Source organism: Bacillus sp. JJ1609 (assembly GCF_036967045.1).
Classification (GTDB): domain Bacteria; phylum Bacillota; class Bacilli; order Bacillales; family Cytobacillaceae; genus Mesobacillus.
In genome coordinates, this window is record NZ_JBALSS010000031.1 from 57,672 (window position 1) to 112,857 (window position 55,186).

General features: G+C 41.5%; 47 protein-coding genes, 1 pseudogene and 2 riboswitches (1 of these 50 running past the window's edge). Of the genes and pseudogenes, 31 read left to right on the forward strand and 17 right to left on the reverse strand.

From position 1 onward, the window contains the following. On the reverse strand, positions 1–1,111 hold the 5' portion of the coding sequence (locus V7654_RS20475) for a DUF3221 domain-containing protein (protein WP_335432686.1). It extends 176 nt beyond the left edge of the window; only the first 1,111 of its 1,287 coding nucleotides appear in the window; its start codon is at positions 1,109–1,111; its stop codon lies beyond the left edge, outside the window. A 330-nt stretch (positions 1,112–1,441) separates the two neighbouring features. On the opposite strand from V7654_RS20475, the gene galU reads away from it, so the two are divergent. Further along, entirely contained in the window at positions 1,442–2,320 is an 879-nt protein-coding gene (gene galU, locus V7654_RS20480) for a UTP--glucose-1-phosphate uridylyltransferase GalU (protein ID WP_335432687.1), read from the forward strand. 170 nt (positions 2,321–2,490) lie between these two features. After that, positions 2,491–2,823, forward strand: coding sequence for a hypothetical protein (locus tag V7654_RS20485; protein ID WP_335432689.1), 333 nt, complete (start codon positions 2,491–2,493; stop codon positions 2,821–2,823). A gap of 56 nt (positions 2,824–2,879) precedes the next feature. Here V7654_RS20485 and V7654_RS20490 read toward each other — a convergent pair whose 3' ends face one another. After that, entirely contained in the window at positions 2,880–3,380 is a 501-nt protein-coding gene (locus V7654_RS20490; RefSeq protein ID WP_335432690.1) for a sigma-70 family RNA polymerase sigma factor, read from the reverse strand. A 297-nt stretch (positions 3,381–3,677) separates the two neighbouring features. Between V7654_RS20490 and V7654_RS20495 the strand changes: the two genes are divergently transcribed. Continuing rightward, positions 3,678–3,947, forward strand: coding sequence for a replicative helicase loader/inhibitor (locus tag V7654_RS20495; RefSeq protein ID WP_335432691.1), 270 nt, complete (start codon positions 3,678–3,680; stop codon positions 3,945–3,947). A 100-nt stretch (positions 3,948–4,047) separates the two neighbouring features. On the opposite strand, the gene V7654_RS20500 is transcribed toward V7654_RS20495, so the two are convergent. After that, entirely contained in the window at positions 4,048–4,665 is a 618-nt protein-coding gene (locus V7654_RS20500) for a class D sortase (protein WP_335432692.1), read from the reverse strand. Between the two features lie 4 nt (positions 4,666–4,669). After that, a complete protein-coding gene (locus V7654_RS20505; protein WP_335432694.1) occupies positions 4,670–5,860 on the reverse strand; it encodes a processed acidic surface protein in 1,191 nt (396 codons plus the stop codon). Positions 5,861–6,682: 822 nt separating this feature from the next. Here V7654_RS20505 and V7654_RS20510 point away from each other — a divergent pair. The 5 genes from V7654_RS20510 to V7654_RS20530 all read left to right on the forward strand — a co-directional run bounded on the left by V7654_RS20510 (position 6,683) and on the right by V7654_RS20530 (position 18,018). After that, complete coding sequence (locus V7654_RS20510) at positions 6,683–7,240, forward strand: competence protein ComK (protein WP_335432695.1); 558 nt, start codon at positions 6,683–6,685, stop codon at positions 7,238–7,240. Positions 7,241–7,350: 110 nt separating this feature from the next. Next, the gene (locus V7654_RS20515; protein ID WP_335432697.1) at positions 7,351–7,617 is read left to right on the forward strand and encodes an IDEAL domain-containing protein; all 267 of its coding nucleotides are present in this window, start codon (positions 7,351–7,353) and stop codon (positions 7,615–7,617) included. A gap of 403 nt (positions 7,618–8,020) precedes the next feature. Further along, positions 8,021–11,494: an S-layer homology domain-containing protein gene (locus V7654_RS20520; protein ID WP_335432698.1), complete on the forward strand. Its 3,474-nt coding sequence runs from the start codon at positions 8,021–8,023 to the stop codon at positions 11,492–11,494. Positions 11,495–11,600: 106 nt separating this feature from the next. Beyond that, on the forward strand, positions 11,601–12,575 hold the full coding sequence (galE, locus tag V7654_RS20525) for a UDP-glucose 4-epimerase GalE (RefSeq protein WP_335432699.1): 975 nt from the start codon (positions 11,601–11,603) through the stop codon (positions 12,573–12,575). Positions 12,576–13,083: 508 nt separating this feature from the next. Further along, positions 13,084–18,018 carry a S8 family serine peptidase gene (locus V7654_RS20530; protein ID WP_335432700.1) on the forward strand — a complete coding sequence of 1,645 codons (4,935 nt, stop codon included), beginning with the start codon at positions 13,084–13,086 and terminating at the stop codon, positions 18,016–18,018. A 198-nt stretch (positions 18,019–18,216) separates the two neighbouring features. Here V7654_RS20530 and V7654_RS20535 read toward each other — a convergent pair whose 3' ends face one another. Next, positions 18,217–18,732 (reverse strand): hypothetical protein, encoded by a 516-nt coding sequence (locus tag V7654_RS20535; protein ID WP_335432701.1) that lies wholly within the window; start codon positions 18,730–18,732, stop codon positions 18,217–18,219. 244 nt (positions 18,733–18,976) lie between these two features. Here V7654_RS20535 and V7654_RS20540 point away from each other — a divergent pair, with 244 nt between their 5' ends. From V7654_RS20540 to V7654_RS20565, 6 genes are all read left to right on the forward strand, one after another. Then, on the forward strand, positions 18,977–19,561 hold the full coding sequence (locus tag V7654_RS20540) for a hypothetical protein (RefSeq protein ID WP_335432702.1): 585 nt from the start codon (positions 18,977–18,979) through the stop codon (positions 19,559–19,561). A gap of 495 nt (positions 19,562–20,056) precedes the next feature. Continuing rightward, complete coding sequence (locus tag V7654_RS20545) at positions 20,057–22,618, forward strand: bifunctional 2',3'-cyclic-nucleotide 2'-phosphodiesterase/3'-nucleotidase (protein WP_335432703.1); 2,562 nt, start codon at positions 20,057–20,059, stop codon at positions 22,616–22,618. 415 nt (positions 22,619–23,033) lie between these two features. After that, a complete protein-coding gene (locus tag V7654_RS20550; protein WP_335432704.1) occupies positions 23,034–23,738 on the forward strand; it encodes a response regulator transcription factor in 705 nt (234 codons plus the stop codon). Between the two features lie 2 nt (positions 23,739–23,740). Continuing rightward, the gene (locus tag V7654_RS20555; RefSeq protein ID WP_335432706.1) at positions 23,741–25,117 is read left to right on the forward strand and encodes a sensor histidine kinase; all 1,377 of its coding nucleotides are present in this window, start codon (positions 23,741–23,743) and stop codon (positions 25,115–25,117) included. 102 nt (positions 25,118–25,219) lie between these two features. Next, on the forward strand, positions 25,220–26,905 hold the full coding sequence (locus V7654_RS20560) for a DL-endopeptidase inhibitor IseA family protein (RefSeq protein WP_335432707.1): 1,686 nt from the start codon (positions 25,220–25,222) through the stop codon (positions 26,903–26,905). A gap of 144 nt (positions 26,906–27,049) precedes the next feature. After that, complete coding sequence (locus V7654_RS20565; RefSeq protein WP_335432708.1) at positions 27,050–27,952, forward strand: DL-endopeptidase inhibitor IseA family protein; 903 nt, start codon at positions 27,050–27,052, stop codon at positions 27,950–27,952. 120 nt (positions 27,953–28,072) lie between these two features. On the opposite strand, the gene V7654_RS20570 is transcribed toward V7654_RS20565, so the two are convergent. From V7654_RS20570 to V7654_RS20585, 4 genes and pseudogenes are all read right to left on the reverse strand, one after another. Continuing rightward, on the reverse strand, positions 28,073–28,636 hold the full coding sequence (locus V7654_RS20570; RefSeq protein WP_335432709.1) for a 3D domain-containing protein: 564 nt from the start codon (positions 28,634–28,636) through the stop codon (positions 28,073–28,075). A gap of 296 nt (positions 28,637–28,932) precedes the next feature. Further along, positions 28,933–29,604, reverse strand: a complete 672-nt coding sequence (locus tag V7654_RS20575) for a C40 family peptidase (RefSeq protein WP_335432710.1) — start codon at positions 29,602–29,604, stop codon at positions 28,933–28,935. Positions 29,605–30,023: 419 nt separating this feature from the next. Further along, positions 30,024–30,749: pseudogene (locus tag V7654_RS20580) on the reverse strand (HD-GYP domain-containing protein); the annotation flags it as partial. A 118-nt stretch (positions 30,750–30,867) separates the two neighbouring features. After that, a complete protein-coding gene (locus V7654_RS20585) occupies positions 30,868–30,999 on the reverse strand; it encodes a hypothetical protein (protein ID WP_335432711.1) in 132 nt (43 codons plus the stop codon). A 161-nt stretch (positions 31,000–31,160) separates the two neighbouring features. Between V7654_RS20585 and V7654_RS20590 the strand changes: the two genes are divergently transcribed. After that, on the forward strand, positions 31,161–32,039 hold the full coding sequence (locus tag V7654_RS20590) for a helix-turn-helix domain-containing protein (protein WP_335432713.1): 879 nt from the start codon (positions 31,161–31,163) through the stop codon (positions 32,037–32,039). A gap of 101 nt (positions 32,040–32,140) precedes the next feature. Here the strand turns inward: V7654_RS20590 and V7654_RS20595 are convergent, their stop codons facing one another. The 4 genes from V7654_RS20595 to V7654_RS20610 form a co-directional block, all read right to left on the reverse strand. After that, complete coding sequence (locus V7654_RS20595) at positions 32,141–32,698, reverse strand: hypothetical protein (RefSeq protein ID WP_335432714.1); 558 nt, start codon at positions 32,696–32,698, stop codon at positions 32,141–32,143. Between the two features lie 21 nt (positions 32,699–32,719). Next, positions 32,720–33,220, reverse strand: a complete 501-nt coding sequence (locus tag V7654_RS20600; protein WP_335432715.1) for a matrixin family metalloprotease — start codon at positions 33,218–33,220, stop codon at positions 32,720–32,722. A 455-nt stretch (positions 33,221–33,675) separates the two neighbouring features. Further along, positions 33,676–33,813: a hypothetical protein gene (locus tag V7654_RS20605; RefSeq protein ID WP_335432716.1), complete on the reverse strand. Its 138-nt coding sequence runs from the start codon at positions 33,811–33,813 to the stop codon at positions 33,676–33,678. Positions 33,814–33,834: 21 nt separating this feature from the next. After that, positions 33,835–33,918, reverse strand: a riboswitch (cyclic di-GMP riboswitch). Between the two features lie 56 nt (positions 33,919–33,974). Then, positions 33,975–34,439, reverse strand: coding sequence for a hypothetical protein (locus V7654_RS20610; protein WP_335432717.1), 465 nt, complete (start codon positions 34,437–34,439; stop codon positions 33,975–33,977). Positions 34,440–34,629: 190 nt separating this feature from the next. Further along, positions 34,630–34,720, forward strand: a riboswitch (cyclic di-GMP riboswitch). A gap of 538 nt (positions 34,721–35,258) precedes the next feature. Between V7654_RS20610 and V7654_RS20615 the strand changes: the two genes are divergently transcribed. The 14 genes from V7654_RS20615 (at position 35,259) to V7654_RS20680 (ending at position 49,024) form a co-directional block, all read left to right on the forward strand. After that, on the forward strand, positions 35,259–35,690 hold the full coding sequence (locus V7654_RS20615; protein WP_335432718.1) for a VanZ family protein: 432 nt from the start codon (positions 35,259–35,261) through the stop codon (positions 35,688–35,690). 258 nt (positions 35,691–35,948) lie between these two features. Further along, on the forward strand, positions 35,949–36,497 hold the full coding sequence (locus V7654_RS20620; RefSeq protein ID WP_335432719.1) for a transposase: 549 nt from the start codon (positions 35,949–35,951) through the stop codon (positions 36,495–36,497). 227 nt (positions 36,498–36,724) lie between these two features. Further along, positions 36,725–37,387, forward strand: coding sequence for a 5-bromo-4-chloroindolyl phosphate hydrolysis family protein (locus V7654_RS20625; RefSeq protein ID WP_335432720.1), 663 nt, complete (start codon positions 36,725–36,727; stop codon positions 37,385–37,387). Then, positions 37,384–38,562, forward strand: a complete 1,179-nt coding sequence (locus tag V7654_RS20630; protein WP_335432721.1) for a toxic anion resistance protein — start codon at positions 37,384–37,386, stop codon at positions 38,560–38,562. Before V7654_RS20625 ends, V7654_RS20630 begins: the two co-directional genes overlap by 4 nt. 218 nt (positions 38,563–38,780) lie before the next feature. After that, positions 38,781–39,326, forward strand: a complete 546-nt coding sequence (locus tag V7654_RS20635) for a glycerol-3-phosphate responsive antiterminator (protein WP_335432722.1) — start codon at positions 38,781–38,783, stop codon at positions 39,324–39,326. Between the two features lie 230 nt (positions 39,327–39,556). After that, positions 39,557–40,381, forward strand: a complete 825-nt coding sequence (locus tag V7654_RS20640; protein ID WP_335432723.1) for an MIP/aquaporin family protein — start codon at positions 39,557–39,559, stop codon at positions 40,379–40,381. Positions 40,382–40,479: 98 nt separating this feature from the next. Further along, positions 40,480–41,970: a glycerol kinase GlpK gene (glpK, locus tag V7654_RS20645; RefSeq protein ID WP_335432724.1), complete on the forward strand. Its 1,491-nt coding sequence runs from the start codon at positions 40,480–40,482 to the stop codon at positions 41,968–41,970. A 222-nt stretch (positions 41,971–42,192) separates the two neighbouring features. After that, positions 42,193–43,860, forward strand: a complete 1,668-nt coding sequence (locus tag V7654_RS20650; RefSeq protein WP_335432737.1) for a glycerol-3-phosphate dehydrogenase/oxidase — start codon at positions 42,193–42,195, stop codon at positions 43,858–43,860. Between the two features lie 144 nt (positions 43,861–44,004). After that, positions 44,005–46,032 (forward strand): sigma 54-interacting transcriptional regulator, encoded by a 2,028-nt coding sequence (locus tag V7654_RS20655; RefSeq protein ID WP_335432725.1) that lies wholly within the window; start codon positions 44,005–44,007, stop codon positions 46,030–46,032. A 104-nt stretch (positions 46,033–46,136) separates the two neighbouring features. Beyond that, positions 46,137–47,132 (forward strand): dihydroxyacetone kinase subunit DhaK, encoded by a 996-nt coding sequence (dhaK, locus tag V7654_RS20660; protein ID WP_335432726.1) that lies wholly within the window; start codon positions 46,137–46,139, stop codon positions 47,130–47,132. A gap of 18 nt (positions 47,133–47,150) precedes the next feature. Continuing rightward, positions 47,151–47,777, forward strand: a complete 627-nt coding sequence (dhaL, locus tag V7654_RS20665; RefSeq protein WP_335432727.1) for a dihydroxyacetone kinase subunit DhaL — start codon at positions 47,151–47,153, stop codon at positions 47,775–47,777. Then, positions 47,774–48,169, forward strand: a complete 396-nt coding sequence (gene dhaM / locus V7654_RS20670) for a dihydroxyacetone kinase phosphoryl donor subunit DhaM (protein WP_335432728.1) — start codon at positions 47,774–47,776, stop codon at positions 48,167–48,169. The genes dhaL and dhaM overlap by 4 nt, the downstream gene beginning before the upstream one ends. 22 nt (positions 48,170–48,191) lie before the next feature. Beyond that, a complete protein-coding gene (locus V7654_RS20675) occupies positions 48,192–48,437 on the forward strand; it encodes an HPr family phosphocarrier protein (protein ID WP_335432729.1) in 246 nt (81 codons plus the stop codon). An 11-nt stretch (positions 48,438–48,448) separates the two neighbouring features. Beyond that, entirely contained in the window at positions 48,449–49,024 is a 576-nt protein-coding gene (locus tag V7654_RS20680; protein ID WP_335432730.1) for a glycerol-3-phosphate responsive antiterminator, read from the forward strand. 100 nt (positions 49,025–49,124) lie between these two features. Here the strand turns inward: V7654_RS20680 and V7654_RS20685 are convergent, their stop codons facing one another. From V7654_RS20685 to V7654_RS20695, 3 genes are read right to left on the reverse strand one after another with little or no spacing between them, the layout of a single operon-like run. Continuing rightward, positions 49,125–49,490: an EamA family transporter gene (locus tag V7654_RS20685; protein ID WP_335432731.1), complete on the reverse strand. Its 366-nt coding sequence runs from the start codon at positions 49,488–49,490 to the stop codon at positions 49,125–49,127. After that, entirely contained in the window at positions 49,477–50,085 is a 609-nt protein-coding gene (locus tag V7654_RS20690) for a DUF2304 domain-containing protein (RefSeq protein ID WP_335432732.1), read from the reverse strand. The genes V7654_RS20685 and V7654_RS20690 overlap by 14 nt, the downstream gene beginning before the upstream one ends. 60 nt (positions 50,086–50,145) lie before the next feature. Beyond that, a complete protein-coding gene (locus V7654_RS20695) occupies positions 50,146–50,835 on the reverse strand; it encodes a glycosyltransferase family 2 protein (RefSeq protein WP_335432733.1) in 690 nt (229 codons plus the stop codon). A gap of 150 nt (positions 50,836–50,985) precedes the next feature. Between V7654_RS20695 and V7654_RS20700 the strand changes: the two genes are divergently transcribed. Continuing rightward, entirely contained in the window at positions 50,986–52,197 is a 1,212-nt protein-coding gene (locus V7654_RS20700) for a hypothetical protein (protein ID WP_335432734.1), read from the forward strand. Between the two features lie 389 nt (positions 52,198–52,586). Here the strand turns inward: V7654_RS20700 and tagU are convergent, their stop codons facing one another. Further along, positions 52,587–53,513 carry a polyisoprenyl-teichoic acid--peptidoglycan teichoic acid transferase TagU gene (gene tagU, locus V7654_RS20705; protein ID WP_335432735.1) on the reverse strand — a complete coding sequence of 309 codons (927 nt, stop codon included), beginning with the start codon at positions 53,511–53,513 and terminating at the stop codon, positions 52,587–52,589. A gap of 320 nt (positions 53,514–53,833) precedes the next feature. Between tagU and V7654_RS20710 the strand changes: the two genes are divergently transcribed. Further along, entirely contained in the window at positions 53,834–55,114 is a 1,281-nt protein-coding gene (locus V7654_RS20710; RefSeq protein WP_335432736.1) for an S-layer homology domain-containing protein, read from the forward strand. The last annotated feature ends 72 nt before the right edge of the window (positions 55,115–55,186 follow it).

Consider the following 55,186-nt stretch of genomic DNA (forward strand, 5'->3'; position numbering starts at 1 on the left):
CTCCAGCCGGCTTGTATTCCGGCAGGACAGTGATATAAAGTGCTTCTCCTTGGCCAGGGTATGATGCTTTCAAATCACCAGCCGATTCTATCTTGACCCTTTGGCCAACTTTTAGTTTCTTTGAGGCATCCGGGAAGCTAAAATGGGCTGCTCCGTAGAATACTTCCTCGCCGCCTGTTTTGCTGAAGTCCTGACTTTTTACTGACACTGCAAATAAATGGTCTTCTGATAAATCCATCACATAAGTGCCTTCCTTGGATGGCTGGTCAGTAAACTCTTTTTTAGGATAGAAGGTATCAGGTTCTCCTTCCTTTGGAGCCATCTTTCCCTGCTGCTCAAAAACAATATTTCGATCAGGAAAAAGCTTTCTTAATTGTTCCTGTTGCTTCTCTGACAGGAAGTTGTGTCCAATATTTATTTCTCCTGTTTGCGTATCAACCGACGTTTTGAAATTACCGCGGCTCGGTGTTCCTGGCTGTCTTTTCACTCTCTGGAGTGCTTGAGCAATTTCATCCGTCAAATTATAATTCTCGGTTGTCGTATAAGGGGAATAGAATATGTGGATATATTTCGCTTTAATTTCTCCTGCATCGACCTTGGTCTGCATTTCCTCAATGAACCTTCTCAGGCGGTCATCTGCCTTTTTAACGCCAATCCAATAGCCCATGCGTTCGCCGTTTTGATTGCTGTTTTCAAAGAAAATGACAGCTGCATCCTCAAGCCCTTTATAGCCGCCATAGATTTTTTCAGAAGTCTCACGGGCTATGCTGCCCTCGACTGCCTGCATGGCAAGTGACTCCGCCAGTTCATCAGTCGGTTTGCCAAACAAGCCATCCTTGAAATCTTTTCTTTCTTTGTATTCTTCGATTTTTTTATCGCGTTCAGGGGTATCTTTTACCGATTGCTTCAGCTTGGCGATGATGGGTCTGTTATTGACCACTTCAATCGTTTCCCATCCAGATTCATTTACCGGAAGAGCATCCTGGACGGGTGTGCTCGCCGCCTTGTCGGCCCCTCGTTTGTCCTTGGTATCCTGGTTATTGTCTGTTCCGCATCCAGAAAGGGCAATTGTCAGTCCTAAAATAGCTGCGATTGCATGAAGTTTGCGCATGATTGCCTCCTAAATATTGTTGCTAATTTAGACGGGCAGGGGAGGGAGAAGGTTACAAGCGAATGGAATGATTTAACACATTAACGCATTGGGGGTCAGACCCCCGGTGCGTTAATGTGGTGAAGTGCTGTGGATCCTAATATTGATTGGAAAGCATGATATGACTCGATTTGAGGGGATTTAATCAAACGTTTGATTAAATTGATGGGAGTGGTGATCTTGCGGGGGTATGGATTCATAAAAAGCGTGTTCTTGTTCATAGAATGGATTGATAAGCCATATACGATTGGTGAGGGTTATTTATATAGAGTGTAAATTAGGGGGAGTCTGATGAAGATGGTGCGGAAGGCAATTATTCCTGCAGCTGGTCTGGGAACGCGTTTTTTACCAGCTACAAAGGCGATGCCGAAGGAAATGCTGCCGATTGTTGATAAGCCAACAATCCAGTATATTGTGGAAGAAGCAGTTGCTTCTGGGATAGAGGATATCATTATTGTGACTGGTAAAGGAAAACGGGCGATCGAGGACCATTTTGATTTTTCGCCTGAGCTCGAGCGTAACTTAGAGGTGAAAGGGAAACTGGATTTGCTGGAAAAAGTGCGCTACTCTACTAACCTTGCGGATATCCATTATATTCGGCAGAAGGAGCCTAAGGGGTTGGGGCACGCCGTCTGGTGCGCGCGCAATTTTATTGGCGATGAACCTTTTGCGGTACTTCTGGGCGATGATATTGTTCAGAGTGAGACGCCATGCTTAAAGCAGCTCTTGAACCAATTCGAAGTCACTCGTTCTTCTGTCATCGGCGTACAAACTGTACCTATGGAAGAGACTCATCGATATGGCATCATTGATGCTTCATTACAAGATGGACGCCGTTATCAGGTCGAGAGCTTGGTTGAAAAGCCAGCGCCAGGCACTGCGCCTTCCAACCTTGCCATAATGGGGCGCTACATCCTCACGCCAGAAATTTTTATGTTCCTCGATAAAATGGAAACAGGGGCGGGTGGTGAAATCCAGTTAACAGATGCCATCCAAAAGCTGAACCAAATCCAGCGAGTATTCGCATATGACTTTGAGGGAAAACGGTATGATGTAGGAGAAAAGAGTGGGTTCGTCAAGACTACCATCGATTTTGCCTTACAGGATCAAGAGTTGAGGTACGACATCCTTAAATATCTTAATGACCTGTTAGAAAGAGAGCCAAAGTAAAGGGTTAAAGAGAACAGGATAAAAATACTATAAATTTTATTGATTATTATTATAATTCAATCATTGACTAGTTCGATTTGACTACTTAAAATAGAAATTAATATAATCTAAAAAAAGTGACGGGATGTTAATTGAAAATTGAGAGTGTTGTCTTCGTTATTAATAATCACATGGAAAAGCAGCGTTATGGTGCTGCAAGGGAAGTTATTTTAAGAGAGTGGAAGCGCATTACGGAGCCTAGTCACTTTCAATTGCTAGGTCAAGAAGCCAAAGAGCTTGTAAAGGTTATTGTAAAAGAAAAAGAGACAAACGAATTCGCTCTTTTGAGTGCTCAGGACAAGCGCATCTTGCGTTTGCTTAATGAAGCGGTTCGTGATGTCAAGCTTCCATATGCTAAGAAGATCTTTTTTGAGCATAGGGAATTGATAGAACAGGCACACGCTCAAAAATGGCTTACGTCCGATGCAAGGTTTATGTGCTTTGCTTGGGAAAAGAATGCTTAATACTAATATCGGGTCAGTCCATGGTGCTAAAAGCTCCGAGGACTGGCCCTTTCTTTTTAGAATAATAGATTATTATTTGTGAGTTTTCTTAGCTTTTCTTTTGCGCCGGCTCTCCAGGCTTTAACAGCGGAAATGGAGACTTGTTCAATTTCTGCAATATCCTTGATATTAAAGCCTTTTAAAAAGTGATAGAGGACCCACTTTGTCTGATTCTCGGTTAGCTGGCTGCTTTTACAATATGAGAGGAGTGTATCTTCCTCGAATGGTATAGTGGCAAATTCATCTTCTATGCTTACCCAGTATTCTTCTTTAGCGGTTGTAGTTGACTCTGCGTCTTTATTCGCTTTCGTCATTTCATTCTGAATTTTTCCTTTGATAAGCGAGTATGCGTAGTTGGTGAAATCTCCTTTGCTTGAATCGAACCGTTCCGCAGCCTCCCATAAACCGATTAGGGCGAGTTGATAAAACTCGTCTTTGTTTTTGTAAAGATTGAGTGAGCGGATTATTTTATACATCATTGGTGTGTATTGGAGCGCAAGCTGGTCAAAGCTTTCCATGGTGAATCCCTTCAGAAAGCGCGCTTTGCAACTGTATTCCCGGGTACCTTTACCATAATAAAAATGGTTAGATGTATCGAATTACGGAAAATTGAAATTTGAAAGGAAAAAGGTTTGGAAAATGCGGTTTTGGGCTTGAAAAATGAATTTTCGGGGTTGATTTTTGATTTTTAGCGAGTTATCAGACTACTTGCGTAAGAGGGGATGTTTTTTAAAGGGTGTCTCTTAATCGGAGTTCTTTGTATATAGATGGTGAATAAAGTTTCATCTCAATAAATAGAGAGGAGGACGATAGGAATGACGAGAGATGAAGTAGTAAAATTGCTGACCATGAGCCAGAGTTATTATCAAAGCTTTAAAATAAATCAGCAAAAGGTTGACGATTGGTATGAGGTGTTGAAAAGCTACTCAATTAAAACACTTAAGAAAAACCTTAAAGCACATGCAACCAAATCAGTTTACCCACCAAGTGTAAAAGAACTGATCAGTGGCCCATACCGAGATCCAGGAACCCGTGCCGTAGCAAATCGACCAGAAACCGAGTTGTTTAGCCAAGCAAAGCATTAACGCACCGGGGGTCAGACCCCCGCCACAGTAAAGCATTAACGCACCGGGGGTCAGTCCCCCGGCGCTTTAACGCGTTGGTGAACTGACCCCCATTTTTTATTTAACTTGATTTAACTAGATCGGCTACTAGGATATAGCGTTGTGGTGCATCCCCGATGAAGTCAAAGGGATAACATGTTGTGACGGTTAGTGTTGGTCTTGGTTTTGGGACGATGACGGTTCGGTCATCAGCGTCGACAATACGGACTTTCCTTACCTTGTAGGTGAATTCGCCTGCTTCAGTCGTGACAACCAGCAGGTCTCCTTTTCCAACTTCGCCTAGCTTGCGAAATACGGTGTCGCGATGCCCTGACAGGACGGAGTTGTCTTTTTCACCAGGAAGCACGCTGCCTGCGAAGTGGCCAACTCCTTTTTCAAGCTCATCTTCATCTGTTCCATGGTAGATTGGCAAATTGGCCTCAAGCTTCGGAATTGAGAGGTTGCCGATCATTTCACCTTGTTCGGGTGCTTCAGGATACAGACTATTGCGGGAAGGCCTAGTCTCTTCTTTTTCAGGCTTGCTCGCAAGGACTTGTTTCGGCTCTGTCTGTTCAGTTTTGAATAGCAGGTAACCTTTCATGAATTTGAAGGCGTTTGACCCGCTGAACCATAATCCAAAGGCGATGACAGCAACAGATAATGAAAGAAGAACCAATTTACCGGTTCTTCTTTTTTTCATATTATTAAGCACGTTTTACATTCACTTTCCTGAATACAAACGCTCCTAAAAGAACGATTGTTAGTCCAGCTAATGTGTTTTGCAGATAGTTGGAAGCTGTGTTTGGCAGCTTTCCGCCTTTTACAGTCTTAGCAACAGTCTTATCAGCAGGCATTTTTTCAACAGCTGTAGCTACTTCTTCTGCAGCTTCAGTTGTCTGCTCAAGGTTTTCGCCTGTTTCTTCCATGAACTCTGAATCAAACATATCCTTCGTAATGATCATGTCAGCTAAAAGCTCACCATCTAAATTAGAGATTTTGATCATCAAATCTGCACCATTTGTAGAATCCAATTGCATTAATGAAGTGAATGAAACAGGTGTTGTCTGTCCATCCTTTGTTAAAAAGTAATCTACATCAAGTTGTAGCAACTCAAGCAGATCGTTCCATACATCGATGAACTCTGCAATCTCTTCTGCAGAAAGATCAGTCGCACTGTCAAACTCAGGGAAATCCATTAAACGTGTGCCGATTTCTTCCATTCCCATGAAAAATTGCTCTGCATCCAGTTCAGGGTTTTCAAGGATTGCGATCACATGGTTAGCCAGGCGGTTCGCTTCAGCAAGTGAAAGGCCGAAAGTATCCAATGTATTGATTAAATCATCTTTTGACTGCATGAAGTATTGCTCAGAAACAGCCCAAGAAAGATCTTCAATCGTTTCGTAGTTATCGATAGAATCTCCGGATTCATTCAAGAAACGCTCTAGTTCTTCTCTTGATTCAAAATCGAACTCATCTAGAAGGAATTGAAGCGTCTCATCCGTAATTGGCGTCATTTCTTCAGCATACAGCCAATCCGTAACGTCAAAGTAAAGATCATCGAAGAATACGTATTCGTCCAAAGAAGCACCGTGCTCTTCAAGTAAAAGGTTGAAATCTTCCTCAGTCAATTCAAACTCTGCAATAAGCTCCTGCAAGTTCTCCTCGTTCAGTAAATCTCCCAAATACATCGTTAATTCTTCAAGTGACTCAAAATCTTCAAGAGTATAATCATGCATATCGCTTAGATAAGTAACAAACTCTTCCTCCGACATGCCAATTTCCTGAAGATAGTTTTGGAACTCAGGATCCTGAGCATCCACAGCCGCAAAAGCAGCGTAAGGCATAGCCACAAAAGTTAGCGATAGAGCTAACACAATAGATAAAATGCGCTTCAAAAAAACTTCCCCCTATTAATATTACAGATATATTACAAAAGTATTATAACGGGATTTCCAAGCTTCAGATAGTAGTATAATATGGAATTTTTGTAAGACATATAGAATTGCTTTAACGCAGTAAACCGGTGGGGGTCAGACCCCCGGCAAGGTGATGCGTTAAAGCGGTGTCGGGTTGGGGGTCTGACCCCCAGTGCGGTAGTGTGGTAAAGGGTTTGTGAACTTTTTGGAAATTTTTTCATCATAGGGAAATTCAGGGGTGTTTTTGTAACTTTGATAGGGTTAAATGCTTGTTTGTTCTTTGATAGTGGTAGGAGAGGGGATCATTTGATGATTGGAAAATAAATTTTTGTTTATTGGCGAAATATTATAATAGAAAAGCAATATTTTATCAATGTGCTATATTTCTTAATTTTTCTCTCAAAAATATCCTTGAAAAAATATTTTTGTGAAATAAAAATTAACATATACTTTTATTTATGGGATTATCTATAATATACCTGTGTAAGTATTCTGATAAAAACATATAATCTCATACTCCATAGAATTCTCCATCAATACTCATCAAGAAGCGATCAGAATTTCAGTACCTGATTTTCCTTTCCCTCATTTAATTATTTTAGCGACATAACTATTTACATCATGAATCATGTTTTTTTACAGTCAAAGGAGGTGGGTGTTAAACGTACTTTATAGATTCACCTATAAAATATAAACTCTGGGGAATTCGTCAACAGCATGATTTCCTGGGATTGATGTTGGATTGAATCCAACTGAAATATTCCCCTTGTTCGCAAATAATGCATAAGGTGAGGCGTTTATATGAAGCTTGTAAAAGATGATTATAATATCAATGAAAAAACTGTGCTGCTGACTGGAGAGTATGTTAAGAATGGCCGTCAGTGGACAAGGGTAATCGAGGGTGAAGAAACATTTCTCGTGAAAAAGCGACCAATGGAGCTCATTAACAAGGCTCTGCTGTGTTTGGGGTCAGATTTCAGAGCAGCACGCAGAAGCTCCAGGTACATACTCGGGGAATGCCACATGTGCCCGATTAGAATCAATTGCAATCTCGGAATCTGGCTGTTTCCGACTAAATCGTACAGGGATGAGCATTGTATCTGGTTTTCGTTGATGCACGTCAAAGATACGAAGCCTTCCGGAATCAGAAGGACCAAGGTGTTTCTGAGTTATAACCATGAGTTTGAAATCGAGATGAAGGAAACTTCTTTTAAAAATAAAAAGAATAAAGCGATCCAGTTAAGAGAGAGTATGCTGAGGAATTCACAAAGCCCGCTTACTTTTTACCTGGAGCCGAAAAAAGGGCTTAAAATTATTGAGGGTCCTGGCTTAAATCGGTATGAATTGAAGAAAGAATAAACGTGTCTGGCATCTTCCAAATAATAGGAAGGTGCCAGACACGTTTATTTTGTCGGCAAAGGTGGGTAAATAGATAGTAACAATCTACTAAACCGAAAGAGGTGTTGATGATGAACAACGAGAAGAAATCGAATTTCTATAAGCCCGAAGAGCATAGAGGACTATTCATGGATATTTTAGAGACGGATGATAACACACAGCACCTTCTCAAGCAGGAAAAAACACGATACACAGAAGGTGCTGGTGAGATCATCGACAAGGTTCAAAATACTTTCCTTGAAAAAAGAAGAGCTGAGGAAATTGACCTTTCACTTGAAAAACGCGATAAAGAGAGATTTATGGCATTGACTTCAGAGGGATGGGAAGAGATTTTATAAAGTTATCACAATTCGATTGAGTATATTAAAACGTCATTTATTAGTAGATGGCGTTTTTTTCTGTGCAAAAGTCTACAACATATTAAGTACCGAAATCGCAATGATTAAATTATCCCATCAATTTTCCCTTTAATCAGTTTAGTAACAAAGATTTATTAAAGCCTGTCCTCAAAACTAATACTTATAGAACCATGTTCTTCACTTTTACGGAGAATAATTACCTTTAATCCATATTTTTTAACTATTTTGGTAAAAATGTAGTCTGAAAGTCTTGATTTTTACTGATATATTAATATAATTATATTTGGATATTTTTTCTATAAATAGAAAAATTATATTTTTTTACCGTTATTTTCGTTTTTAAAACGACTATATAAATTACTTTTGAGGAGTGTCGATGGTTTTGGGGAAAAAGAAGTATGAGAAATTTTTAGCTGCAGCTGTATCTGCTGCAGTTATCACAAGCGTTGCAACACCTGTAATTCAAGCTGAGGCAAGTTCTTTTAGTGATGTACCACAGACTTCAGCCTATTATGATGCTGTACAGTCCATGACATCAATAGGGGCAATCTCGGGTTATGCTGACGGAACTTTTAGACCGCATTTGAATGTAACTAGGGCACAAGCTGCCAAAATGCTGGCTTCTGTATTAAGCCTCGATGTTACATTGGAAAAACAAGTTTCATTCTCTGATGTAAACAAAGATGCTTGGTTTGCTGGTTCGGTATCTGCGTTAGTGAAAAAAGGAATCATTTCTGGATATGCAGATGGAACTTTTAGGCCCAATGACACAATTACTAGAGCACAAATGGCAAAAATGCTTGTTAATGCTTTTGAATTAACAGGCAAGGAGTCAAAAAATAGTTTTAAAGATGTTAAGCAGGGAGATTGGTTCTTTCAATACGTGAACACACTTGTTGAAAATAAGGTCACAGTTGGTAAATCACCTTCAGAATTTGGTCCTGGAGAAGCAGTGACTCGCGGCCAAATCGCAATTTTTATCCATAATAGTAAAAAAATTGTTAAGACACCTGAAGTGCCTGCAGATAATGGGGGAGTTGTTGTTCCTTCAAATCCAACACCACCGCCAACTACAGAGCCGCCAACACCACCTTCCACGGTAGATTTTTCAAAGCCAATCAGTGAAGCTGGTACTTACGGACCTGCATCAGGGACCCAGACTATTAATGGTGATGTAGTCATTTCAAGTCCTGGAGTTACCCTTCAGAACGTGAATATTACAGGTAACCTTATTTTAGGTGCTGGCATTGGTGAAGGAGAAGTTTATTTAAATGGAGTGACTGTTTCTGGTACCACTGAAGTAAGAGGTGGAGGAGAAAATAGTATCTACTTCAATGATACGGTCTTAGCAACTGTCATTGTAAATAAAAACGACGGGAAAATCAGAATCGTTGCTGAAGGTTCAACAGTTGTAGCTGATCTGCAAATTGAATCCTATGTAAAAGTTGAAGAAAAGAACTTGGATCAAAATGCCCCTGGGTTCACGAATGTTGTCCTTGCCGAAAGTGTCCAAAGTACAAATCCAGAGCTGGCTGTTTCGTTGACAGGAACGTTTGATACTGTTAATTCAAGAGCGACAAACGTTCGAATTAATTTAACAGAACAAACGGATATCCAGACATTGATCATTAACGCATTAGCTACTGTATTAGGAACAGGAACAGTTTCAACAGCTGAAATTAATGCTGCGGGAACATCGCTAGAGGCTCGTCCAAGTAATCTTGTTTTGACTATTCCAGCGGGTGAAAGCATCCAAATTGGAACGGGAGATCAAGCTCAGACTGTCACAGAGAGCTATTCTAATATCGAAACGACTGTTTTAACAGGAGCGTCTGCAACCCAAGGGATCATTGATGTGAAAATGGATTCCTTTGTCGCTGACTTAAACGAAAGTGATTTTACAGTGACGGCTAAGTTGGTTGGAACAGATGGAACTGAAGAATCAGTTGAATTACAAAATCTTTCATATAATCCAAACCAGCAACGTTTCACATACGAACCGGTAGCATTGGAAGGAAACGCTGACAAAACTTTACAAATTACAGTTGCGCCGGCAAGTGAAAAAGTAAGTGGAGAAGCACGGACAGTTGAGGTTAAGATTGGAACTGGCTTCGAAGGCAAAATTACTGATATTTATGGAGTAGGTGTCGCTGGTCTGAAAATCAAATTCAGAGCGGGTTCAGGTACTACAACTGGTGAGGTTGTTGGAGAAGCAACTACGGATAAATACGGATATTATTCTGTATCATTACCTGCAGGAATTTATACAGGGGAGCTTTCTGGTGAAGGATATATGACTTCCTATATGTTTGGTACTGCTGAGACCAGCCAGTATGTATTAGAGCAAAATGAAACAGCGATCCGTGCCGCGGCAACAAATGAAGTGAAAGTGATGCTGTCATGGGGTGAAAATCCAAGTGATTTAGATTCCCATTTATATGGATATACTCCAGAAGGAACTGGAATGTTCCATACTTGGTTTGCTGATGAAATCCATTCTGAAAATGGTGAGCGGATTGTTGACCTGGACTGGGATGATGTTGATTCATTTGGTCCGGAAACGACTACAATCCGAAAATTAAAAGACGGAAAATATAAATTTATTGTTCATAACTTCTCTGGCGAAAGTCCACTATCAACTTCAAGCGGTAAAGTAGAATTTTTCAAAGGAAATTCAACTACTCCGGATTATACCTTTAGTGTACCTGAAGGTGATGGAACGGAACGCTATTGGATTGTATTTGAAATGACTGTATCCAACAATGGCGAGACTATGAATGTTGAGGCAATCAATACACTAACAAATGAGGAACTGGAATTCTATGGAGGTCCAGAGGCTCAGGAAGTCATGATTGAATCAGATACTCTTGAAGAGGGAACCTTAGAAGCTGGCGATACAATCGATTTAAAATTCAATACAGTTTTGGAAAATAGCAATGGCGAAGCTGTAGAAGCCGTTCGTAATGCATTAGCGGGAACGGAATTTGACGGGAAAGTCGAAGTATCATCTGTCGCGGGTGAAAATTTAGATACTGATGTCATTAGATTGAAAGTTCTAGAGGGACAATCTGTAAACCTTTCAATGGTAGGTGAAATTTATCTGCCAGAGGGAGTACTTACGGATACGGATGGAGTAAAAAATCTTAGTGATATTTATTTCGGTTTATACGGAAACGGTGATCCGGGTTATCCAGGAAATGAATATCTAGAATATAATATTGATTCTATTACTAACAATGGGTTGTACCTTCCCCTAAACACAGAAGAAGTAGGAGCTTTTGCTACAATCAGCAATGGTGATTCCGTATTACAGGAAGACACCGGCGATGGCAATGGTGATTACACTTATGAAACCCAAGGTCCAGATTTTGGAATCATTCATCTTAAAAAGGAATATATGGATAGCCTGAATTTACAGGCAGGAGACCTAGTGGACTTTGCTCTATCTTCAGAAGCTGGTGAGCAACTTAAAGTAGTAACTGTTGAAGCCGTAGATTATCCTACGTTCAGCCATAACTTTAGTTTTAGCGACACGGATGGTAACCCAGGTGTGGTAGTAGCTTATTTATCTGAAGCGTTAGGATCAACTGTTGGTGTTGAGTTAGAGAATAATGCAGACGTATCTGCCGCTGTTACTGTGGAAAAAGACTATGGAGTAATTAACGGTACAACTGCAGTTTATTTGCAAGATTTTGATGGCGACAGCAGCAATGGGAAACGACCTGCAATCATGATTTCAGGACCAGAAGGGGAAATAATTGAAAGGCCTGTCACTATCATAATAGACGATACACTCATGGATTTAGATGGCAATTCATTTAGACCAAATGAAGGATTCGTTTTATCTGATTTCTAAATAGTAACAGTTGACAGGCACCATCCAATTATTGGATGGTGTCTGTCGCTTTTTTTATTATTATAGTAAACTATAGATAAAGAAAGTGATAAAGGGAGAGCGTTATATGATTTTAGTTGTTGGCGGTGCCGGTTATATCGGCAGTCATCTTGTTGAAGAATTGGTTAAGACGAATGAAGTTTTGGTGTTGGATAATCTTTCGACTGGGCATGAGAAGGCGATTGACCCTCGTGCTGTTTTTGTGAAGGGTGACCTTGGGAACGAAGCGGACCTTGAGGCTGTTTTTAGCAAACATCCTATCAAGGCAGTCATGCATTTTGCGGCTAATAGTCTCGTAGGAGAGTCAGTCGTTGATCCGCTGAAATACTATGAGAATAATGTGGCCTCCACACTTACGCTTTTAAAAGTGATGATGAAATACAACGTGAAGAATTTTATTTGTTCATCAACGGCTGCTACGTATGGAATTCCTGACGTGGATATAATCAGTGAAGACAGCCCGACTGTTCCGATCAATCCATATGGCCAGTCAAAGCTCATGGTTGAGAATATTTTAGCGGATTTCGCGTATGCGTATGACATGCGATATGTGGTTCTGCGCTATTTTAACGCAGCGGGGGCAAGCGCTTCTGGAAGAATCGGTGAGATGCATGATCCTGAAACGCATCTGATTCCGATCATCCTCCAGCATCTACTTGGACAGCGCGAGCAAATTTCCGTTTTTGGAGATGACTATGAAACGCCAGACGGAACATGCATCCGTGATTATATCCATGTGACGGATTTGGCGAATGCCCATATTGTTGCCCTTGAATCCCTGTTGAATGGTCAGAATAAGACCGCCACATATAACTTGGGGAACGGCCTTGGCTATTCAGTAAAAGAAGTGATCGATACTTGTGAAAAGGTAACAGGACGTAAGGCGAACGTTGTCATTGCTGAACGCCGTGCGGGTGATCCGGCAAGATTGGTTGCTTTTGCGGATAAAATCTACCAGGCTTTGGGCTGGAAGGCAGAGCGGAATTTGGAAGAGATTATTGCTAGTGCCTGGAAATGGCATAAGCATCAGAGTGCAGAATAGATCAGGCGGGAGCCTGGAAGTTGCATCTAAAGTATAGAATAAATCAATCGGGTACATGTAAGTAACCTCAAACCATGGATATTATCAGACGTGTAACGGAAGTGGCATCAAAGTAAAAAAATAGATTCTCCTGGAACTCAGATTTAGCATAAAAATAGAGCAGATCATTCAGTGCCTGAAAGCGGCGAATTTAAATCCCATCCAGTATATTAAGGTACAATTAGAATTGATTGTGTAAAAATAATATAAAAATATTACGCAAAACGAAACGAATAATTATAACCTAGAATGAAAGTGCTAGTATACATCCAATTTTTGGATAGTAACTAGCGCTTTTTGATTAGAAAAATAAAACTCTAATTCTTTTGAAATACTATTCTGATAGATATTTACTACTAAAGTAATATATGGTATTAATTAAATAATCGGAATTTTTATAAATTCCAGAATATTAAAAGGAAGGGGTAAATTTTAAAAATCTACTAAATTTACATAAGGGGGAAAATAGGTGTTAAAAAAAGGTATTGTTAGTGCTCTTGTATTGTCGATGGCATTCTCGAATGCTGCCATGGCTGCTGTTCCTGAACCGGCAGCAAAGGTGAAACCACAGGTTCAAAGAAGTTTGACTGACGCTGTTGTAAGCTATGAGGAGAATCAGAAGGTCCGTGTAATTGTTGAACTTAAGGACAAGCCAACGATTGACTTCGCACAGAAAAAAGGAGTGAAGTACAACGAGCTGGATGAAGCAACAAAAGAGAGTTTGGAATCTGCAGCACTTAAGCAGCAAGAAGAGCTAGTCTCTCAATTGAGCGCAAAAAAATTGAATGTAAAAGTTCTCGAAAATTTTACAACAGTAGTGAACGGATTTAGTGCTGAGGTAGAGTACGGGAACATTAAATTTATAAAGAATCTGGAAAATGTTTCAGACGTTTATATTACACATGAATATAAGCGTCCTGAAGTAAAGCCTGAAATGCTTTACAGTAAGGAATTGGTTGAAGCTCAAAAGGCTTGGGATGAATATGGCTATAAAGGTGAAGGAATGGTTGTAGGGGTTATCGACACTGGTATCGACCCTTCTCACAGAGACATGATTCTTTCAGCTGATACAGACGAAGAGCTTTCAAAAGCAGACGTGGACCAAATCGCTAAAGATAATGGCTTGAAGGGTAAGTATTATACGGAAAAAGTACCTTATGGCTACAATTATATGGACGATAATGATACCATTCTTGACCTTGGTAAAGAAGCTTCCATGCACGGAATGCACGTATCAGGTACTGTTGGTGCTAACGGGGATGAAGAACACGGCGGAATCAAGGGTATTGCTCCTGAAGCGCAAATCCTTGGTTTGAAGGTTTTTGGTAATGACCCTGAAATGCCATCTACATTCAGTGATATTTATGTAAAAGCAATTGACGATGCGATCAAGCTGGGTGTTGATGTTATCAACATGAGCTTAGGTTCAACGGCTGGATTCGTTCTACCTGAAGATCCAGAACAAAAAGCTGTTCAAAAAGCAGTCGATAATGGCGTGCTAATGTCTATCTCTGCAGGTAACTCTGCTCACTTCGGAAACGGATGGACTTCGGCTAACCCTAGCCCGAACAACCCTGACATCGGAGTATCTGGTTCTCCAGGTGTTTCTTACAATTCCTTACAGGTAGCATCTTTTGAAAACAAGTTTATGGATCTTGATGCGATCACTGCTAAAGTTGGAGATGCAGAAAGCAAATATCCATTCTTGTCTGCAAGCTCAGTACACCCGAATGATATCGAGAAGAAAGCATACGAAGTTGTATATGCAGGCCTAGGCCGTAAACCAGGCAATTCTCCAACAGCTCCTGAAGCGGATGACTTTGTTGGCTTGGATTTAACAGGCAAGATTGCGTTAATCAAGCGTGGTGAAGCAGGTTTCGTAGACAAAGCGAAGAATGCGCAGGCTGCTGGAGCGGCTGCTGTCATCATCTTTAACAATGCAGATGGCTATGTAAATATGGCTTCGGATGCTACTATCAAAATTCCGCAGCTATTCATGCTGAAGACTGATGGAGACGCATTAAAAGCTGCACTTGAGGCAAATCAATCAGTAACATTGGAATTCAAAGGCGATGTGACAAAAGCATCCAATCCATCTGCTGATAAAATGAGTGATTTCACTTCTTGGGGCTTGACTCCAAACCTTGATTTCAAACCTGAAATCACCGCACCAGGCGGACAAATTTTATCAACATTCAATGATAACAAATACGGAATGATGAGCGGTACATCAATGGCGGCTCCACACGTTGCCGGGGGATCTGCTCTAGTACTTGAGCGTGTTGATTCAGAGTTTGGCGTGAAGGGACTTGAAAGAGTTAACCTTGCTAAAAATATTCTTATGAACACTGGTGCACCTGTAATCGATAAGGGCGCAATCAATAATATGTTTGAATTTGGCATTCCTTACTCTCCAAGACGCCAGGGTGCTGGATTAATGCAGCTGCACGCAGCATTATCGACTCCTGTAGTAGTTGCTGAAAAAACAACAGGAGAAGCAAAAGTTGCTCTGCGTGAAGTAGGAGACACGGCTACTTTTACATTAAAAGCTAAGAACTATTCTGATGCAGCTGTTAGCTATAATGTAGGTGTCAATGTCCAGACTGACCTTGTCCTTTTCGGAGAAATGGGCTATGAAGCTAGCAAACTTGAAGCTCAGCCATTAGAAAACGTTCCAATGACTGTTAATGGTGTGGAATTCAATCCTGAAGAGAAGCCGGTTATTGAGCTTGCTGCAGGTGAGGAAAAAGAAATAACTGTTGAGCTTGACCTTGCTGCTGCTATGGTAATAAACCGTAATGCTACCGGATATGTTCCTGCAAAGGATGTTTTCAAGAACGGCTATTTTGCTGAAGGTTACGTTACTCTAACAGATACTGCTGACACTAACCCTGCGTTGACTGTTCCATACGTTGGCTTTAAGGGTAAATGGGGCCAGGCACCAATTGTTGATGCTCCAATGTGGGATGCGAACACATTCTACGGAATGACTGGCCTATTGGATGAGAACTACAACTTCCTTGGCTATGACGTAGTGAAGGATGAAGTGAAGCCTGAGTACATGGCATTCTCTCCAAATGGCGACGGCTCACAGGATAAAGTAATTCCGATTGTTTCATTCCTAAGAAATGCGAAGCAAGTAGAATACAATGTCCTTGATAAGGACGGCAAGAAAATCCGTACTTTACGTACAGAAAACAATGTTAGAAAGAATTACTATGATGGCGCAAGAAGCCCAGAGTATTCTTTGAACCCTGCAAGAGCATGGGATGGCGTGGCTGATCTTAAGAATGTTCCAGAAGGAGACTACCAAATCGAGGTTCGTGCGATCGTAGACTACCCAGGTGCTGAATGGCAGTCATTCAAATTCCCTGTAAAAGTAGACGTAACAGCTCCAACAGTTGAAGCAGCTTTCAATGCTGAGACTAAGGAACTGACACTTACGAATGCGGCTGACAATGAAAATGGAAGCGGCCTGGCATATGTGGATGTCCTTGTTGATGGTGAGTCTGTACTAGATGCTCCATTAAGTGGAGATGGCACATATACACTTAGCAAAGTTTCTGAAACGAATTATGTAGATGTTGTGGCTGTTGACTATGCTGGTAACATCACTGTAGTTAACGCACAGGATGCTGCTGATGTTGAAATTCCAGATGTACACGTATTGACTCCAGAAGCATTTGGAACAATCAATACGAAAGAAACAGTTGTTTCTGGATGGGTTGCTGACAATTCTGGCATCCATGACTTGAAAGTAGCTGGACAAGATGCAGAGCTAGTTTATAACCAAGCTGAAAAGCGTTATGACTTCTCAACTAAATTGACTTTTGATTCAGACGGAGTCAAGTATTATGACGTAAGTGCTGTTGATGGAAAGAACAACAAGATTTCCTTCAAGCGCACAGTATTCGTGGATTCAACTGCCCCTACTTTAAAAATAAAAGGAGCACCAGGAGCGGTTGCGCCATCAGTTGATAAGGTAAAAGTATCACTTGATGTTGCTGACAACTTCGATGAAATCCGTGTTTATGTAAATGGAAACGAAGTATTCTTCAACGAGTACCTTGAGCCATACGCAATGCGTAATTTCAAGAAAACAATTGACGTTGATTTAGATCTGAAAGATGGCGACAACAACTTCGTATTTGAAGTTACAGACCTTGCTGGCCACAAAGCCACTGAAAAAGTCACAATCAAGAAACTAGTTGAAAGCGGAACTCCTGGCGGTGGAACCGTTCCTGGACCAGCACCTGCTCCAGTACCAAATACTGACCTTGGTCAAGTTGATGTAGACACTTCTAAGGGCGAAGCAACAGTATCTGTTGATGAGCAGAAATTCGCAGCAGCACTTAATGATTCTTCAAGCAAGAATGTAACTTTAGACTTGTCTTCCGTTGCAAACGTAAATACAGTTAAAGCAAAACTTCCTGCAGACTCAGTTGCTAAGGCGGCAGAAAGCAAGAAGAGCCTTACACTTAAGACAGGCAGTGAATCAGTTGACGTTCCAGCCACTGTTCTAGCTGACCTTGCTAAGGAGAAAGGTAATGTTATCTTCACAATCGGTAAAGCAGCAGTTAAAGCATCAGCTGCACAAGCGCTTGCTGAAGTGAACCTGTCTGTAGTTGTTGAGAAGGATGGAAAGCAAACTGCTTATACGAAGTTCGATAAGCCAGTAGCTGTTTCTGTATCTGTAAGCGGCAAGACGTTCACAGATAAGCGCAAGGTTGCTGCATACGCTGTAACTGGCGGCAAGCTGGATTACGAAGGCGGTAAAGTAACTGGTGAAACATTCACATTCAAGACTCATCAAACTGGCAAGTTTGCAATCTATGAAAACAGCAAGACTTTCAAAGACATCAAGACTCACTGGGCTAAAGATGAAATCGAAGTTTTAGCTTCCCGTGAGATCGTAAAAGGTAAAACAGATGAGTTGTTCGCTCACGGCGAAAGTGTCACTCGTGCACAATTCGCAGTGTTGGTAGCACGTGCATTGAATCTTCCTACTTCTGAATACAAAGGAACATTCAAAGATGTACCTGCAAGCTACACATGGGCTGCACTTGAAATCGAAGCAGCAAACCAAGCTGGAATCATTTCCGGCATGGGCAATGGCAAATTTGCTCCAAACGAGAAGATTACCCGCGAACAAATGGCCGCAATGGTAATCAGAGCGATCGAATACAAAGACGCTAGCGTTCTTGATGGAGTAAAAGCACCAGCTTCATTCAAAGACAGCAAGAACATCAGCAACTTCGCGAAAGACTACGTAGGCCAAGCAGCAGCACTTAAGCTCGTAAACGGCTACGCAGACCAAACATTCGCACCAAAAGCCGACACAACACGCGCCCAATCAGCAGTCATCCTATACCGCCTGTTGGACGCACTAGGAGAACTGAAGTAAACACAATTTAGCACACTAAAGCACTGGGGGTCAGACCCCCGGCGGTTTAAAGTAGTAAAGTGCCGGAGTGTAATTCCATTTAAAGTGGCAGGCACCATCCAGTTTTGGATGGTGCCTGTTGCTATTTGTTGATTAACGTATTGGAGGGGAGACCCCCAGCAAGGTAAAGTGTTAAAGCGCTGAGCGGCTGATCCAAACTTAATGTTCATTAAATGGGACTGTTGTTTTGGTGTTGCCTTCTAATATTAAGACTTCTGTTCTTTCCTTTGAATTTTCTTTTTGTATTTCTATTACAAAGGTTCGAGGGGTGGCATCGGCTGTGCAATTTCCATTCGGCGCTCTAAGATTGATCGTAATCTTTTGCTCCGTTAGTTTCAAATCTTGAGAGTTTAGGACTAATGGGCAGCTTCCCGATTCCTCAACACTCAGGAAAAGGATTTCCTTTGTGGTGAAATTAATCTGAGGACTTTTTCTCGTTAACTGATAGAATTCCCATGTTTTTTCAAAGTCGCTTTCATTACTCGTCGTTCTTACTGCATAAGAATAGTAAGGTGATTCCTCACGCTTAAATGCAATCTCATTAAAATTCACAGGCCAAACCTTTTCCGACTCTACAATTCTTATTTGGCTGGTTTCAGTTTCATCACTGCTTTCACATCCAATTAAAACTAAAGAAAAGAATATAGCGAAAGACAAAGCAAACTTCCTTTTCATTCAAGTACCACTCCTTTGATCATTTGACGTATAAGCAGGAGAAGAGTTTCATCGTTTATTAGTAATATCATCGCACTAACGCATCGCCGCACTGGGGGTCTGACCCCCGGCGCGTTAATTCGTTAAAGACATTGGAAGATTCCCTTCTGAATGAAACGTATTTATATTTTAATACGTCTATTTGTACAAAATGGTAATTGTTCATTTAGCTATTAGGGTCATTAATGAAGTGAGGGGTTCGATTATGAAAGGAATGATAAGATTATGGATCATTATGATTATCAGTTTTTATTTGGCGACAACCACCTCACTGGCAGCTCCTCCACCAACCGAAGTGGAAGAGAAAAAGAATGAAGCCCCGTTACATTTAATCGGAACCGTCATCGCCGACGAGCTCTTTAAGGACATATCCAAGAGTGAGCAATATCCCCAGCAAGTAAGAACAATGAACCTTAAGGTAGACCGACTGATTAAGGTACCCAATACAGAAAAAGAGAAAACAAGCATCGAGGCGTATTATTGGTATATTCCATCCTGGCAGGCAAAAGAGTATACCGGAGGAGAGAGGATGGATATTGCAGTAGGGGATGTCATAGAAATTTGGCTGGTTGAGGGAGAATACGGATGGGAACCGGCATTAGGCGGAAACACGGTTAACCATATCAAATATGCCGAAAATCGGAAGGAACCAATCCCTGAGCCATTCTTGCATTCAATTGAAAGAAAATCTTCCTCACTTTTAAAGGAAAATACTGAAGCGCTCGTGCTGGTTGTTTTGTCTCTTGTTTTGTTTTTAATAGTTGTTAAGGCAAGGAAATCAAAAAAGTAGATTCACCAAGTTTCATTCAAAACGAATTTATTAATAGAAAAAGGAAGGAATCACCTGTGAAAGTTTTAGCGCGTGGTTTATGGCCTGGGAACATTTAAGCATGTTTAACTGCTATTTCTTAACATCTATGAGCTCCAATGCAATCGTCGAACTCATTTTCAGATCAACCATGGATTACGAGGGTTACATAAGAAAGAATGGCATTGACCCTACACTGCCAATAACCATGTTTTTAGGATTAACACTAATCCCCTTGCGTACAATATTTTTAACCTATATAACCGCAAAGAAGATGAAAAAATTAAATCTACCAAGTCGTATTACACCGTTAGGACTGACCTACAACCGGTATAACGTGTTAATTAACCGCTTTTTTCCATTATTACGATACCTATTGTAAAATAAATATTAATTTTAAAAAATCTATTAACTTTTATATTTTAATAGGCTAAAATAATCATTGCAACCGATTACATTTATTTAGGGGGAAAAACCTTGAAGAAAATTAAAAAGATAGCTGCTACAGCATTAGCGCTAGGTATAATCGTGCCACAGGCTACACCGTCAATCTCTTATGCAGAAGTGATGGACGAAGATGTAGTAAAACTCCGCATTCTTGAAACTACAGACTTACACTCCAACATGATGAACTATGACTACTACCAAGATAAATCAGTATTGAACTTCGGTTTTGCCAAAACAGCTACATTGATAAAAAAAGCAAAAGAAGAAGCGCCAAACAGCCTATTGTTTGACAACGGTGACCTGATCCAGGGCAGCCCGATGGGAGACTATGTAGCAAAGGTAAATAAATTGGAGAATGGAGAAGTCCACCCAGTTTATAAGGCTATGAATCTTATGGGTTATGATGCAGGTAACCTAGGAAACCACGAATTCAACTATGGCCTTGATTTCCTAGATCGTACATTAAAGGGTGCTCAGTTCCCTTACGTGAATGCTAACGTTTATATCGATGATGCTACTGATGACAAAAACGCATTCACTCCTTATGTAATTTTGGATAAAGAAGTGACAGATGCTGACGGAGAAAAACACACTCTCAAAGTTGGGGTTATTGGTTTCGTTCCTCCGCAAATCACTCAGTGGGATGCTGCACGTATCGGTGGCAAGGTAATTGCAAAGGATATTATCGAAACAGCAAATAAGTTTGTTCCTGAGATGAAAGCTGCTGGAGCAGACCTAATCGTTGCAATTCCACACTCCGGAATTGACCCGAATGCCAATGGACAAAACGAAGAAAATGCTGTTCACAATTTAAGCAAGGTTGAAGGAATTGACGCTATTCTTTTTGGCCATTCACATGCAACGTTCCCAAGTGCTAAATATGCTTCAGTACCAGGTGCTGATCTTGAAAAAGGTACTTTAAACGGAGTTGCCACTGTACAAGCAGGTATGTGGGGAGATAACCTCGGTCTGATTGACATGACTATTGAGAAGGATGCTGCAGGAAAGTGGACAATTACTGACACTAAGAGCTCTACTCGTCAAATTTTCACAAAAGATGCTTCTGGAACTACTTCCAATGCTGATGCTGACCCAAGTATTGTAGACGCAGTTAAACATGAACATGAAGCTACTATTGAATATATGAAGGGTGAGCTTGGTAAAACAACAGCTCCAATCAATAGCTATTTCTCTCAAATAAAAGACAATGAAGCAATCCAAGTGTTGAACGCTGCTCAAAAATGGTATACAGAAAAGGCGATTCAGGGAACTCCATATGAGAAACTTCCTGTCCTTTCTGCAGCTGCACCATTCAAAGCAGGTACACGCGACAATCCAAACTACTACACTAATGTTGCAGCCGGAACTCTGCAAATTAAAAATGCAGCAGACTTATATTTATACGACAACAACACTTTACAGGCTATTGTTGTAACTGGTGCACAGCTTAAAGAATGGTTAGAAATGTCGGCAGGACAGTTCAACAAAATTAAAACGGATGTAACTGAAGAACAAAACATCATTAATACAGAATACCGTTCATACAATTTCGATGTAATTGATGGTGTTACTTATGAAGTTGATGTAACAAAACCTGCGAAATATGATGGAAGTGGAAAAGTTGTAAGTGCAGATTCAAGTCGTATCGTAAACCTGCAGTTTGACGGTAAAGCCGTTGATCCAGAACAAAAATTTGTAGTAGCAACAAATGACTATCGTGCCTCAGGGACTTTCCCAGGTGTGAAGGGTTCTGAGATCATCGTTAAGGCTCCTGAATCAAGCCGGGAAGTTGTTTCTGCCTATGTTGTTGAAAAGAAAATTATTGACCCAACTCCAGACTTAAACTGGTCATTCAAAACAATTAACGAAGATGTGAAGGTATACTTCTTATCTTCACCAGAAGGCCAACAGCATGTTAAGGCTACTGACAACTATAAATATGTAGCAACACAAGCGGATGGATTTGCTAAATATGCTCTTGATATGAAAGTTAAAGCTACAAATCCTGTACCACCGCAAAACCCTGGGCAGCCACAAAAGCCAGAGCCAGGTGAATTACCAGAGAAGTTCAAGGATGTTAAAAAAGACCACTGGGCATTTGAATTCATTGCTGAATTAACAGAAGCAGGAATTATCAAAGGTCAATCTGCTGACAAGTTTTATCCAAGCGGAAATGTTACAAGAGGTCAATTTGTATCGCTACTTGCACGTACATTAAAGCTTGAAGCAACTAAAGACCACCCATTCAAGGATGTTGCTGGAGCTCTAGAAGCTGACATCGCAGCAGCTTATGAAGCAGGTATTACTGCTGGATTAACTATCGATAAGTTTGATCCGAATGCTCCAATTAACCGTGAGCAAATGGCAGCAATGCTTGTACGTGCCTACGAAGTTAAGACTGGCAAAAAGTATGACCCGCAAGCACCAGCTAAATTTGCTGACGCTGAAAAAGCATCAAACTTCGCTAAAGACTCAATCAATGCAGTAAACGAACTAGGTTTCATGGTAGGAATCGGCGGCGAATTCCAGCCAAAGAGCAAAGCAACAAGAGCACAAGCAGCAAAAGTTGTATCATTACTATTAAACAAATAAACAAACCATACAGAAAGCCCTCCAAAATTGGAGGGCTTTTTAGCGCTTTAAAGGGCTGGGGGTCAGACCCCCAGCCCTTTAAAGCGTTAATAACATGCAGTAACATCCAGTAATTACTAAAAAAATATGCTGAGGGACCTCACCAGTAGGGATTTTGAGAAACAAAATGAGGACTGAATGCGTCAATAAATATTAGTAAGAGGAAAAATTGGTTTTATTGTTTTTAATAAGATATCCTGCAACATATGCATAATAAGAAGAAAAGCAAAGAATATATCACTAGCAATGTAATGCGTTAATTCGCTGGGGGTCAGACCCCCAGTAAGTTAATACGTTAAAGCGCCGGGGGACTGACCCCCACTGAGGTAAAGCGTTAATATGATGGGGGACTGACCCCCGATGAGGTGATGCGGTGATGGGTGAGGGTAAGGTGTTGGTTGTGGAGGATGAGCTGCCGATTCGGCGGTTGATTTGTTTTAATTTGAGTCGGTCGAATTTTGATGTTGTGGAGGCGGGGGATGGGGCGTCTGCTCTTCGGCTGGTTAAGGAGGAGAAGCCTTCCATTATGATTCTTGATTTGATGCTGCCTGATATGGATGGTTTTGATATCTGTACCAAGCTGCGTGAAAAGCATCCGCAGCTGCCGATCATCATTTTGTCCGCTAGGGGTCAGGACATGGATAAAATTATGGGTCTCGAACTTGGGGCAGATGACTATATCGTCAAACCGTTCAATCCTCTTGAATTGGTGGCCAGAGTCCGGACCGTTCTCAGAAGAACAACTCCAGCTGCCACTCAAGATACGTCATCCGAACGGCTATCAATGGGACCGTACATATTAGATTTAAAAACTCTTAAAGTATATAAGTCTGGCACTCCATTAAAACTTACGGCAAGAGAGTTCCAGCTCATGAAGCTATTCTTCGAACGAATCAATCAGCCAATTACCAGAAACGAACTGCTCGACGAGGTCTGGGGCACCAATTATTTTGGCGACCCAAAAACAGTCGATGTTCATGTGCGAAGACTCCGTGAAAAACTGGAGGATGACCCGTCCAATCCTAAATACCTGATTACTATGTGGGGCTTCGGATACTGCTTCCAAGAGGGCGGAGCCTGACAATGAAAACAGGAATCAAAGGAAGGCTCGTTTGGAGCTATTTAATACTTATTGTATTGACTGTCGTGATGTTTGAAACCCTGATTCTTTCAGCGCTGCGCTTTTATTATATAGAAGGAGTCCAACAAACACTAAGAGACCAGGGCACCATGTTCATCTCGTTTCATGAACAGGAGCTCAAGGATGGCTTGCTTGAGGAAAAAGCCCCCCTGTTCCTTCAGCAATATAATTTTTTAATCAGCGCACAAGTCCAGCTGCTCAATCACCACGGGAAGCTAGTAGCCGATTCGCATAATAACGCGCAATCTGATGTCGGACAGCTAGACGATGTAAAAGCAGCACTAACTGGGCAGACGGGTTATTTTACAGGAAGAGTGAATGATGAAAAAGTGATGACTGTTACCCAGCCGATGATGATAGAGGGGAATAATTATGGCGCAATCCGACTCACTACCTCGATGGAACAAATCAATCACGTACTTTTCCAAAACATGCTCATTCTGATGGCGATCGGCCTCTTTGTCATTGTGATCGCAGCTTTGATCAGCTACTTTTTAGCAAATACAATCACCAAACCTGTGAGTGCCATTACCTCTGCTGCGGAAAAAATGGCTTCCGGTAAATTTTCGACGAGAATCGCAAAACAGAAGAACGATGAACTAGGCAAGCTTACAGACACGCTCAATTTCATGGCCGAGGAAGTGGAAAAGCATGAACAGATGAAAAATGAATTCATCGCCTCGGTATCGCATGAGCTCCGAACGCCGCTTACTTCTGTAAAAGGCTGGGCAATCACCCTGCACACGATGTCCACCGATGAAACGTTCCAGGAGGGACTCCAGATTATCTCTAATGAAAGTGAACGTCTTTCCAATATGTTAGGTGACTTGCTTGATTTATCAAGCTTGTCAGCAGGAAAAGTGAAGTATAACTTTGAAGAACTGTCGCTAAAAGAAACACTCCAACAAGTCGTCAGCCAGTTAAATCCTAGGGCATGTAGACAAGGGGTTGAGCTGATCCCCGCATTTGTTGAGGATGCTTTTATAAAAGGGGACGCTGGCCGCTTGAAGCAAGTGTTCATCAATATTATCGACAATGCCTTGAAATTCACCCCGAGCGGTGGAGAAATCATCATTTCTCTTGAAATCGGCCAATTCAAAACTGCCGAAATCCACATAACAGATACAGGCGAAGGAATCTCTAATGAAGACCTTCCTTTAATAAAAGAAAAGTTTCAAAAAGGGAAATCGAAGGCATCGGGAACAGGCTTGGGCCTGGCGATTTGCCAGGAAATCATCCATGCACATAATGGAACTTTTGAATTGAAGAGTAAGGTTGGTAAGGGTACGACCGTGGAAATAACTCTTCCAATCAATTAGCCTATTAACCTATTTGTAACCTTTTTTTAAAAGAATAAGAGAGATTTCTCTTCCTATTGCCGGTAAATTCGAATTAAAGGAAGAGAGGCGGAGGATATCAATATGAAAAGGAAGCGGAGGCAATCCGTGACGCTGATTTTGGCGTGTATACTGCTGGGAGGCTGCAATTTTTTCCCCGAGCCGGTGAGTCTCATTCAGGCACCGGGTGAAGCTAAGTCGACGGATGAGTCATCGGGTAATCAACTCGAAACTGTTAAGAGGCACCTTCCAACCGGAACATCCCTGCATGTGCCTGACGAACCTGTCGGCAGCGATTCAATCATCCATGCCGATTTTAATAATGATGGAAAAAAAGAAATCATTGCCTTTTATAAATCCAATCTCCGTGCAGATCAAACAGGTGCAATTGTGTTGCAGAAGCAGGACGAGACGTGGACGAAGATCGCGGATTTTGAAAGCCCAGGTTATGAGGTCAGCTGGGGAAGTGCTGAGGACCTTACGGGTGATGGCAGACCGGAATTACTGGTTGGGTGGAAAATGGGCGTTTCGGCCGGGGGCGTGCTCGATATTTACAGCTGGGAAAATCAACGATTTAAGAAAATCGCTCAGCAAAAATACCATGAGCTTGATCTTCTTACTGGCGCTGACCAGCCAAGTCTGGCTGTTTGGCAAAGGGAAATGGAAGATGTGTATACCGTCGATGTGCTGAAGTGGGAGGATGATTCTCTCAAAGCTGATAAAGACCTATCTCCGGTTTATTTTAGACAGGTTGCAAAGTATTATGAACAACGGACGAAAGAGGTACCGGATGCTGCATTTTATTGGTATTACCTGGCTGAGACATATCTGAAGGCTGATATGCCAGATGATGCCCAACTGGCTCTTAGTCAAGGTATGAAGCGAAGTATCTCCGTTCCAAGCTGGAAGGACTTTGAACTTTTACAAAAGAAGATCGAAGCGGGTTTAGGTGAACGAAAAGAAGCGGATGTACTGTATTATGAGCCGCTTGCTGACCTGACGATGAACATACCAAGGGATTTGTATCCTTATATTTCGATTGAGTCGCAGGAAGGTGAAGTGAATGAATATGTTATGAATGTTTATTTTACCGAGGGGAAGAAAAAAGGGCTGCTGTTCGCGATTGAAGCATATGCTCAGGAGTTTATCATGAGGGAGGAGTTCCCTCTTCAGATGATTGCGGAAAATGAACAGCTAGTTTACGGTATTCGCAGAAATGACGTCAAGGAAAACTTGAGTGTAATGTATAATCACGCAGGTGCTTTAGCGGATGAAATGATCGGAAGTATTCGGTTAGGTTCGCCTTTTTCCAAATATACCGTCATGGAGGATGCACTTTTAATAAAAAAAGTGCATGAAGCGTATGAAAAATATGTTTATGTTGGTATGGGCGGAAAAATGGAATCAGGGGTTATTGAGAATTTTACAGTGGACGACATGGACTATCGCTACCTGGGTGCAGATCTCGATACGATGAAAAAATTCAATGCTTATCTGGCGCCTTCTTTTACAAAGGAAGCAATTCGGAGTTTTATGGAAAGCGCACGCGTTATTGAGCATGAGGGAAGGCTGGCGCAGCCGAATGCGGATGGCGGGTCGCTGCTGAATTATAGCAGAGCGACAGTTTTAAAGGTGAAGAATCTTGGAACGGAAGTGCAATATGACTTGAGTGTTCCGCTTGGCAACAGCCTGGTATTTGAAACTGTGACGGTGGTTCTTAAGAAAACAGCAGAAGGATGGAGGATTTCATCTAATCCAATTACTTTGTAAGCGGCAGCCTAAAAGCTGCTTCTTTTTTTGCAAAAAATGTTACCACATTTCAATCATCTGTTTACCAATTTGTAACTTTTGGCTTCTGGCGAGGTTATAAAATAAGAGCATAAGGAGCAAAAAACAAATTGGAGGTAATTGAAAATGAAGGTAAAAACATTGTTGATCACAGGTTTGGCCGTTGCGATGCTGGGAATCTCAGCATTACCGGCACAGGAGTCTTTTGCGAAGGAAAGTCCGAAGATCGCTCAAACATCGATTGTAAAAAAGAAAGTAACCCACAAGGAAATCGCTGCCATGGCAAATGAATGGGTGAAAAAACAAACGTACGTCCAAAACGGCGGCAATTATGAGAATGGAGAATATCGATCCTTCGAATATAAAGGTTCATACTATCGCTACCTTTCAAAAGATATCGATACAAACAAAGAACTGATGGCCTACCTGAATGAAAGTGTCACACCAGCGTACGCCAAGCGGTTCATCAAGGAGAAGGGAATCCTTGAATATAAAGGGAAAATGGCACAGCCAGAAGCTGATGGGGGAACGTTGCTACAGTGGGATAAGGCAATTGTTAAGTTTGATGAAGTTTCCGGAAAAGAAAGAGTCTATACTCTTTTAGTGCCAGTTGGTGAAACTGAAGAAGTGTCAGCTTACAAATTAAGTGCAAACTATTTGCCTAAACACGGCTGGAAGATCAGCAAACTCGATTACAGTCATACAATAAACTTGAATGTGCCTGGAAATATCAATCCAGCTTTCGTATTCTTTAAATATCTGCTAATTGACACAAGTATATCCGAAGACCAGCTGATCAAGAAAAGCCTGCTTAACGTTGATAAGTTCAAAAAAGGAATTACAAAAGTAGAGTTTCGTAACATGGAAGAAGGAACAAGAAAAGACGACCTGGTCGATTTCAAAGTAACCATATACGTAGAACTAGCCAAAAACTACAAAGGAAAACTAAAGTCTGGCCTAAACCAACTGACCTTCACTATCCGAAACACAGGAGAAATGCAATACAAGATTGCCGATATAAAAATGTAAGCAACTTTAACACTCTAAAGCGCCGGGGGTCTGACCCCCAGTGAGGTAATGCGTTAAAGCGATTTAATATAAAAAAAGAGCTGCGGCATACCAGCACAGCTCTCTTACATATGTTTTCTATTAATTTTTAATGTAAACTTTGACTTTGATTGTTTTGCTTCCCCATTGGAGGGCTCTTTGTTTGTTCGGGATGAAGACGTCGATTTTGTTGCCTTTTACGGATGATCCTTTATCGGCTGCGATTGCTTCGCCGTAGCCTGGTACGTATACTTTTGAGCCTAATGGAATAACTTTAGGATCTACTGAAATGACCTTTGCGTTAGGGTTCTTTTTCAGGTTGATGCCAGTGTATGTGATTCCGCTGCAGCCTTTGCAGCTTGCTGTGTATGCAGTTGCACGAACAGTGATTTCTTTATATGCAGGTGCCTTAGCTTTAACAGTCGTCTTTTTCGCAGCAGTTTTCGCAGCAGCAGAAACTTTTAAGACTTGGTTTGGTTTAATTTTATCTGAACTAAGTTTATTGTATGACTTTAATTGTGAAACAGTTAGGTTATTCTTTTTAGCGATTGACCAAAGGGTGTCGCCTTTTTTTACTTGATATGTATTTCCAGCGGCTAAAGTGGCATTTGAAGCACCGAATAGTAGAACAAGTGCAGTGATGAAACTAATAGTAGTTTTTTTCAAGTTCTAATCTCCTTTATCTTCTTTGCTAGGAATAGATTAACAGTTTAATATAACAACCATGTTACATTGGGAAACTATTTATATTACAATACGGTTTCAAACATGTAATATTAGGAAAAATCTCCGGATAGTGCTGTAAATTTATAAAAATGGAAGAAAAGGCATTGAAATCGCTAGTAAAATCTAATAAAAGAAGAAAATGAAAGGCCTCTTTATGTGGGAAAATTTCTGATCGGGGAATTAGAGGAAGAGAAAAATCAACAAAAAAGGTGGCCTCATCAGCCACCTTCAATCATTTATATTCTTTTAGCACCCATGAATTTTGGCTTCCAGTAGGTGTTGTTAATGCTTGTGATAGAAACGCCATTCGAAGTTGCAGCATGTATCATTTGTCCATTGCCAATATAAATTGCAACGTGTGTTACTTTCAATCCGCCGCTAGTTGCATAGAATAGCAGATCTCCAGGCTGGTAGGCCGTTACTTTTGTACCTGCATTAAACATTTCACCAGCTGTACGAGGCAGCTTAGTGTATCCAGCTTTGTTGAATGAATATGTAACTAGCCCTGAGCAATCAAAACCGCTTGGAGTCGTTCCACCCCATACATATCTAACACCCATATTACTTTTAGCGATTGAGATGGCTTTTGACTTATAGTTACTGCTGACGGTAGAAGCTGTTGTTACAGTGCTTCCGGAAGCGATATATTTTGAGCTTACGTATCCGACTTTTCCATTGAAAGAAATTCTTGCCCATCCATTCCCCTGGCTGCTAACAGTCACATTGTAGCCTTTTGCAAGTGTTGCGATCACTTTACCAGTGGTTGATGGTTGATTACGAACATTTAATGTGCCGGTACTTACATTTACGTGATAAGCGGTACCAGCAGCTGAAGCTTGATCCATTGACGGAGTGGCAGTAGCAAGTATTGAGAAGAGCACAGTTGAAGCTAAAATTCTCTTAAACAAAGTTGTTTACCCCCGATTGCTAGATGTTAAACCTAGTATAGAACGAAAGGGGTTACAAACAAATAACAGACAAATTACAATAATGTTACAAATCCCGACATATACCGATAAAGGAAGAAAAAACCTTAGCGAAATATGGCAAAAACCTTGATAATACTGGATTTATATCCAATTTCGTTTTATAGAAAAAATCCCCGAAAAGATAGTGTCGAAATGTTGAACAGGTATAAAAATTAATATTTTTTTAGCAAAATGGTGTTTTGCTAGGTCCATCAGAGAATCTTGTAATCTAATTTGTAATAATAATCTTGTCATCATAAATAAAAAAGATATCACACCCTGCTAACCAAATCCCATTCCAAACCTGAGCTTAACATCGCTATAAACTTACAAAATAAAACCCCCTTAAAAAAGGGGGACTATACACTAACCAATTCTCTTTCATTATTTCTATTTAAATCATACTGCTGTTCAATCATTTCAATGAACTGCTCTGCGTAGTAGGCGTCGAACTGCTGGCCGGCGCAAGCTCGAAGTTCCTCGATGGCCTCGGCAAAGCTTTTCGTTATTTGGTAAGGACGCTCTGTCGTCATGGCATCAAAGGAATCGATGATGCAGAGCATCCTGGCAAGCTTCGGAATGCTTTCTCCTTTTAAGCCGTGCGGATAACCCTTTCCGTCGTAGCGTTCATGATGGAGCTCGACTAGCGGGATCAATTCCTGAAGCTCTTTATTGGTAGAAATGATTTCTTTTCCCCAGATAACATGCTTCTTGACCATTTCCCATTCATGAGGATCAAGCTTGCCCTTCTTATTTATGACATCACGAGGGATTTCCAGCTTCCCGATATCATGGACAAGGGCGCCAAGCGTAAAGATGCGGCGTTCATGCTCCGATAGCTCCAGTTTCCTGGCAAAAACGACTGAGTATTGAAATACCCTTTTACTGTGGCGGTATGTGTAAATATCCTTTGATAAAAAGATCTTTAATTGCTGCTCAGCTTCTTCAAATTGTTTTTCGAAAGATTTAGCTGAGTCTAAAGTCAAATCGTCCTTTTCATAGACATGGACCATGTTTTTGCCCTGTGCTTTTGAAAAATAAAGCGCCTGATCTGCTTTATTTAAAAGTTCGGCAATATCATAGATTCAAGTTGATAATAGTTTTATAGGAAATAAAAAAACGCGTGGCTACTTCAACAACGCGTCAGATAATATTTTTACATATTTTTCATTTTAAGGTTATTATTAACTTAACAAGATTTTCTTAATGTTCGAATGGCAAATCGACATTTTCGATGGGGCCAGCGGCGTTAACAGCCGATTGTGCGATAGGAATACTTAATGACATAATACCTATAATTGCGATTCCAAATAATACTTTTGATATTTTTTTCATCTTAATCCCTCCTGAGTAAAATATACCATGTTCGAATTTTATAGGTATTTAGGGTGTAATGTCATATTGAGGAGTTTTATGCGATTTTTCTAATAAAATCACTTTTTATCAATCGCTAATATTCTTATAGGAATATTTTGAGTAGGTTAGGAGATTTACATATGAAAGAATTTAATTTTAAAAATCTGGGAGAATCGATACATTCGATCAGAGTGAAGCTTGGGATTAGTCAAAAAGACTTAGCCAGCGGAATTTGCAGCCAATCGCAAATCAGCAAGATTGAAACGGGTGAAATCAGTCCATATATCCACACACTAGTAAAAATATCAGAAAGGCTGGGCATCAACACGAGCCATTTCATCAACCAAATCTCAAAGGAGCATTACGAGTTTGTCTCTCAATCAAAAAATTTCGTTCGGGAGCACATAAAAAAGAAAGATTATAAGGAAGTAAGACGGCTGATCAATAAGCTGGAGAAGCATCCGAGCTTTCAAAATATAGAAGAACGTCAATTTATCCATTGGCATAGAGGGGTTTGTATTTATTATTTGGAAAATGATTCATCGAGAGCAATCGAGGTTCTGAAGGAAGCGCTGGATATGAAGGACTCCATCCAGGCGACCGAACAGGATATTCAAATCATCAATAGCATCGGGATCATTCATGGGGAAAAGGAGGAATGGGAAGAAGCGAAGAATTCCTTTTTAAGAGCCCAGGAGATTTATAGCAGGGCGCTTTATTCAATGGATTTTACGATATTGATCCGCATTTATTATAATTTGAGCAAGATCTATTACAAACTGAATAATAACCATGAAGCATTGAACGTCGCGAATAAAGGAATAAATCTGGCGCTTGAGAAGGAGTCCAGCTATTTATTGGGCGAGCTTTTATACCAAAAGGGTTTCATTTATGCAGAGCGCGGGGATGTATCCCAGGGAATCGTGCATCTCCAAAAAGCCGGAACGATTTTTGCCCTTTATGAAAAAGAAAGCTACATCCAAATGGTGCAGGATAAGCTGGCGCTGTTTAGGCAGTGATAAGGGGGGAGCTGAGCTCTGTAAATTTCAATCCTGGACAACCTGCAGCAAGCCAGAAAGTAAAAAGGTGTAGAAATGATTCTACACCTTAGCCGCAACACTTATTTCTTATCTTTTAAATCCCCAGGAACGACTTCATTCTTATAAGCCTCTTTAAAAGCCTTCATTAAATCAGACCTTTTAGCTTCGCTATCGATTTTGATATCGCCGAAAGCTGGCACTACTGTATGCCAATTTTCAGACTCTAAGTATCTTGTGGCAAATAGATATGTTTCACCTGGCACGAGAAGCTGGTCGTCTTCAATAAGAAGAAGTTCAGTTTGTCCTTCGGAATTTTCCTGGTAACCGCCCTGCTGGTTCACAAGGACTTGACCAGATAGCTTTCCTTTTACATTTGTAATGACTTCAACAGTAAATTGAGTTTCCGGGCCGCCATCAAGCGATTTTGTGCCAGCTTGTTCTACTACTTTTCCAAGGAAGACATTGTCAGTTGCACCAACGAGCTTCTTTTTATCTGAAAAATCGTCAATGAAATTTGCGTGAGCTTCCAATGTGATGACGTTATCTGCATTTGCCTGTCCGTTGTTTAGGTAATTTGCTCCCAAGAATCCTCCTGTAATGACGGCTGCAAGAGTTAGAGTGAAAGTTATCTTTTTCATATTCGCGGTTCCTCCTTTAAATTAATAGCCCCAAAGGGAATGATAGTCAGATGTGTCGTGCGAGCCTAAGCTTGTTTTGGAGGTTACATAGGCGTACATAATTTGATCGGAGTAGCTGTGTGCCAAACCAAGAGCATGTCCTAGCTCGTGAGTGAAGACGTTCTGTCTTTTAGCAGCTGTATAGTCATTCAGGTAATAGTTGTTCAGCTGGATTCTGTCTGCACCTGATAAACTGCTGTATAAACCAGCCCATGTTACATCAGAGCGGTTCGCATCAACAAAAGAAAGGTCTTCTATCGTAGTTGATGTATCTCCAAGGATATTGATTGGATTCAGGCCGTTCCAGGTTGAAATTGCCGCACCTCGAGCGGTAGTCCATTTTGTAGAACCATGGTAAGTACCCCAGCGAATTTCCTTTCCGTCAACTGAATCGTAGCCTAGAAAATGAGCAGAAGCAGCTGCTGGCAGAAGCATTAAACTCAAAGCTCCAGCAATAATTCCTCTTTTAATGAATTTCTTCATTTCTTATCCCACCTTTAATCTTTATAATTTCGATCATTTCTGCTGAGTGTGAATAACAAGATGTAAAGGCTGGCCAACCTATAAGAGGAGTATAGCAGGATGGGAAATTATATTGTTTAAATATTCTCATAAGTGTTTACAAAGTAGAAAAACGGAGCATTTTAGAGTAAAATATGAATTTTGTCACGATTTTAAGAGAAAATAATCTGACGGAAATATATAAAATTCAAAAAAACAAACCCACACCCCCAAAAAGAAAGCCCTTACAACGAAAAATATTCATACAAAAGGAAGAAAAAAACTTTAACGCAGTGAAGTGGTGGGGGTCAGACCCCCGGCGCTTTAAAGCGTTAATATCCAGGGGGTCAGACCCCCAGTGCAGTGAAGCGTTAATTCGTGGGGGTGATATGAGGACAAAAAAAATCCCAGCGGATGCTGAGATCTTTTTTAGAGGTTTATATTTGATTAGCTAGGATTGTCACAAATGCGCTTAAAACTACGGATAACAGCAATAGGGAAGCATACATGATTGCTTTGTTTCTTTTTTTCTTTCTTTGCTTCTCCTCTGGCGTAAGCCAAGTATAAGTAGACATCAACATTTCTCCTTTGTGATTGATGGCAGCTGGCTGGCCTTGTCCTAGACGGAGGCCCCTATAGCTTTGCGTCATCACTTTTCAGTGATTTTGCCTTTATGTATTTATATCGGCTATTAAATTATAACTTTAAAGATATTTTTAGGGAAAATATTTTGGTATTAATTATAGTCCCATAAAATGGCCCATTTTCCTTTATGCTTAACAACATAAACCTCCTGCTGAAAATTGAACTTACCATACTTACCATTATATTTTTGGGTAACGACCATTTTATACCCATTTTTAACAACGTTTTGTCCATCCGCTGGTTTCCACTTATCAAATTTTTCAGCTTTACTGATTTCGTACGAAAAGGTTTCTGCACCGAAATGACCAATAAAAACATGAGCCCGATCCTGGATAAATGCTGATTTAGTGAATTTTTGTTTCATATAAGGATGAAAAAGATTCCACGAATCTGAAAAATTGCCTTCTTGCTCATATTCATAAAATTTTTCAACTGTTTCTGTTGCTTCATTAGAGGACCCGAATAGGAATACCCGCAGAATAATTAATAGGAAAGCGATCAAAAAAACACCTATAAATATAGGGATGATCGGAAACTGAAGCCGCCTTTTCATCATAGTAACAACTCCTTAATAAAGAAGTTCTTCAAAGCATATGTCCTACTTTGGTGTTTTATTCTATAGAAAGGAGTTTGGAAAAGGAGAGAGAGGGGTAGTAAAAAGTAATTAACAATTTTATTGTCATAGGTCTAAAGTCCCTTAACAGATGTGTTTAAATTTGGTAATTTCAAAATATAACACATAATTCGTACGATAAGGGCAAAGCCATTGAAAAGTGGTGACGCAAAACTACAGGGACTAATGTTGCAACTATTCAACTACGTCAGCCAGTTTCCGAACACGACTCTCCTGCGATTTATGTGGCTAAAAGGAGGAAGCCAATGTGTTAAAAACAATGTTAAAATTCAGGTACAAATTTCATTTATATCTACAAAAGCATAACGAGGCTTTGATGCAAGATGCTCTTTGTAAGAAACTAAGAGTTCAATTACAGCAAAGGGCAGCCTATCACGGCACGCAAGCTATTTTTCTAGTATCAAAAATATAACGAGCAGACTTTATGTCTGCTCGTTTTTAATGTATGCAGTATTTAATTGGACATTCTTTTCCGGGGCTTGTTCCAAAATTTAATATAAGTGTGGCCCTCTTTGCACTTAAATACTTTAATCCCGATAAGTTTGAGCGGTGTATAGACTTCCTTCATATGAAGCAAAGGCATTTTTAGACTCCTCCCAAAAAGTGTTAATTTTATTTTATCCAAATAAAGAACGTATTTAAATAAAGTGTTCTCGATAAGAAACGACATTGTTCGGGATTGAATCTAGTATGAAGTTCCTTGTCCGTGTTTTTAATGGCAGGTAAAAAGGGTGATTTTCCTTGATTCAAAGCCTTCTGCTAGCCTTTTGGACTATGGCGGTGCTCCTGATGACTTGTACGACAGGATTCGAGTTAGAGAACAATATGCTTCAACTATATTTTTCCTGGACTTCAAAGCCTGAATTTGAAGATTTATTTCTTAGACTCCCAATCGAGCTTACAGAACCTTTTATATTACAAAAAGTCGGGCATTTATTCGCATTCGTCATACTGGGCTTCTTATTAAAAATGCAGACAAGTACAGATAAAACGATTCTATTTAGCTTATGCTTTGCCATGCTGACAGAAGTCCTGCAGCTGTACTTATCAAGAGGAGGAAGACTCTTTGACGTAGCATTCGATCTAATCGGCGCAGCCATAGGTATAGGCTCAGTATCATTACTCCAGACTCTAATAACCAAAAGACAAAACTCCACTACTCTAAAGCGTTAATCCCCTGGGGGTCAGACCCCCGGCGTGGTGATGCGTTAATGTGTTGGGGGTCAGACCCCCGATGCTTTAAAGCGGTGGTGGGGTGCATTTTACAATCATGAGAATTTAAAGGAAGGGTGAAATTTTACAAAACGGAAGAAGCGGCAGCTATTCGTTTGTTTCGTTATGATGATATAATTAATTAGATTTAAAGAGAGGGGAGGTCAGGTTTAACAATCATTTAGTAAAGATGAATCTAATATAAAGGAGCTGTAATTTATGTCTCGTAAACCACGCAACTGGTATCCCGGCGCGGTCTATCACATTACTGATCGGGGTAATCGGCAAATGTCCATATTCATAGATGACAAAGACCGACTTAAGTACATGGATTTGCTTGAAGATACCCGCACATACTTCCCATTCACTCTCCACGCATATTGTTTGATGACAAACCACCTTCATCTTCTGCTAGAAACCATCAACCATCATCCGCAGGACATTATGAAAATGCTGAACTCCCGTTATGGAATCTATTTTAATTACCGTCACGACTTAGTCGGACATGTCTTCCAGGGGCGCTATAAATCCGCAATGGTCGACTCGCCTGAATATTTTCTTAACGCCAGCAGATATATCCACTTGAATCCGGTAGAAGGCGATATCGTTCAGGATCCGGCTCGTTACAAATGGAGCAGTTATTCCGCGTATGCATCTGATGCCCATAATCCCCATATCTCAACTGAAAGAATCCTTTCCTACTTCCCTGAACCTAAAAAAGATCATTATAGGAGAATAATAGAAAACGAAATTGCACTTATAAAGTGAGATTATGATCTGGTTGATTATTTTTTACACTAAACCACTCCATTTGATTTTCGTCCATGGGGTGGTTTTTTTTATAAAAAAATCAGTCTCAGGTCTTAGAAACCTTTACATTCCCAGTCCGTTAAAAGCAGGAGTTTTTATGGGTAATATGGAAGTATGGAATAAAGTGAAACGTTGACCGTGTGTCAATCGTATACATAGGAAGGATTCCATGAAGGAGTGTATTGATGATGAACCCGATTCTTTCATTTTTTGTCCGCACCTTGGCAGCCATCCCGGCAACAATGTTTGTTTGGCTCCTCACCTATACTGGATTTGATCAAACATTCGGTGTGTCTTCCCTGATTGCGATCGCAGCTGGAGGGCTGGTTTATTTCGGTCTCGGCAGCTTTATGAAGACCAGATTTTTGAAAAAACATGGCCTGACGAGAAGGGAATATAAATATATAAAGAAAAATCTTGATGAGGCAAAAATGAAAATCAATCGCCTGCAAAAGGTCCAGTTTTCAATCCGCCATATCAGGTCGCTGAAGCAGCGAATGGAACTGATCCGGATGATTCGGAATATTTATAACCTCACCAAAAAGGAACCAAAGCGATTTTACCAGGCGGAGCAGTTTTATTTTTCACATCTGGATTCTGTCCTTGAACTTACAGAGAAGTATGCCTTTCTAACCTCACAATCTAAGGTGAATCGAGATATGCAGTACACGCTGGAAGACACGCAGAGAACCCTGATTGATATGACAGGTGTTGTTGAAAAAGATCTCTACCATGTCCTGTCCGATGATTATGACCATTTGAATTTTGAGATAGATGTAGCCAAGCATAGGCTGAATTCGGCAAAAGAAACGAAATACCTTGATGGAAAATGGAGGACGAAAAAATGAACGAGAAAGACCTCGATTTATTAAAAAACAGTGGCAATATCATGGATGATATCCTGGCAAATCCTTTCGGTGAGCAAGGGGATCTTGCTATGAAAGCAGTTAGCCATGAGCAGGAAAGCAGGCCGGTAAAACTGGTCGACGTTCTTCCGGAAGAAAATCGCGCAAAGGCTTATCAGCTGGCAGAGCAGATTGACCCGAAGAACCACCAGGCGATGATCATGTATGGAACACAGGCACAGGGTAAATTACTGTCGTTCTCGCATGCAATGCTTGAACATGTGCAGAAAAAGGATGTAGGCGAAATCGGCGATATTATCAGCGACTTGATGAAGCATCTGAATCAGGTGAGCCCTGATGAATTGCGTGCCGAGAAGCCTTCATTGTTTTCAAGGATGTTCGGAAAAGTGAGCGGTACCATACAGGAAGTGCTGTCCAAGTATCAGAAAACCGGAGCTCAGATCGATCGAATCAGTGTAAAGCTCGACCGCAGCAAAAACGTTCTGTTATCTGACATTGGCATGCTGGAAAAATTGTATGAAACGAATAAAGAATATTTCCAGGCGCTGAATATTTATATCGCAGCAGGTGAAATAAAGCTGGAAGAGCTTCATGAAAAAACGATTCCTGCGCTGAAGAAGGCTGCAGCGGAAACGAATGATCAGATGAAGTTCCAGGAAGTCAACGACATGATCCAGTTCGCCGACCGACTTGATAAAAGGCTGCACGATTTGAAATTAAGCCGTGAAATTACAATTCAAAGCGCGCCGCAAATCAGGCTGATCCAGAATACGAATCAAGCGCTCGTCGAAAAGATCCAATCATCAATCGTAACGGCGATTCCACTTTGGAAAAACCAGGTTGCGATTGCTTTGACATTGATCAGGCAGCGCCATGCTGTTGAAGCACAAAAGCAGGTCTCCAAAACAACCAATGACCTGCTGCTGAAAAACGCAGAAATGCTAAAAACCAACACAATTGAAACAGCCAAAGAAAACGAACGCGGCCTGGTCGACATCGAAACCTTGAAAAAGACCCAGGAAAACCTGATCTCCACACTGGAGGAAACACTGCGAATCCAGGAAGAAGGCCGTACAAAACGCCGCATGGCCGAGCAAGACCTAGCCGTGATGGAGAACGAACTGAGAGTCAAGCTGCTTGAAATAAAAGGAAACTAAAGCGCGTTAATGCGGTGAAGTGCCGGGGGTCTGACCCCCGGCGCTTCACCGCATCACAGGAGTGGGGGTCTGACCCCCAACGCTTTAAAGTGTTAAAGGGTCGGTCTCCAGTTCGGGACTGGGCCTTTTTTTTATTTCTCTCTATCGTGATGTTCTTGCTTTTCTGGATGGTTTCGCCCTATCATTGAAACATTATGAGACAAAAAAGGATGAGAGTTATGAACCAAAAGATTCTGCCTGCTTCTTCTAACATGAAGGATTTTGAGCGTTTTTTGAAAAGTCCATATGAGATTGGGGTTTTTCTTGAAATGCATATCGCGCAGCTGAAGCATGTGAATGCGATGGCGGAGACGAACGGGAAGAAGATGCTTTATCATATGGATATGATCCACGGGATTAAGAGTGATGATTATTCTACAGAGTTTATCTGTCAGGAGTATAAGCCGTATGGTTTGATTTCGACTAAATCAAATGTGATTTTAAAAGCGAAGCAGAAGGGCATTATTGCTGTGCAGAGGGTGTTTTTATTGGATTCTCATGCGATGGAAAAAAGCTATAAACTCCTTGAGAAAACACAGCCGGATTTTATTGAAGTCCTCCCGGGCGTGGTGCCCCAGCTCATAAGCGAAGTAAATGAAAGAGTAAAAATCCCTCTTTTTGCCGGCGGGTTTATCAGAAGTGTTGAGGATGTGGAAAACGCGTTAAATGCGGGAGCTGTCGCCGTGACAACATCAAAAAAAGAGATATGGAAGCACTTTGTATAATATAGTTACTGTTGGAAAAATAAAAAATAAAATTATGAAACAAACCCGTTGACAGCGTTTTCATTATTCTGTATACTTCAAATACAAGTTAACATTGTGACGGAGATTAGGAGATTCACACAGAAATGCCTGGGCTTATTTAGGCATGCTGTTGTGAATCTCCTTTTTGTCGTTCGCAATTTTAAATTGCAATAATAAAACATTAGGGACACACGAAAGGGGAATTGTGTATGTCAGCATTTATGGGTGAAGTGATTGGAACGATGATTCTGATTGTCTTTGGTGCCGGTATTGGCGCAGGCTCAACACTCAAAAAGTCTTATTCTAACAATGCGGGCTGGATCGTCATTACAATTGCATGGGGACTTGCGGTTACAATGGCAGTGTTTGCAGTTGGATCGATAAGTGGTGCTCACTTAAATCCGGCAGTTACTCTCGCGCTTGCAGTAAATGGTTCATTTCCATGGGCAGATGTCCCTGCCTATATGCTTGCCCAGGTGATCGGTGCAATCATCGGTGCTGCTCTAGTATTCTTTCATTATCTGCCGCATTGGAAGGAAACAAAAGATCCAGGCGCAAAATTAGGTGTTTTTGCTACAGGACCGGCAATTCCGCATACGTTTTCAAATTTATTCAGTGAAGTTTTCGGCACTTTTATTCTTGTTTTAGGATTATTATTTATTGGAGCAAACAAATTCACAGAGGGTTTAAACCCTATTGCAGTAGGTCTTTTAATTGTAGTAATTGGAATGTCACTTGGAGGTACAACAGGGTATGCGATTAATCCGGCACGTGACCTTGGACCGAGAATCGCGCATTTCATCCTGCCGATCCCTGGCAAAGGTGGTTCGAATTGGGGTTACTCTTGGATTCCGGTTGTGGGACCACTGTTAGGAGGGGCAATGGGAGCTGTATTTTATCAAGCGTTCTTTGCCGGTGACCTTTCAACGACATTTTGGGTGGTAACTGGTATAGTGGCAGTAAGTCTTGCATTAGCTTATATAGCAGGGAAAAAACAAGCAAACGAAATGGATGTTTCTAAAATTGGTGCATAAATAAAAAAAGGCTCAGACTCCGGTAAATTGATGAATTAGTCTACAATGAGACTCGTATTAGCCGGAGTTTGACCGAATATAAGGGGAGGAAATATTTAATGGAAAAGTTCATTCTATCTTTAGACCAAGGAACGACTAGCTCGAGGGCGATTCTTTTCAACAAAGATGGAGAGATTGTCCATGTTGCCCAAAAGGAATTTACTCAGCACTTTCCAAAGCCAGGCTGGGTTGAGCACAATGCCAATGAAATCTGGGGTTCAATTTTAGCTGTAATTGCTGGAGTTTTATCAGAATCGAATGTTAAGCCTGAACAAATAGCGGGAATAGGTATTACCAACCAGCGTGAAACGACGGTTGTATGGGATAAGGAAACAGGAGTGCCTGTTTACAATGCAATTGTTTGGCAATCAAGACAAACAAGCGGAATTTGTGATGAATTAAAAGCGCAAGGCCACAATGACCTTTTCAGGGATAAAACAGGTCTCTTGATTGATGCATATTTCTCAGGTACAAAAGTGAAGTGGATCCTTGACAATGTAGATGGAGCAAGACAGAAAGCTGAAGATGGAAAGCTGTTATTTGGTACGATTGATACGTGGCTGATCTGGAAGCTTTCCGGCGGACGTGCCCATGTTACGGACTATAGCAATGCTTCGCGCACGCTAATGTTCAATATATATGACCTTAAGTGGGATGAGGAGCTTTTGGACATTCTTGGAGTTCCTGCATCCATGCTTCCGGAAGTAAAGCCATCTTCTGAAGTTTATGCTAATACAGTCGCTTACCATTTCTTTGGCCAGGAGATTCCAATCGCAGGTGCAGCTGGTGACCAGCAGGCTGCATTGTTCGGTCAGGCGTGCTTTGAGGAAGGAATGGCGAAGAATACTTATGGAACAGGCTGCTTCATGCTGATGAACACTGGTGAAAAAGCTGTTAAGTCAGAGCATGGACTATTGACGACACTTGCCTGGGGCTTGAACGGCAAAGTGGAATATGCTCTTGAAGGAAGTATTTTCGTAGCTGGATCTGCGATTCAATGGCTCCGCGATGGATTAAGAATGTTAAAGAACGCTAAGGATAGCGAAGATTATGCAACAAAAGTTGAATCAACTGATGGTGTTTATGTCGTTCCGGCATTTGTAGGCCTTGGAACCCCATATTGGGACAGTGATGTAAGAGGTGCGGTATTCGGACTTACACGCGGTACTAGCAAGGAGCATTTCGTTCGTGCAACCTTGGAGTCCCTTGCTTATCAGACTAAGGACGTTTTATCTGCAATGGAAGCTGATTCAGGAATCGAGCTTAAGACACTTCGTGTTGATGGCGGAGCAGTTATGAACAATTTCTTGATGAATTTCCAGAGCGATGTTTTGAATGTTCCGGTTGAAAGACCTGTTGTAAACGAAACAACAGCATTGGGAGCGGCGTATCTTGCTGGCCTTGCTGTAGGCTACTGGGAAAGCCAGGAGGAAATCGCGACACAGTGGGCGATTGATCATTCTTTCGAACCAAAAATGTCCGATGAGGACCGTGACCAATTGTATGGCGGCTGGAAAAAAGCTGTGAAGGCTGCAATGGCATTTAAATAAACTCTAATCGTAAAAAAAGAGCTGTTACTTGCAGTAAGCCGTAAAAAAATATAAAAGAGCACTTTGAAAAGTTCGCATTTCAGACATTTCCAATTTAACGTGAAATTTGATACAATAATTACAAGTTAATAAAACGGCAGGAGATCTGGAGAGACCGCGAAGCATTACCATCTGATTGGTGATGTTTTTCGTGGTCTCTTTTCCTGTTTTAAGGAGGAAAACATCATGTTCACGAATTTAAAACGTAAGGATCTCATTTCAAAACTTAACGAAAATAAATTTGATTTACTGGTAATTGGCGGCGGGATTACAGGTGCGGGGATTGCGCTGGATGCAACAACGAGAGGGCTAAACACTGCAGTTCTGGAAATGCAGGATTTTGCGGCAGGTACTTCAAGCCGTTCTACAAAGCTCGTCCACGGAGGCCTTCGCTATCTAAAGCAGCTGGACGTTAAGGTGGTGGCCGAGGTCGGGAAGGAAAGAGCAATTGTATACGAAAATGGCCCGCACGTTACGACTCCTGAATGGATGTTGCTCCCCTTTCACCAGGGAGGTACGTTTGGCAGCTTTACAACATCAATCGGCCTTCGTGTGTATGACTTTTTAGCCGGCGTAAAAAAGAGCGAGAGAAGAAAGATGTTTTCCAAGGAAGAAACACTTCGGAGAGAGCCGCTTATCAAAAAACAGGGGTTAAAGGGCGGCGGCTATTATGTTGAATACCGGACAGACGATGCACGGCTTACAATCGAGGTCATGAAGGCGGCAGTTGAAAAAGGCGCAACGGCGTTAAATTATGCCAAGGTCGAAGAGTTGATTTATGAGAACGGCCGGATCACAGGAGTTGTAGTGAAAGATCAATTATCAGGAGAACAGTACAAGATTTTTGCTGCAAAAATCATTAACGCTACTGGACCATGGGTCGACAGCATCCGTGAAAAGGATGGTTCAAAGAAAGGCAAGAGCCTGATATTATCAAAAGGCGTTCACATCGTGATCGACCAGTCACGCTTCCCGCTTAAACAGGCGGTATATTTTGATACGCCTGACAAGAGAATGGTATTTGCAATCCCGCGTAACGGCAAAACCTATGTTGGCACAACTGATACGTTTTATGACGAAGACAAAGCAAATCCCCAAATGACGCAATCTGATATGGAATATTTAATAAATGCGATTAACTTCATGTTCCCTGAAGTAAAAGCTAAGCCTGCAGATGTTGAATCCAGCTGGGCAGGGATTCGCCCGCTCATCCATGAAGAGGGTAAAGGTCCTTCCGAAATTTCGAGAAAGGATGAAATCTGGGAATCTGAGTCAGGGTTGATTACGATTGCCGGCGGGAAATTGACTGGTTATCGTAAAATGGCCGAAACGATTGTTGACCTTGTGGCTGGCAAATTTGAGACTGAAGAAGGCCGTAAGCTCAAACCTAGCCAAACGAAACATCTGCCGATTTCCGGGGGAGATTTTGGCGGTTCCGAGAATTTTGCCCGGTTTGTTATGTCTGCTGCTGAGAATGGAGTAAAAGCTGGTTTATCAAAAGAGGAAGCAAAGCACCTGGCTGAATTTTACGGTTCAAATGCTGGAAAAGTTTTTGATCTGGTAAGCGAGAGAAAAACAGATGCAGAGAAATTCAATCTGCCATTACTAACTTTTGCGAAATTGGTTTATGGAATCGAGCATGAGTTAGTTGCAACGCTGGTTGATTTCTATTTTAGGAGAACAGGTGACTTGCTGTTTGATATCACTAAAGTCCATCAAACTAGAGAAACAGTAAGTTCCTATATGGCGGATGTGTTCAATTGGTCACAGGAAGGAAAAGAAAGATACGAAGCTGAACTCGATCACGAGATTCAAAAAGCAACTACTCCTGTAGCATTAGTGGGTCTCTGATCGATTACATCTCGATAACATTTAAGCTGCCTGTGAAAAAGTGGAAATGTTTGTGATAAAATTTGCATATAACCTTACTATCAATATAAACCTCCTTTTAATAGGAGGTTTTTTCATAGAAAGCTGCACGGGGGGAGTAATTCTATGTATGAAATGGCCATTCACGTTTACCAGAAAAATGGTCTGCATGTTAGAAGTGCTGCATCTTTTATAGCGCTGCTGCAGAATGCAGTGAATGATGAACTGATCTTGAAAAAGATATTTGTTGAATACCAGGGCCGGCGTGTGGGTGTTACAAATCTATTGTCGCTCGTTTCCCTTAAAGTTAAGCAGGGAGACAACATCATGCTGCAGTTTGAAGAGCCGATTCCTCCTAAACTGGAAGATGATATCAGAGCTTTTTTTACAGAAACACAACAAGTGGATATGCAGGAGCTGGAAGCGGACAGGCTGCTAATGGAAAACTCTGTGATTATGCAGGAAGCAGTCTCCAACCTGCCTAGTGGGATGATTGTGGTTAACAGCCAAAATATCATTACCTTTGTTAATGATTCGGCCATCAGGCTTTTAGAAATTCCTGCTTATCAGCTGTTAAACAAACGTGCTGCTGAAGTTATACCTCATTCTAAGCTGCATGAAATCCTCCAAACAGGGGAAACCAGATTTGCAGAAAAACAGATGCTGAAAAAGCATACGATCCTGGCAAATCGGGCTCCTATCTTTCTCGATGGAAAAATCATTGGAGCAGTAGCAATATTTCAGGATATAACCGATTTTGAAAAGATAAATTCCGAGCTTAGAAGAGAAAGAGAGCTTCAAGAGAAGCTGAACCTGGTTCTTGATTCTGTAACAGATTTTATTGCACTTACTGACATTAGCGGCAGCTGTATGTACATGAATGATCAAATGGACAAGCTCCTCGAGGGAATAAGGGAGGAGCGGTTTGTAGAAAAGCTAATTGGAAAAAAGGCATGGGCTGGTCTGGCTGCAGGAAAATCCCCTTTTTACAATGATATACAAGTTATTCAAAATGAATCCTATATTGTAAAAGTGAATCCGATCTTAATAGATGAAAAGTTTCATGGAGCTGTTGTCTCACTCAGCCCGTGCAATGAAGTGAAGTTGTTAATGAAGAAGCTTGAGGTCATGGAAGAGAGAACGAAATATCTTGAAGAGGAGCTCTCTAAACACTTGCAATTGGATGAATCGTTCTCTTCGATTATTGGACGAAGCGGAGCATTGGTTGAGAGCCTGACGGTTGCCAATAAGGTTTCGAAAACCATTTCCACTGTTTTAATCACCGGTGAAAGCGGAACGGGAAAGGAGCTTGTTGCTCGTGCAATCCACGATTCAAGCAATCGGAAAAACAAACCATTCATCCGGGTCAATTGTGCCGTGATCCCCCGCAATCTAATCGAGAGTGAATTGTTCGGCCATGAAAAGGGTGCTTTTACAGGTGCGGATAAAACGCGCCAGGGGAAATTTGAGCTCGCCAACTCAGGAACGATTTTTCTTGATGAAATCGGCACCCTTGATATCGATCTTCAGGCCAAGCTCCTTAGAGTGCTTCAGGAGCGTGAAATTGAAAGAGTTGGTGGAAATAAAACAATCAAACTGGATGTCAGGATTATTGCAGCTACAAATGAAGACTTGTATAAATTGATGGACGAAAAAAAATTCAGGGAAGACCTCTATTACCGTTTGAATGTCATTCCAATCCATTTGCCGCCTTTGAGGAATCGAAAAGGTGATATACCGCTGTTGGTTGAGCACTTCAGGAAATATTATAATAGCCAGCTGGGAAAAAATATCAAGCTTTATGAGAAGGGGTTTTTAGAATCGCTCGGCAGCTATCACTGGCCAGGGAACATCAGGGAACTGCAGAATGCCATTGAACGGACCGCTGCATTGACAGGTGATGAAACCCTTTATTGCCGGGACTTGCCGGAATATATATTGAACCAGGGCCAAACCAATCTTCAATTCGATTTTAACCATGACATTTTAACATTAGAAGCTTACGAGAAACACATCTTTGAACATGCCGTCCAATTTTACCCTAGTTATAATCAGTTGGCAAAAGCCCTTGGGATTACTCATAAAACAGCCGCCAGCAAACTGAGGAAATACAACCTTGATCATATGCTTGGGAGAAATTATCAGCACACTTGATAAAAAATACCTGAATAATGACCAGCCTTCCTTGAACAATCAATGAAAACGTTCTGGCATGCTTCTTGCAACTTATAAATTGAAACAAAAAAGGAGGGTTCAAAATGAAAAAATTGATCAATCAGCCTGAAAGTGTTGTTTCAGAAATGGTTGCAGGTTTTGTGGCAGCCTACCCAAATAAGGTAAAACAAGTTCCGGGAACAAATGTAGTTGTCCGTGCTGATGCTCCTGTCCAAGGGAAAGTCGGCATCATCAGCGGCGGCGGAAGCGGTCATGAGCCTGCCCATGGAGGGTATGTCGGCAAGGGAATGCTTGACGGGGCGGTAGCTGGTGAAGTTTTTACATCTCCTACTCCCGACCAGGTGTTTGAAGCAATCAAGGCAGTCGATGGCGGAAAAGGTGTCCTGCTAGTCATTAAAAACTACACTGGTGATGTGATGAACTTTGAAATGGCCGCAGAATTGGCAGAAGCCGAAGGCATTGCAGTTGAAAAAGTAATCGTAAATGACGACGCAGCAGTCGAAAATTCTACATATACAATAGGCAAACGCGGTATCGCAGGAACTGTCTTCGTTCACAAAATCGCAGGAGCATTGGCGGAAACGGGTGCATCATTAGAAGAAGTGGCAGCGTTTGCAAACAAGGTTGTGGCCAATTTAAGTTCCATGGGAATGGCCTTGACGCCATGTACGGTTCCCGCTGCTGGGAAGCCAGGGTTTTCAATCGGCGAAAATGAAATGGAAATCGGCATGGGGATCCACGGTGAGCCAGGGATTGAACGAAGCGAAATCAAAACTGCTGATGAGGTTACAGATATTCTGCTTAATAAAATAGTTAACCAGTTACAGCTCGATGAAAACAGCGAAGTTGCCGTGATGATTAATGGGCTCGGAGCTACTCCATTAATGGAGTTATATATTATTAACAATAGAGTTTCTGCTGTTTTAAAAGAAATGAAGATTGCCGTGCGTGAAACCTTTATCGGCGAGTATATGACATCACTGGAGATGGCAGGCTGCTCCATTACACTGCTGAATTTGGATGAGCAATTGACTGAACTGCTCGATGCAGCAGCTGACACCGTTGCTTTTAAGAAATAACTCGAAGGAGACGCTTTTATGCCGTTTAGAGTGGAAGATGCTAAAACATGGCTAACCAGCCTGAATAAAGTCTATCAGCAGGAAAAGATGTATTTGACGGAGCTTGATCAGGCGATCGGGGATGGGGACCATGGAATCAATATGGCAAGAGGCTTTCATGAATTAAGTCAGAGGCTTGAAGCAGTAGAATACCATGACTTAGGAGGCTTATTTAAAGATGCCGGGATGGTACTCCTGTCGAAAGTAGGCGGTGCTTCTGGTCCGTTGTATGGCACAGCTTTTTTAAAAGCTGCTGCCCCATTAAAGGATAAACAGGAAGTTTCTTCAGTAGAACTCGCGTCTGCATTGGCGGAAGCCCTCGAAGGGTTAAAGCTGCGGGGAAAGGCTAGTTTGCTGGATAAAACCATGCTTGATGTCTGGATCCCGGCAATCGAATATTTGCAGCAGCACGAAAAGAATGTGGATTGGGATGAGTTTATCCAATTATCGCAGGAAAAAATGGAAGGCACGAAGGAACTTGAAGCCAAAAAAGGCCGTGCATCCTATCTTGGTCCTCGCTCTGTCGGACATATCGATCCGGGTGCTGCTTCATCCAAATTCTTTTTCAGCGAATTAGCTAAAGTTTGCAAAGGAGCTCAACTATGACCAATGTAGGAATCGTATTATTATCTCACAGTTCTGAGCTTGTAAAGGGGCTAGAGGGACTGTTAAATCAAATCCAGCAAAGTGTTCCGATCGCTGCAGCAGGAGGAACAAGTGAAAATGAAATCGGAACGGACGTATTTAAAATTAAGCAGGCTATTGAAGCTGTATACTCTGAAAAGGGAGTTGCTGTGCTGTTTGATTTAGGCAGCGCCTTGATCAATGCCGAAATGGCACTTGAAATGATGGCTGATTTTAAGAATATTAAAATCGCTGATGCTCCGCTTGTAGAGGGTGCGTATGCCGCTGTAATCCAGTCAGGGATTGGCAGCAGTCTAGACGATGTCATCGCTTCCGCTGAAGGAGCAAAGAATCTGCAAAAGGTTATGAGGTAACCAAGCATCAGAGGTGAGAGTCATGATAGAAAGAGAGATTACGATTTCAATCGAGAAGGGTCTCCATGCAAGGCCAGCAGCATTGCTTGTGAAAAAATTGAATGAGTTCAAAAGCAGTGTGGAATTCCTGGCTGGGGGAAATAAACTGAATCCAAAAAGTATCCTGAGCCTGATGACTTCTGTTATTAAGCAGGGAGAAACCATTCGTGTTACCGTAAGCGGCAGTGATGAACAGGAAACGATGGATTGGCTTATTAATTATTTATAAAAGGTGAAAATATGAGCTTGAATGGACAAAGTTTAATTCCTGTTTCCAAGAATAAGCGCCAATATGATTTGTTTTTGAAAAGCAGTTACGAGTATGGAGTGTACCTGGATACCGACCTTCTACATTTAAAACCTATTGCCCAGCTGGCAAAGGAACATAATAAAAAGGTTTTGATTCATACTGATTTGATTCAGGGATTAAAAAACGATGAATATTCAATAGAATATATTTGTCAGGAAATCAAACCATATGGGATTATTTCAACAAGGCCCAGTGTAATCACCAAAGCCAAGCATCGTGGGCTGATGACCATCCAGAGAATTTTCCTTCTCGACTCACAGGCTTTACAAAAAAGCTATGCAATCGCCGAGAAAACCCAGGCTGACTATCTTGAAATTCTACCGGGAATTATCCCCGGCTTCATTAAAAAAATAGCCAATGATATAAAAATTCCAATCCTCGCTGGAGGCCTGGTTACAACGAAAGAGGAAGTCAACTGTGCCTTGAACGCAGGTGCCCAGGCGGTAACCACCTCACATGTGGCCTTGTGGCAAGCACAAGAGCATAACACTAATACAGCACGCTAATCTGCTAAAGCATTAACGCCCTGGGGGTCAGACCCCCAGGGCGTTAATACGTTAAAGCGCCGGGGGTCAGACCCCCGATGCTTTAAAGTGATACAGTAACCTAGCTTCCCTGTATCCCAATCAAGGAAACGCCTGCCATAATCAGCAGGACGCCGATGATTTTTGGCATGGTGAGTGGTTCGTTGAAGACGAAGTAGGCGCCGAAGACGGCGAAGATGTAGGCCAGTGACTGGATTGGGTACGCGACGCTGAGTGGAACGCGTGTCAGGATGAACAGCCACAGCACCGTTGCCAGCCCGTACATGAACAGGCCGCTCATGATGTATGGGGAGAGGAACAGCTTGACGACTCCGCCAACAGACTGATAGCTATCTGTGCGCCCCATCAGTCCGAACTTCCACAAAAATTGACCGCCGACCAGGATCAGTGTATTTAAAAAGATCAGAAAAAAGTTAAGAATGCTCATTTTGTCGTTCTCCGCTCATATCTTTATTCTTTGCCGACGCAAGCCCGGTTTTTAAGTCCTCATCCTCATCCCCGGCAGCCTGGCGATTCCTCAGGTCCTCAACAGTCTGTCCATTTTTCAAATCCTCAGCAGATACGCGATTATTCTTATTCTCCGCAGGCAGTCCGTTTTTCAGAACCTCTTCCCCGGCAGCCCGGCGCTTCCAAAAATCCTCACCACCCGGACCATTTCTCGATTCCAATGCATCCTGAGAATTCTTCAAATCCTCCAGCTCCTTTGAAAGGTAGGCGACCTCCTGAACAAGGTTAATCAATTTACTTTGCTGACGGGAAAAGACCATTGTATGGTACATCAATAGCGACAGGACTACGAAAAAACCAATCAAAAAGATTAACGATGGCATATAACTCACGCCAATCGCGACGGCCAAACTATTTAAATAAGGCAGGCCGAAGGCGACGAACAAAGCCCCAATCGCAAACAGCATCCACATGAAGGCTTGCTGGTCATGCAGCTTATGTTGTGATGTCAGCCAGATCACCTGCAGCAGGAAAAATACAGCAACGATGATGGCGATAAGTTGAACAGTGTTCATGAAATCCTCCTAGAAAACGGAACGTATTATCAGACAGAACCATTAAAGGTTGAAATCGTCCTAAAAAACCGAACGGATAATAGAAAAGAACGTAACCTTCATCATATAGTAAAGCGATTTTATCGGTGTAATCGATGATTGTCCACCTTGGCGGGCATTCATCTCCACCTTCATTTCCTTCACTTTATAGCCTTTATGGGCAAGCTTCACCAAAACCTCTACCTCAGGATAATCAATCGGATAATAAAGGGCGAATTCCTCAATGATCCGGCGGTTAACTACTCGATAACCTGAAGTCGGATCCATTACTTTGATCCCCGCCAAAAAGCGGATCATATAGTAAAAATAAAAAATTCCAAGCCTCCGCATCAGGCTTCCTTTATATGCGGTCTTCTCCACAAACCGTGACCCTATCACCATATCGTAACCGGAACGCTGTATTTCTTTTACAAGATTGCGCAAATCACGTGGATTATGCTGGCCATCTGCATCAAGCTGGATCGCATAGTCATACCCATGCCGCTGCGCATATTTATATCCCGTTTGCATCGCTCCGCCAATGCCGAGATTGACGGGCAGGGTAACATGGTTAAACTGGTTCTCCTTCAATATCTGTGCCGTCCGGTCCTTGGAACCATCGTTCACCACAAGATAGTCATAGTCACAGGAGTTGATCAGGTTCGTTACTGTATGGTAAATGGCTTCTTCTTCATTATAAGCAGGAATGATGATCAGCACTTTATTATGCATTGCAAGGCTCCTTTGTTTGTACTACGATACAAAGTATAACAAATGCACACAGGATAAGCGAAGGGAATTCTGATGGATTCGGACTTTTGCAGACTCCCTTTTTAGTGTATCCTTATTTTGAAATAAGACAGATAAAGGAAGGTACATCCATTGAAGCGTATTTTTGAAAAAGTAGGGCCCGTCCACTACTTGCTGCTGTTTCTATTCATCGAAGCCTGTCTCCTCTTTTATATAAAAGCTGGACCACAGCCTGCCATGGTTGTCACTCCCGACGGCAAACTCTATTACAACCTTGCCGAAAATCTGGTCAACGGCAAGGGCCTGATCAACACGGTGAGGGAAGAGGACATCATCGTACCGCCGTTATTTTCAATGATCTTGGCGCCATTTGTCCTGCTGTTTAACAGCCCGACTCCGTTTATCGTCGTTCAATATATTTTGTTCGCCTTGAACGGTGTGTATATCAGCTATTTGGCCGGCAAGGTGTTCCGGTCACAGCTTGCAGCCATCCTGACAGGAATTCTGTATGCGATCCAGCCAGTGCTCCTGCTGAATGGACCACAATATTTATTGACTGAAACCATTTTTATCACTTTTTTACTGGCTGTATTGCACATCAGTATGAACTGGATCACGTCGGAAAATAAACAAAAACCATTTTTTCTGCTGCTGTTCGTGATGACATTAAGCCTGCTATTCAGGCCGCACCTGTTATTCATGTTCCCGGTTGTCCTGCTGTTTGCACTCTTTTTTATTGTAAAAAAAGTGCAGAAACTCAGCTCGCTCGCAGCTTTCCTTATTCCGGTCGTTCTCCTGATGATAAACGGTTGGCATAACCAGTGGCTGCACGGGGAGTTTGTCACCCTGGAAAACTATAGCGGCATGAATCTCTATATTGCAAATAACCCTCAATCCGACATCGGTTTTTATAACTCAAATATGCTGCCGGATTACGTCGAGCCTATCTTTTATGAGTTAAAAGACGTACCGCTTTCTGAAAAAAGCGCGATTTTAAAGGAAGAAGCCTTTGGATATATTTTTGGCTCGCCAATCGAAACCGCAAAACGAGTTATCGTAAAGTTCTTCTTATTTTTCAAAGGAATTTTCCTGATCGATTGGATCACCATCATATTGAGTATCGCTGGATTATTGTTGGCTTTCTTGAAAATGAAGGAACAGCGAATTCTGCTGCTTTTCATTTTGCTGTATATTCTCGGATTCGCAGCTTTGACTTCAGCAGGCCTGCTTGTTGGGGGGCAACGTTATCGCACACCAATCATACCGGTGTATCTGCCATTCGCGGCTTTCCTGGTTGCACAGCTCGTTAGTGGGATTTTTCGGAAAAAACAAGTTGAGGAATAAATAATGAAAAAGGGGCAAGCGCTAAGTTTGTCCTCTTTTTTGTGGACAGATGGTCATGTATTCATGATGCTTGTCCTTTTTTCAGGGACCCTAAAAAAAGACATAAAAAAACCCCCGTCTTTTACCAGAAGAGGGGGGAAGCCCAAAATGGCTATTCAACCAAAATCTACTATAGCTTACGCTGGTTAACTTGCATTTATTAGGGTAATAATTATGGTAAAATAAAACATTAACTGTTAAAAAATCACAGTTCTCGCTATTGCCACCAATTTAATAGTGATAAAATACTGTCATTAGGATAATTTTGGACGTTAAACCGGTAAAGCAAGGAAAAAAGTTAAGAATTTATTCCTAACATTTTTTTTTGAAAAAACCTCATAAATTCTACTCTAGATCTCCAGATGTGCCCTTAGTTCTTCTTGCACCCTTTGTTTTTCAGCTTCATCCACCTGATAATAATAAATTCCATCTATCTTACCGCCAGTACCCTTTAACTCGATCTGTTCAATCTTTTTGCCAGCCTCTTTATACTTTGCCTGGATATTATACATCTCACCAAAAGTTAGGTTTGTTTTAATATTACCGCCAAGTGCGGCCAGAATTTCTTCATAGTTTCCCAGTGAGGACAAGCTTGCCCCCTCCCGAATCACGGCCCGGATGATTTCCCTCTGTCTGTACTGCCGGCCAAAATCGCCTCTTGGATCTTCATATCTCATTCTTGAAAAAGCCAAAGCCTTCTCTCCATTAAGTTTTATTTGCCCTTCAGGGAAATCATAGCCGCCATATTTGAAGCTAAGGTCGTTATGAACTGTTACGCCGCCAACCGCATCGACGATGTCGCGAAAACCTTCCATATTAATCTGTAAATAATAATCGAGCGGAATATCGAGGAAGTTTTCCACTGTGTCCATCGACATTTCGACGCCCCCGAAGGCATAAGCGTGGTTTATTTTATCCAGCTTATTTTTACCGATGATTTCTGTCCTTGTATCCCTGGGAATGCTCAGCATTTTTACTGAATTTAAGTTAGGGTTCACAGTAAGCACAATCATCGTATCGGAGCGCCCTTTGTCACCATCTCGTTCGTCTACCCCAAGCATCAGCACAGAAAAGGGTTCTTTTTTCTCAAGCGTGATTGGCTTTGACCGTTTTTCCGACTTTTCGCGGCTAATCGGTTCGTGCATCGTAGTAACGGTCTCGTTGAATGATTTATAAATGGAATAGCTGTAAATTCCGATCGCAGAAATAACGAGAAGGAAGGATACGATCAGGATGCGGATCCATTTCTTTTTTTTACCTGTGGCTGTGCGGGTCATATACTAGAAACCTCCAATTAAATTTCACCTATACTATCCTTAACTAGAACTTGCCTAAATAAAACCTGTTGAAATGAGCATATCAATAATGATATCCATTTAATACGCAAATCTCTCGTGAAAATCTGACTATTTATTTGGAATTTCGAGGTTGATGGGAAGGTCGAATTCCCACTATTTATTCCATTTTATTCCCTTAATATTAGGGAATATTTACATGTATTTCAAAAACATTAAATTTGATAAAATTTTGTTAGCAAGAAAGGATATTTCTTGTAAATTTACTAATTTATTAATCTTTTATTCCAGGAGGAATCACCTTGGCAAATTATTCTTTTAAAAAATTCCTTGCAGCGGGAACGTCTGCTGCAATCGTAGTTTCTGCTGTTGCTCCAGCAGCGATGGCACATGAAGATCATGTATTCTCAGATGTAAGCGGTAATTATGAAGAGGCTGTCTATACACTTCATGATTGGGGAATCGTAAACGGGAAGTCTGATACAACTTTTGGAACGAATATGAATCTAACTCGTGGAGATGCAGCAGTAATTATGGCGAACGCGCTTGGCCTTGATACAGAAGAGGCTCCTGATGCAGGATTCACAGATTTGATTCCGCGTATCGAGGGCTCTGTAAATGCTTTGGCTGAAGCTGGCATTATTTCTGGTGTTGGCGAAGGTAAATTTGCTCCAAACCTTCCGTTGACTCGCGGTGCAATGGCGAAAATCCTTGTTTTAGGCTTCGAGCTTGAGGATTATGCTATGGAAACTCCATTCAAGGATGCAGTCGGCGCGTTTGGACCATTTATCGAAGCACTATACGGCACAGAGATTACTTTTGGCAAGACAAAGGATTCTTTCGGAACAAACATGAACATCACTCGCGGTGATTTCGCCAACCTCCTTTATAGAACATTCACATTCATGGATGAGAATATTTATATGCCATATGCAGAATCTGCTGAAATCGTAGACTCTAACACTCTTAAAGTTACAATTGAAGAAGCAGCTCCAGAGGAATACGTTGCACAGGATGTTGCTGAAGGCCTAATGATCGGCTTTGAAGCAAAGGATGGCTCTATGACTATTCCTAGCTTGTTAAACGCAGAACTTTCTGCAGACCGTAAAACAGTAACCTTCGATATCACTCCAAGCCTCGAAGGCAAGGAAGGCACTTTATGGATTGATGATTTAGAATTGGCTGTTGATTTTGCTGCGCCAGTTGCTGGCAAAGGCTCTATCACCCTAGCAGGAACTGCAACTCCAGTAGCATTCGACTTCGCGGGAAAAACAACTGCAAACGTTGAACTAACTGGAACAAACGGTGTTGCTAACCTTGACGGCATGAAAATGTCAGTTGTCGACACATACGGCACTCCGTCAGCTAACGTAATCGTTACTTTGGACTCAACAACGGTTGAAGCAGCAAAAGCTGGCGAAGGCAAAACATGGGGAACATTGCAATACAAAAACGGCAACTGGGAACTAGTAAACGATGCAGTCTATGACAACATCCCAGCAGGCAGCTACGTCCTAAAAGCACCATTCACAGACGCAGCAAAAAACACAACAACCCTAACACTAAACGTAACAGTAAAATAAATCAGCGGTGGGTTCCACTCCCGCATTAACGCATTAAACCCCTGGGGGTCAGTCCCCCAGGGGTTTAATGCG

Coding starts and splice junctions, on each gene's coding strand:
- galU (WP_335432687.1), top strand. CDS start 1,442: ATGAAGATGGTGCGGAAGGCAATTATTCCTGCAGCTGGTCTGGGAACG.
- V7654_RS20485 (WP_335432689.1), top strand. CDS start 2,491: ATGGAAAAGCAGCGTTATGGTGCTGCAAGGGAAGTTATTTTAAGAGAG.
- V7654_RS20490 (WP_335432690.1), bottom strand. CDS start 3,380: ATGGAAAGCTTTGACCAGCTTGCGCTCCAATACACACCAATGATGTAT.
- V7654_RS20495 (WP_335432691.1), top strand. CDS start 3,678: ATGACGAGAGATGAAGTAGTAAAATTGCTGACCATGAGCCAGAGTTAT.
- V7654_RS20500 (WP_335432692.1), bottom strand. CDS start 4,665: ATGAAAAAAAGAAGAACCGGTAAATTGGTTCTTCTTTCATTATCTGTT.
- V7654_RS20510 (WP_335432695.1), top strand. CDS start 6,683: ATGAAGCTTGTAAAAGATGATTATAATATCAATGAAAAAACTGTGCTG.
- V7654_RS20515 (WP_335432697.1), top strand. CDS start 7,351: ATGAACAACGAGAAGAAATCGAATTTCTATAAGCCCGAAGAGCATAGA.
- galE (WP_335432699.1), top strand. CDS start 11,601: ATGATTTTAGTTGTTGGCGGTGCCGGTTATATCGGCAGTCATCTTGTT.
- V7654_RS20535 (WP_335432701.1), bottom strand. CDS start 18,732: ATGAAAAGGAAGTTTGCTTTGTCTTTCGCTATATTCTTTTCTTTAGTT.
- V7654_RS20540 (WP_335432702.1), top strand. CDS start 18,977: ATGAAAGGAATGATAAGATTATGGATCATTATGATTATCAGTTTTTAT.
- V7654_RS20550 (WP_335432704.1), top strand. CDS start 23,034: ATGGGTGAGGGTAAGGTGTTGGTTGTGGAGGATGAGCTGCCGATTCGG.
- V7654_RS20555 (WP_335432706.1), top strand. CDS start 23,741: ATGAAAACAGGAATCAAAGGAAGGCTCGTTTGGAGCTATTTAATACTT.
- V7654_RS20560 (WP_335432707.1), top strand. CDS start 25,220: ATGAAAAGGAAGCGGAGGCAATCCGTGACGCTGATTTTGGCGTGTATA.
- V7654_RS20565 (WP_335432708.1), top strand. CDS start 27,050: ATGAAGGTAAAAACATTGTTGATCACAGGTTTGGCCGTTGCGATGCTG.
- V7654_RS20585 (WP_335432711.1), bottom strand. CDS start 30,999: ATGAAAAAAATATCAAAAGTATTATTTGGAATCGCAATTATAGGTATT.
- V7654_RS20590 (WP_335432713.1), top strand. CDS start 31,161: ATGAAAGAATTTAATTTTAAAAATCTGGGAGAATCGATACATTCGATC.
- V7654_RS20595 (WP_335432714.1), bottom strand. CDS start 32,698: ATGAAAAAGATAACTTTCACTCTAACTCTTGCAGCCGTCATTACAGGA.
- V7654_RS20600 (WP_335432715.1), bottom strand. CDS start 33,220: ATGAAGAAATTCATTAAAAGAGGAATTATTGCTGGAGCTTTGAGTTTA.
- V7654_RS20605 (WP_335432716.1), bottom strand. CDS start 33,813: ATGTCTACTTATACTTGGCTTACGCCAGAGGAGAAGCAAAGAAAGAAA.
- V7654_RS20610 (WP_335432717.1), bottom strand. CDS start 34,439: ATGATGAAAAGGCGGCTTCAGTTTCCGATCATCCCTATATTTATAGGT.
- V7654_RS20620 (WP_335432719.1), top strand. CDS start 35,949: ATGTCTCGTAAACCACGCAACTGGTATCCCGGCGCGGTCTATCACATT.
- V7654_RS20625 (WP_335432720.1), top strand. CDS start 36,725: ATGATGAACCCGATTCTTTCATTTTTTGTCCGCACCTTGGCAGCCATC.
- V7654_RS20630 (WP_335432721.1), top strand. CDS start 37,384: ATGAACGAGAAAGACCTCGATTTATTAAAAAACAGTGGCAATATCATG.
- V7654_RS20635 (WP_335432722.1), top strand. CDS start 38,781: ATGAACCAAAAGATTCTGCCTGCTTCTTCTAACATGAAGGATTTTGAG.
- V7654_RS20640 (WP_335432723.1), top strand. CDS start 39,557: ATGTCAGCATTTATGGGTGAAGTGATTGGAACGATGATTCTGATTGTC.
- glpK (WP_335432724.1), top strand. CDS start 40,480: ATGGAAAAGTTCATTCTATCTTTAGACCAAGGAACGACTAGCTCGAGG.
- V7654_RS20655 (WP_335432725.1), top strand. CDS start 44,005: ATGTATGAAATGGCCATTCACGTTTACCAGAAAAATGGTCTGCATGTT.
- dhaK (WP_335432726.1), top strand. CDS start 46,137: ATGAAAAAATTGATCAATCAGCCTGAAAGTGTTGTTTCAGAAATGGTT.
- dhaL (WP_335432727.1), top strand. CDS start 47,151: ATGCCGTTTAGAGTGGAAGATGCTAAAACATGGCTAACCAGCCTGAAT.
- dhaM (WP_335432728.1), top strand. CDS start 47,774: ATGACCAATGTAGGAATCGTATTATTATCTCACAGTTCTGAGCTTGTA.
- V7654_RS20675 (WP_335432729.1), top strand. CDS start 48,192: ATGATAGAAAGAGAGATTACGATTTCAATCGAGAAGGGTCTCCATGCA.
- V7654_RS20680 (WP_335432730.1), top strand. CDS start 48,449: ATGAGCTTGAATGGACAAAGTTTAATTCCTGTTTCCAAGAATAAGCGC.
- V7654_RS20685 (WP_335432731.1), bottom strand. CDS start 49,490: ATGAGCATTCTTAACTTTTTTCTGATCTTTTTAAATACACTGATCCTG.
- V7654_RS20690 (WP_335432732.1), bottom strand. CDS start 50,085: ATGAACACTGTTCAACTTATCGCCATCATCGTTGCTGTATTTTTCCTG.
- V7654_RS20695 (WP_335432733.1), bottom strand. CDS start 50,835: ATGCATAATAAAGTGCTGATCATCATTCCTGCTTATAATGAAGAAGAA.
- tagU (WP_335432735.1), bottom strand. CDS start 53,513: ATGACCCGCACAGCCACAGGTAAAAAAAAGAAATGGATCCGCATCCTG.